Here is a 57,671-nt window from a genome sequence, read left to right as displayed (position 1 = left end):
CAGGTCGTCGTGGCCCGCGGGCCGCTCACCCCCGATCTGGCGTACGGCGTCGCCCTCGGCGTGGCCGCCGCCCTCGTCGCGGTGCACGACGCCGGGCTCGTCCACCGGGACCTGAAGCCGGGCAACGTGCTGCTGTCCACCAAAGGGCCGCGCGTCATCGACTTCGGCATCGCCCGCGACGTCGACACCCTCGCCGCCCACACCCAGGCCGGGCAGGTCATGGGCAGTCCCGGATGGGTGGCCCCCGAACGGCTGACCGGGGGCGCGGCCGTACCGGCGTCGGACGTCTTCTCGTGGGGCTGCCTGGTCGCCTTCGCCGCGACCGCCCACCACCCGTTCGGACGCGGCGAGACCGACGTGCTCACCCGCCGCATCCTCCTGGAACCACCCCGCCTGGACGCCGTCCCCGCCATGCTCCGGCCCGCGGTCGAGGCGGCCCTGGCCAAGGAACCCGCCGACCGCCCCCGCGCCGCCGACCTGCTGCGCGCGCTGCTCGCCGCGGGCGGAGTAGGCGACCCCTGGGATCTACGCGCCGCCGTAGGCGACGTCCTGGACGAGCTCTGGACCCCCGTCCCCTACCCAGCAGGAGCCGGCAGAGTACGGCTCGCGCCACCCCCCACCGACGAGACCCCCAAACGCCGCCGGGCCCGCGCCGGAGCCCACTTATCCCACGCCAGCTTCGCCGCCCTGGCCACGGTCTCCATCGCGGCGATCACCGTCGTGGCCGCCGGGAACCAGGGCGGCCTCGGCTTCTCCGGCAGCTCCGTCATCCCCGACATCCCGATCGTCCAGCCGCACGGGTCGGCAGGCTCCACCGTCCGCCCCACAACCGGCCCGGCCACCGGCGTCCCAACCCCCACCACCACACCCCCAACGAGTCCACCCATCACGCTGACCCGCACCCTCAGCCCCAGCGCCGTCCCCACCCCATCCGCCCACCGCCACTCCTCAGGCAGCCCACCCCCGGGAACGTTCCTCCCCGAACCATCGGAGGACGACGACTGCGTCAACCCCGCAGGCCGCAAACGCGGAAACGCGGCGAAACGAGACTGCCCCGTCCCCTCAACCAGCATCACCACCATCCCCCAAGAGGGTCCAGGCGAAGAATCCCCCACCCCCACCACCTCCCCACCCCTGACCCCAACCTCCACCCCAACCACCACCTAACCCCCGGCCTCCGGCCCCGCGCTGCCAGCCCTGCGCTACCCCCGCGTCACCACCCGCCGCCCCCGCGCCGCCCTCGCTCCGCGCTGCCCTGCTTCGCGCCGCTCCCGCCACGCTGCTTCGGTGTCGCGTCACCGTGGTTGGCTCGTGTGGTTTCGTTCTTGGCTGTCTGGCTATCTGGGGGTTGGGTGTGCTGTCTGGCCGCTAACCAGTGGCCTCTCGGGTGGTGATTCCTGGTGGGCCGGAGGGTGGGCATCTGTGGGGGCTGTTCGGGCGAATCAAGGGCATGCCGACAGCACGCAAGGTCCCACGGCGATGGCGGGACGGCGGCGCCTACGAATGCCTGGTGCCTGAGCCCCTGGCCGGGCTCCGGGTGGAGGCCGATCTGGCCGGGGCGGAGGAGCGGGTCCGGGAACTGGACGGTGCGTTCGGACGGTCGCTGGCCCGGTCGGTGCTCGATGTCGAGTGCCTGCCGTCCAGGGTGATCAGGCACTGGACCTCGGCCCCCACGTCGGGCGAGGCGGTGTCGAGGGCGCACGAGGCGCTGCGGCGGTTCGAGCGGGCCTGTGCGGAGGGTGTGCGGGCGCCGGAGCTCACCGAGACCCGGCTTCTGCGGGCCCATGCCTACCTGGTGGGCGGAGGCGGCGTACTGCGGGACGGGGCGGCGTGGGTGGGCGGGGAGAGCCCGGTGACGGCGCGGTTCGTGGCGGCTCCGGCCGAGGACGTCGCGCCTCTGGTCAAGGATCTGGTCGGGTTTCTGGCTCGGCGGGATCTGCCGGTTCTCGTGCAGGCGGGGCTGGCGTACGCGCAACTGGAGTTCATCCATCCCTTCCGGGACGGGAACGGGCGGCTCGGCCGCTGGCTGCTGCAGGTGCTGCCGCGGCGGCGGCGCCTGGTCAGGAGGGTGATGCCGCCGCTGGGGCTGTTCTTCGTCGCTCATGCCGACCGGTACTTCGCCGCTCATCAGGCGTTTCGTGACGGCGATCCCGGAACGTGGCTGGCGTTCTTCGGGGCGGCGGCGGAGGAGTGTGCCGCGACCCTCCTGGACAGGGTGGGCCAGTAACCCGCGGACCGGGCGCGGCCCCGTCGTGTCCGGCCCGCGGCGAGACGGTCAGGGGTGGTCCGGGCAATTCGCGCATCTGGTGCCCTGCAGGTCACCGGTTACGAAGGGCCGATCGTCGGTTACGGCACGGCGCAGCGGTTCCGGTCAGGCCTGTTCGCGCTAGGTGTGGTCGCCTGGGGTGGTGTGGTGGCTCAGGTGTGTCGCGGTGGTGCGCAGCTGTTCGATCATCGCGGTGACGGCGGGCAGGCGGTACTGCCGCTCGGGTGTGGCCACCATCACGGTTCGTGTCAGCGCGGTGTCCGTCATGGGGCGCACGGACAGGTCGGGTGGTGTGGCGGGGAGAGTGAGGTGGGGTGCCAGGGCGATTCCGACGCCGGCGCCGACCAGGCCGCGCACGGTCATCTGGTCGTCGGTGCGGAAGACGATGTTCGGCTCGAAGCCGGCGGCCCGGCAGGCTTTGGGGAGCACGTCGAGGGTCGATCCGCGGTGGACGCCCTGGATCCACCGTTCGCCGGCCAGGTCGGTCAGCTCGATCTGGTCGAGGGTGGCGAGCCGGTGTCCCGGCGGCAGCATGATGTACAGGGGTTCGGACATCAGTACCTCCACCTGGACGCCGTCGGGGACGGCCAGGGGGACGGCGGCGAAGTCGTAGACGAGGGCGAGATCGAGTTCGTGGGCGGTGAGCGCGGCCATGGCCTCGTCGCGGTCGGTTTCGATGAGTTCGACCTCCACTCGCGGATGCCGGCGCATGAAGGCGCTGACCGCCTGCGGCATCAGGGTCGCGTTGGCGGTGTTGAAGGAGCCGAAGCGGAGCCTGCCGCCGTCCGCGCGCTGGATCGCGGCCAGCGAGTTCTCGGCGGCGCGTAGCTCGGTGAGAATGCGTTCGGTGTGCTGGACCAGGGCACGGCCGGCTTCGGTCAGCCGGACTCCGCGTGCGTGGCGTTCCAGCAACTGGGCGCCGGTTTCGCGCTCCAGTGTGGAGATCTGCTGGGACAGGGCGGAAGTCGTGTAGGTGAGCGCGGCGGCGGCGCGGGTCAGCGAGCCGTGCCGGGCGACCTCGTACAGCATGCGCAGGCGGGTGACGTCGAGCATGGCGACACGATAGGCGTTCAGTTGAGCTGAAGTCTTCCTTAAGAAGGTGTCGATTGTCCTTAAGTCTCATGGTGCCTAGATTCGGCCTTCCCGGAATGGACGACACCCGTTTACGGAGGCCACTGATGTTGCGTGAACTTCGGGAGATCACTCCTACTCGGATCTGGGAGGGCGTCGTCGCCCGGGTCGTCGAGGGCGACGAGCTCACCCTGGCCGTGGTGGAACTGCCGCCGGGCGGGCTCGTGCCGGAACATCGCCATCACAACGAGCAGCTCGGGGTGTGCGTCTCGGGCACCCTGACCTTCCGCGCCGGCGACGAGAGCCGCGAGTTCGGCCCCGGCGGGACCTGGCGCGTTCTGGCCGGCGTTCCGCACGAGGTGCTGGCGGGCCCGGACGGGGCGGTGGTCGTGGAGGCCTTCGCGCCCCGGCGTGACGACTGGAGGGACCTGGAGGATGCCCCTGTGGCGGCTCCCCGATGGCCATAGCTCCGATGTATTTACCCGTAAATCGACACCGGGTAAGGAGCGCCATAACAGTAAAGGTTGTTAACTGATCATCCCGGGGCCTGCCCAAAGACGGCTGGAGTCGCTCCGGGATCCGCGTCTCTGGCGACTTGCGGCGGGATCAGGGGACGTGCGAAACTGGCGTGGGCTTAATTGGAAAGGTTCTTTCCAGTAAGGTCGCTCCCCGTCCGAGGGTCGGCCGGTTGATGCCTCCTTTTCAGCTATACATCCAATGTCTTTGGAGGTATCGCCATGACCGAGCCGACCAGGTGACGACCGATCACGCGGTCGCGGGCCGCGCTCACGTGCTGTCCTCCGGGCAGGAGCGGCTGTGGTTCCTGAGCCAGCTCGACCCGGGCAGCGCCTCGTACAACATGTTCGTCACCGAGCGCCTGCACGGCACGGTCGACGCCGACGCGCTCGAACGCGCGCTCATCGCGGTCGTGGCCAGGCACGAGGTGCTGCGCACCCGCTATGCCGACGAGGACGGACGGCCGGTCGCGGTCGTCGACCCGCGTCCGCGCGTCGCGCTGGCCAGGGTCGATCTCGACGGTCCCGACGCGGAGGTACGTGCCCCGCTCCTGGTGACCGAGTGGACCGGGCGGCCGTTCGACCTGGTGGAGGACCAGCCGCTCCGTGCCTGCCTGATCCGGCTCGGCCCGCGCGAGCACATCCTGGTCGTCGTGCTGCACCACATCGCCGCCGACGGCTGGTCGCTGGGCATCCTGCTGGGCGAGCTCAGCCGCTGCTACAACGGTGAGCCCTTGGACCCGCCGGCCCTGCAGTACGCCGACTACGCGCGCGAGCAGCGGGAGAAGGACACCACGCCGCCCGAGGCGCTGGTCGCCCGGCTCACCGGGGCGCCGGACCTGGAACTGCCGGCGGACCGCCCGCGTCCCCTGGTCAAGACCACGGCGGGCGGCCGCGTGGTCACCAGCCTGCCCGCCGGGCTGAGCGAGCGGATCGGGCTGCTGGCCAGGCGGGAGCGGTGCACGCTGTTCATGACCTTGATGGCCGCCTTCCAGGCGCAGTTGTCGCGCTACACCGGCCAGCAAGACGTGTGCGTGGGCACCCCGATCTCCACCCGCGACAGCGAGGAACTGGAGCCGGTGATCGGCTTCTTCCTCAACACCGTGGTGGTGCGGACTGACCTGTCGGACGATCCCACCTTCCGCGAGCTCATGCGCCGCGTGCGGGCCAGCGCGATGGAGTCGTTCATGGCCGCGGACGTGCCCTTCGACCGGCTCGTCGAGGCGCTGGACGTGCGCCGGGACCTGAGCCGCACACCGCTGTTCCAGGCCGAGCTCGTGATGGGCGCCGAGGCCCCCGGCGGGCTCGCGCTCGACGGCGTGACGAGAGAGCCCTACGATCCCGGGACCGCGCGGGCCAAGTTCGACCTGTCGCTGGAGGCGGAGCCCGGCGCCGGCGGGCTGCGGCTCTTCCTCGTCTACAGCAGCGACCTCTTCGACCACGCCACCGCCGAGCGCTTCTGCGGCCACTTCGTCAACCTGCTGCGCCAGGTGGCCGACGATCCCGGGTTACGGCTGTCCGGGCTCGAACTCGCCGGGCCCGGGGAACGCGCTCTCCTCGCCGAGTGGAGCAGGGCCGAGCCGGTGCCGCCGCGGGCGCGCACCCTGCACGAGATGGTGGAGACGACCGCCGCCGCGTGCCCGTCGGCCCCGGCCATCGTCCAGGGCGAGCGCGCGCTGACCTACGCCGAGCTGGACGGCCGGGCCAACCGGCTCGCCGCGATGCTCAGGGACAGCGGTGTGAGCAGGCAGGATCGGGTGGCGATCTGCCTGGATCAGTCACCCGAGCTGGCCGTGGCCGTGCTGGGCGTGCTCAAGGCGGGCGCCGCCTACGTGCCCGTCGATCCCGAACAGCCCGCCGACCGGCTGGCGTACCTGCTGGCGGACTCGGGCGCGGCGGCGCTGGTGTCCGACCGCCGGGTGGGCGGATTCGACGGCCCGGTGCTCGACGTCCCGCGGGCCGGCGCCGGGCCGGTCGGGCCGCTGGCCGGTTCGGACGACCTGGCCTACGTCATCTACACCTCCGGGTCCACCGGGCGGCCGAAGGGCGTGGCCGTACAGCATCAGCAGGTCCTCAACTACCTGTCCGACGTGCGCGAACGCTTCGGCGTCGTGGAAGGGGCACGGTTCGGGCTGCTGCAGTCGCTCTCGTTCGACTTCGGGATCACGGTCTTCTACCTGGCGCTCATGACCGGCGGCACCCTGGAGCTGTATCCCTCGCGGATCTCCGGGGCCGAGTTCGCCGATCACGGGCTGGACTACCTCAAGATGACGCCCTCCCACTTCGGCGCCCTGGCCGTCGAGGTGCCGCCGGAACGGCTGCTGCCCCGCCGTACCCTCATCTTCGGCGGCGAGGGGTCGAGCTGGCAGCAGACCAAGGAGCTCGCGGCGCTGGGCCGGTGCGAGATCGTCAACCACTACGGCCCGACCGAGACCACCGTGGGCGTCACCACCTACACCGTCAGGCCCGACGACGAGGTGCGCGGCCCGGTCACGCCCATCGGCCGCCCGCTGGGCCACGCCCGCGTGTACGTGCTCGACGCCGCCATGCGCCCGGTGCCCATCGGCGTGGCCGGTGAGTTGTGCGTGGGCGGTGACCGGCTGGCCCGCGAGTACCTCGGCCGGCCGGACCTGACCGCCAAGGCGTTCGTGACCGTCAATGGCGAACGCCTCTACCGCACCGGCGACCTGGCCCGCTGGCTGCCCGGCGGCGACCTGGAGTTCCTCGGCCGCCGCGACCTGCAGGTGAAGATCCGCGGCTACCGGGTCGAACTGGGCGAGATCGACGAGGCGCTGCGCAAACTGCCCGGCGTGGCGTACGCGGTGGCCGACGCCCGCGGCACGACCGGATCCAAGGAACTGGTCGCCTACCTGGTGGCCGACGGCCTGCCCGTACCGGTCGGCGAACTGCGGCGCGAACTCGCCACCGCGCTGCCCGAGTACATGATCCCCACCCGCTACGTCTGGCTGGACCGGCTGCCGCTGAAGTCCCACGGCAAGGTCGACCGGGCCGCGCTCCCCGAACCGGAAGGCGAGCGCCCCGAACAGGGCGTGGCGTTCGAGCCGCCGTCGGGTCCCGTGGAGGAGACGATCGCGGCGGCCATGGCGGAGGTGCTCGGGCTGTCGCGGGTCGGCGCGCTCGACGACTTCTTCGACCTGGGCGGCCACTCCCTGCTGGCCACCCGCGTCATCGCCAGGCTCCGCCGCGACCTGCCCGAGGAGTGCGCGCCGGTCAGCGTGATGGACCTGTTCCAGCATCCCACCGTGCGGAGGCTGGCCGCCGTGGCGGCCGCGCCGTCCACACCGCGCGGGCTGCTCTATCGGCTCACCCCGCCGGGGCCCGCCACGCGCACGCTCGTCTGTGTCCCGTACGGCGGGGGCAGCGCCGTGGTCTACCAGCCGCTGGCCAGTGCCCTGCCACCCGGCACGGCGCTGTACTCGGTGGCGGTGCCCGGCCACGACCTGGGCCTGGAGGAGGAGCCCCGGCCGCTGGCGCAGGTGGCGGCCGAGTGCGCGGCGGAGATCCTGGAGAAGGTGGACGGGCCGCTGTCGCTGTACGGCCACTGCGGTGTCGGCGGCGCGCTGACCGTGGAGATCGCCCTCCTGCTGGAGCGGGCCGGCCGCGAGATCGAGACCGTGTACCTGGGCGGGATCTTCCCGTTCGCCAGGCCGACGCGCGGCCTGCTGGGCCTGTGGGCCAAGGTCACCGGCAACGGCCGGTGGCGCAGCGACCGCGAACAGCTCAACTGGCTGACCTCGATGGGAGCCGACCTGGGCGACCTCGACGAGGAGCAGCGGGCGTTCATCGTGCGCAACATGCGGCACGACGCACGGCAGGCCGAGGAGTACTTCACCGGTCTGTTACAGGCGAATGTCCGGTCGCCGCTGCGCGCGCCGATCGTCTCGATCGTGGGGGAGCAGGACCCGACGACGGACTACTACGAGGAGCGCTACCGCGAGTGGCACTTCTTGACCGAGCGCACCACGCTGGTGGTGATCAAGGAAGGCGGCCACTATTTCCTGAAATATCGGGCGGATGAGCTGGCGGCGATCCTGTCCCGCGACCCGCTCACCCCGGGCGACGGCGGCACGGGATGGAGCGTCGGCGGCGGCGGCGTGCGGGCCCCGGTCGCGGGGCCCGAGCCGAGCGTGCGGCGGTTCCTGGCCGTGGCGCTCGCGCAGATGGCGACGATCACGGGTGCGACGATCACCGAGTTCGCCATCCCCATCTGGATCTACCTCACCACGGGACGACTGGCCCAGATGGCGCTGATGACCGTGCTCGCCGTGATCCCGGGCGTGCTGGCCGCGCCGCTGGTCGGCGCCATCGTCGACCGGTCGAGCAGGCGGGCGGTGATGCTCGCGGCCAGCGTGGCCGGGCTCGCCATCCAGTCGGCGGCCGCGGTCCTGCTGTTCACCGGCGGGCTCGACACCTGGACCCTGTATCCGCTGCTCACGCTTCTGTCCGTGGCGCTGGCCTTCCAGCGGGTCGCGTACGCCTCGGCGATTCCCCAGCTCGTGCCCAAGCGCTACCTCGGCCATGCCAACGGCGTGGCGCAGATGACCGCGGGCATGGCCCAGTTCGTCGCCCCGCTGATGGCGGTGGGACTGATGTCGGTGGTCGGCCTGGGCGGCATCCTGATCGCCGACATCGTCGGATACCTGGTGGCCGCGACCGTACTGGTGCTGATGCGCTTCCCCGCCACGCTCGCGCACCAGCGCAGGGAGACGGTTGGCGCCGAGATCAAGGCCGGCTTCCGGCTGTCGATCGGCAACCGGGACTTCCGGGCGATGGTGACGTTCTTCGCGCTGCTGGCGATCGTGCTGTCCCCGGTGTTCATGCTCTACTCGCCGCTCGTGCTCTCCTTCGCCGGGCTGCCCGAGGTGGGAACGGTGGCGCTGTGCGGAGGCGCGGGCGCGGTGGCCGGCGGCCTGTGCATGAGCCTGTGGGGAGGCCCGCGGCGCAGGCGGATGACCGGCATGCTGCTGCTCACCCTGGTGATCGCGGTGTCCTGCGTGATCGTCGGCCTGACCCGGTCGCTCGTGCTGATCGGCATCGGCGCGTTCGGAGTGTCGCTCGGGCTGGCCCTGGTCAACGGCGTGTACGCGACCATCGTTCAGGTGAAGGTGCCCCAGCGCTACCACGGCCGGGTGTTCGCCCTCAACCAGATGGTCGCCTGGTCCACGATCCCGCTCGGGGTCGGCGTGCTGACGCCGTTCGCGGAGCGGGCACTCGAGCCGCTCATGCTCCCCGGCGGCGCGCTGGCAGGCACCGTGGGCACGGTACTCGGCACCGGTCCGGGCCGCGGGGTCGCGCTGATCTACGTCATCTTCGGCTTGCTGATCGCCCTGCTGGTGGCCGGGGCGCTCAGGACCAGGGTGCTCGCCCGCTTCGACGACCACGTTCCCGACGCTACCCCCGACGACCTCATCGGCGTCGCCCGGATGAAGGAGGCCGGATGACCACGGGCCGCTCACCGGCTCTTCACCTACGCCCCACCTTCGCCGCCTCGGAAACACCATGGGGGAGTGGACGTACGCCCGCCGCGCCGTCCCCACCGGAGACCCGCCAGATCGTCGCCACCCTGACCGACATACGGGAACACGAGCCCGAGTGTCCCCGTACCCGCGAAGGGGGCGGCGACGGCCTTTTCGGGCTTCTTTTGATGGTCGGTGCCGCGGACGGGGTGGGAGCATGCCTTCGCGCCGTCCACCTTGCTCCTCAGCCTCTGTGTCGCGGTTTTCGCGGGATCGAGCATGATGGGCGTCGGCTACTTCGAGCGGCGGCGTCAACGACACTATGGCCATCGTCCGCATGAGCCCCGTTGCGACGACCGCCGCGCTACGGGCTTTCCCAGCCCTCCACCACGGCGAGAACATCCGACCGGCTGACGGTTCCGCCGTCCCCTGAGCCGAGCTGTGCCCGCGAATCGAGGGCGACGTGCCGGTTGTCGCTCATGAGCCAGATCCGGTCCGGCGGCACCGTGACGTCGAAGCGGATGTGGGAGGCCGGAGCGTTCTTGATGAACGGCTCCTTCACCACCTGCCCGTTCACCAGAAGCGCTCCTGAGGCGTCGCAGCACGCGACCCGGTCTCCCGGGGCGCCGACGACCCGCGAGATGTAGACGCCGCCCGGGGACAGGTTGGCCCAGTCCTTGGGCGAACGATAGACGACGAGGTCGCCACGGCGCGGTACGTAATCACCCTCGCTACGCCGGGCCGACACCCGCGAGCCCTGCTTGATCGTCGGCTCCATGGCCGGGCCGGACGCGGTGACGCTGAGCTTGCCGGAAACGGTGTCGGAAGCCTTCTGGGCGAATCCGCAGCCGACAGCCAGCGGCATCAGCAGGACCAAGGACAGGGCTACCGGAGCGCGACGGATCACCGGATCATTGTCTAGCCGACAGCGATCGGCGCTGCACTGAGAACATCACGATCTCATCAAAGTGCAACAAATCCGGCAATCCACCCCGAGGCGGCTTCCCGGTCCGGGAGGTGGCTGCGGCTGAGGCCTCTGCGGTCCGGTCATCCCGACACGGTGACCGTTCGTGCCGACCTCGCCCGCCGGACCGCCAACTTCATGCGCTGGAGGCTTCACCAGACGATCACGGTCTCACCCCGGACTGACTTTCCCAGGTACATCCGGAAGGGGGAATGAGCGGCGAAGGTGACAGCTGCCTTGGCTTGTCGTTTGAGCTCTGATCTTCGCTCGGTGGATGCTTCCGGGCGGGCTTGGCTCGACTCGTGTGGGGGTGGTCTCCGGAGGTTCGGTGGGCCGGGCCGGTGTTCAGGTCGTGTGCCCTGTCGGGCCGGCGCCGACGCGGCCGTCCCATCGGCGGCCCAGTCTCGGATGAACTCTGCAGGCCGGTGGCGCGTCCCTTGGGTATGAAGAGATCGCGCTTAGCCGTCATCGCGGTGCTCGTGTCGTCGTGTGCCTGCGGTCAGACAGGTGCCGGCTCGGTGCCCGCTGCGGCCGGGACCGAGACGATCGTGTTGGCACGGGCCGATCAGCCCAGAGCGCATCGGCCCACCCTGGAGCGGCTCAAGCGAGAGGCGGCGTCGTCGGGTCGGCCTCTGGAGGAGGTCGTCAAGCGGTTCGCGACCCGGATGGCCGCTACCGCGTCGCCCAAGCCGACGGACTTCGAGGGTTACGACCCCGCGGTGACCGACCCGGACGTGACGATCGACGGCATTCCCTACGCCGAGCTGATCGACCTCAGAACCATCGCCAAGTCGGAGGGCATCTCCTATGCGGAGGCCATCGACCGCTTCGGCTCACAGTCGTCCAACAGCCGGGTGATCGACCAGCTCAACGCGGAGTTCCCGGACGAGATCTCCGGCGTCGGCTACGTCGGTGAGCATCGGGGGCTGCGCATCGGCTTCAAGGGCCCCATCCCGGCTCGCGCGGTCGAACTGGCCAGGACCCTCCCCATGGAGGTCACCCTGATCGGCGGCAAGGGATTCTCGGCCGACGATCTCCGGCTCGCCCAGGACACGGTCGTCTCCTGGCTCCGATCCCGTCCTGAGGTGGCCACGATGACGGCGTACCCAGACGAGGAGACCGGCCAGGTCAAGGTCACCGTTCAGCCGAAGGTGATGCCGGGCGATGCGGAGGAGTTCAAGCGGGGGCTTCGGCTCCCGCGGCTGGACAATCCGCACATCACCATCGAGGTCACGCTCTCCGCCGAACCGATCGCCGTTCGGTCGCAGTGAGGGGCCACAGAAGCCTCCGCGCACACGGCTGAGCCCGTACTCACCGCTGGTTGTTCCCGCCGTGGCACGTCCACTGCCCGGCGCGGGCCCAGTCGGCGGTGCTCCAGCCGAGGATCTCCAGGCGTTTGCCGCTGTGGATGTTCCCGATCAGGGTGCGCGCGGCGCGGGATACGGCGGAGGTCGTTCCGGTCAGGAACGTTGCTGCGGTGACCAGGACGACCGATGTCGCCCTCACTCTTCGATGGACCGTGGACCTGGTGACTCCCGCGTCGCTGGAGCGATCTGTTCCAGGAATGCTGACGCAGGCGGACGGGGCTCGCCTGAGTAGGCCCTACTCAGCGCGCCACGCCTGTTTCGCGCAGTTGTGCGGGCGCCCGGAAGGCGAGCTTCCGGGCGCCCGGCCGGTCAGCGGAAGGGGCTGGCCAGTTTGCTCATGCCGTCCGCGAACCCGCCCTTAAAGGTGTTGTAGGTGGACCACAGGCCTTCGCGGATGACGTCTCCGGGGTTGCGGAAGCGGGTCGCCTCGGTGACGCCGCGCTCGTACCTGACCGATTTGTGCGGCTGGGGGTGGAGGAATTCTCCCAGGTCGCCGAGCTTGGTCCCCTTCAGGCCCTTGCTGCCGAGACCGCGGCTGATGTCGAAGCCGCCGCCGACCCAGTTGCCCTTGGAGTCCTTCACCCCGTAGACGCTGAATCCCCAGCCCTTCCCGAACTCGATGCTGAGCCCGGGATAGGAGTCCGTCTTACCGGGTGGGGTGTCCAGGTCCTCGATGGTCTTCTTCTTCCAGAACATGCCGAAGAACACCTCGGCGTCGATCCCGGTGCCCATGCCGCCCTTCGCCGTACGGGCATAGCCCGGGGCGCCGTTCCGGTCGGCCACCAGGCAGCCTTCGCCACTCGCCGAACCGGTGGCGCTGAAGCCGGCGCCGAGGCAGATGCCGAGGACGCCCTTCTTGGGCTTGGCGGGCTGCTGGACTTTGGCCGGCTGTGCCGGTCGGGGGGTGAGGTCGGGAATCCCCGGCCGGGCGACGCCCCGTGACACGCCGGGCACGACCGGGCCGTGGCCGACGTACTCACGGGCCGCGATGTACCAACTGGAGACGGCGTAGAAGACGTACCGCCTGATGGCGTTCACCCACATGTTGACCCGGTACAGATCCATCCGGAACAGCAGGTTGTAGTTGCCGTAGCGGGCCCAGAACTGCCAGTAGCCGATCCTCTCGTAGGTGTAGGTGGGCCACCTGCCGTCCGGATCGGACAGGGTCGTCGGGTTGTTGTCGGCGTAGTTGTAGCCGTTCATCTGCTGCGACTGGCCCATGGAGATCTCCGGGTCCACCGAGATGAACCGGCCGGTCCTGGGGTCGTAGCCGCGGGCGCCGAGCATGGTCAGGTCGGTGGAGGTGTCGGCGACGCCGCCGACGAAGCCCTTCTCGTTCCCCGCCGGCCACTGCCCGGCGGCGGCCCGTACCTGGCCGAACGGGGTGTAGCGGCGGCGGCTCAGCGAGCCGTCGGTCGCGTTGATGGCCAGTTCGGCGGTGCCGTGGTGGTCGTTGACCAGGAAGGTGACCCCGGCACTCGTGCGCATGGCGTTCTTGTAGTAGCGGACGGCCTTGGCCGTGGACTGGCCCTTGACCAGCCTGATCTCCATGTCGGGGAGGTAGAGGGTGGTGCCGCCGGGGTCACGGCGCAGCAGCCGGTCGCCGTCGGCCGTGTAGAGGAAGGTGGTCTCGCCCTTCTTGTCGTCCACGACCTTGACCAGCTCACCCTCGGTGTCCCAGGTCAGGGTCTGAGTGCCGGAGGAGGTCCGGCGGGCGGTGGTGTTGCCCGCCGGGTCGTACCCGTAGGTCTCGGCACCGCTGTCGGCGAGTTGGTGACCCTTGAACGCGGGGTCGACACCCTGGTTGCCGGCGTAGCGGTAGCCGCGGGTCGCCGTCTGGGCGCCCCCGGCCGGTCCGGCGCCGTAGTGAGTCTCTCCGGTCCGGTTGCCGGTGTCGTCGTAGGTGTAGTTGATCCTGTACGGCGCCGGCCCGCCGATCGTGGCCTGGGCCGGATCGGCCGAACACCCGGTGGCCGCCTCCTGTGTCCAGGCGTCGACCAGGCGCTGCAGGTCGTCGTAGCGGAAGCACTGGTTGTCCACCCCGTCCCTGGAGGTGTCGGTGGCCCGCAGCAGGTTGCCCGCGTCGGCGTAGTCGTACTCCACGCTGCGATCGGTGCCGGCCGTGCCCGCGTGGGCGGTGGTGGCCTTCTTCAGCCGCTTGGTGCCGTGCTCGTAGGTGAAGGTCTGGTCCACCTGCTTGCCCGCGCTCCCGATGGACAGGCGCTGGCCGATCGGTTTGCCGGTCTTGGTGTAGTCGGTGCCGACCAGGTAGGTGGACAGGTTGGACCCCATGGTCAGGAGCCGGCCGATGGCGTCGTATCCGAAGGAGACGGTCTCGGCCGGCAGGTCGGCCGCCGCAGGGCTGCTCGTCGCCTTCACGCTGCCGTCGAGGTTGTAGCTGGTGTCGAAGACGTAGCCGCCCTGCGGCGCGAGCGCCGCCCCCTCGCTGGCCGGTACCAATACGCGCCGGCGGGTGGGCCGGTTCTGGTTGTCGTAGAAGTCGACCTGGGAGGTGTATCTGGCCGTTCCCACGATCCGGCTGGCACTGGTGAGCTGGCCTCTGCGTACGGTGTCGTAGACCCATTCGGCGACCTTGGCGCCGGGACTGGCCGCGGTGGCGTCGTACAGGCCGGTCTTGCGGCCGAGCCCGTCGTAGGTGACCGCGAGCTTCTTGCCCCGCGCGTCCTCGGTCGTGACGAGCTGGTTCAGGTCGTTGAAGGTGTACTTGGTGACGCCCTTGTCCGGGTCGGTCGACTGGATCTTGCGGCCGCGCAGGTCGTAGGCCGATGCCCAGACGTGGTTGCCGGGCGCGGTGACCGAGGACTCCTGGCCGCGGTGGTTGTAGCGGAAGCTGGTGGTCAGGTAGCCGCCGGCCCGGTGCTCGCGCACCTCGGTCCTGCGGCCGTGCGCGTCCACGTAAGTGGTGACCGGGGTGCCGCCGGCGGGCGGGGTCACCCGGGTCCAGTCGCCGCCGTACTCGTAGCGGGTGCGCCATCTCTCCTGGACGTCGCTGCTGCCGACCAGCAGCCGCTCGGCCGTCTTGCGAGCCTGGCCGTCGTACTCGAAGACGTGCTGCGTCTCGATCTGGCCGGGGTTGGCCACGCCGAAGACGGCCGGCTCGGGCGCGCCGTCGGCGTAGTAGGCCTCGTAGGTGCGATCCACCTGGCCGGCGGCGTTGTAGAAGGTGTCGGAGATCAGCCGCCCGCTGGTCGTGCCGTCGCGGCCGGGGGCCTGGGTCTGCCGTTCCCGTACCCACCCGTCGTACAGCCGGTAGGTCGTCTCCTGGCCGCCCTCGGCGGTGATGGACTTGGTGGAGATCGCCACGACGGCGTTCGGCCTGATGAGGTAGTCGAACTCCTTGTCCGGCACCGCGCTCGTGGGCCGGCCGGCGAGCCAGACCTTGGCCACGTGGCCGGCCGCGTTGTAGGCGATGCTGGTGGTCTTCCCGCCGGCGTCGGTGTCGCTGACCGGGGCGCCCCACGCCGGGTCGAGCACCTTGGACGTGGTGTGCGCGGTCGCGGCGTCGCCCGGCGTGGCCGGCGGGGTGATCTCTTCGATCTTGGTGGTCAGCCCGTGTGGCTCCGTGAACTTCGTGGTGGTGGTACGGCCGGCGACGTCGGTCACCGTCTCGGCCCTGCCGTACTTGTCGAAGGTCGTCCGGCTCTGCGGGAAGTAGGTGACCGCCGGTTCCTTGGCCTTCTCGATCAGGGTGACGTTGCCACGGGTCGGGGCCGTCTTGAAGGCCCCGTTGTCGTAGTACGTGCGCTCGTCGGAGATCAGGTCCTTGGCCAGGTCCGGGGTGTCGGCGCAGCGCCGGGCGACGGTTCTGACCTGGGCGGGCGGGCCGAGTACCCGGTCGCCGTCCGCGGCGAACGTCGTCGTGACGCACTTCTCGTCGCCCGTCACGGCAGTGTCGCCCTCGTCGTCCACCTTGCTCGGCGTGCCCGTGGTCAGGTGGAAGGCGGTGACGGCCGACCTCGTCTCCCGCCAGCCGCTGTCGATCTTCTTCAGGTTGCGGGTGCCGGCGACTCCGGTGAGGTTGGCGGTGACCGTGATCGTGCCCTTGTCGATCGTCCGGGTGCGCGAGGCGGTCTGATGGTGCCAGGGCTTGTTCATGGCCTTGAGCACCGGCACGCCCCCTGCCCTGTCGTAGGTGATCGTTTTGACGGTCATGCCCTGCAGCGACTCGTGGTCGGGATAGGAGCCGCCCTCGCCGTCGCTCACCGTGACGTCCTTGGTCCCGCCGTCGGTGCTCTGCCGGTCACCGTTCATGCCCTGGAAGAACCAGTGGTCGGTCTGGGAGGGGGCGGCGCCGGTCGTCCCGGAGCGCACGCGGACCTTGTCGTAGCCCTGCCATTGGGACCAGGTCCGGTACTTCTCCTTGGTGAGCCCGTCGTCGTCGGTGAAGCGCCAGGAAGGTCTGCCGATGCCGTAGTCGTAGGCGGTGACCATGTCCGGTGAGCCGCCGGTGAGGTCGGTCTGGACGAGCTGGGTCGTGACGTACTTGTGGAACCAGTCCAGGGTGGGGTTGGCGTCACCGCTCGACCGCTCCCAGAACACCGGGAAGCACCGGCGGTGGTTGCTCGCCGGGCTCGGGGTGTCGCCGTGGCGGCAGTCGGCCGCGGAGTAGTTGATGTCCAGTACGCCGCCGGTCTCGTTGGTGATGGACCCGAGGCGGTTCTTGATGAAGGGCCCGACGTCGTCGCCGAGCGTGTCCACCCGGTTCGGCAACTGCGTGTACGCGAACAGCACGGGCGGCATGGTCACCACTTCGGCGCCGGCCAGCCCGCGGTGCACGATCGACTTCAGCAGGAGCTGCCTGTCCACGTCGGCGGTGCCCCAGTCATGGGCGAACGACCAGGAGTCGACGTTCCGGTAGCCGCTGCCGTCGTTCTGGATCACCTTGGTGACCACCTCGACGATCCGCTTGCGCGTCCAGAACGTGGGCGCCAGGGCGCCCTTGTAGTTCTCGCACTTCGTGCCGGCGTTGCAGTTGAGGTCCCAGGGGACGTCCTCCCAATACTGGGGGTGATCGTCGATGGCGGACGCGGCGCAGTCCTCGGCCGTGCGCAGGCAGCGCTCGGCGACCTTGACGTCGACCCGGGCCGGGGGGTTGGCCGGATAGAGGTTGTCGGTGCGCAGGCCGTACTCGACGCTCGTGAGGTATCCGCCCCTCACGTACGGGGTGTCGTCCTTGGCGCGCAGGTTGCGGCCGTAGCGGTTGCCCTCCTGCTCGTAGTAGTAGACGAGGGCGTTGCCGTCCGGGTCCTCGACGTAGTCGAGGTTCCACCGCCAGGCCTGCTGGCACCACGATCCGGCGAAGGAGTCGCCGTGGCACGGCTCGCCTGAGTCGTCGCCGAAGACCGGCGCCGTCCATGCCGACTTCGTCTCCGGCTTGCCGGACGCCCAGCCCGGCAGCCGGTTCCTGCCGAAGTGGAAGCGCGTGCCGTCCGGGGCGGTGACCACCCAGTACTCGTTGTTGTCGTCGCCGTTGCCGGTGTTGGCGTCGGTCCCGGTGAACTTGCGGATCCGGGTGCCGTCGTCCTTGCGCAGCTTCCACTCGCCGGCGCCGGACTGCACCAGCTCGCCACCCTTGCCGCCCAGCGTCAGGACCGCGTTGTCATACCCCCAGCACTGGTCCATCGGATGCACGTCGTAGGTGTCGTCCTTGGGTACGCCGTCGTCCTTGCACGGGCGATACCGGCGCTCGATGTAGCCGGGCCACATGTCGAAGCCGTCGCCTACCTGCGACCCCTGGTTGTTGCTGCTGGAGGTGCGGCCGTCGATGGACGAGGAGGAGTACGCCACGTCGAGGGCGGGCGCCAGCCCGCCGGGAACCGGCGGCACGCGCAGCGGGTAGGACCAGGCGAAGTCACCGGTCTGGGTGCCGACCTGCCAGGTCGCCGAGGCGGCCAGCTCGGTGGCTTTGTAGTCGCCCTTGGAGCTGTCGGTGCCGGCGACGGCGGCGAACACTCCCGGCTCCGCGTCGGCCGCGAGGGTCCGGGCCCGGGTGTCGTTGCTCGACGGCACCGATGTCGCGGTCCGGCAACGCTCGTCGGCCGGCGTGGTCAGCGCGCAGGCGGGCAGCCGTACGAGCTTGATCCGGGATCCGAAGGAGCCGCCGAATGCCTCGGCGAATCCGGAGTAGTCCAGCCGCAGGGCCACCCTGCCCGGCGAGTCGACGGTGAACATCACGCCCTTGACCCCGGCCTTGGCCGTGGCCGCCCGGTCCAGCACGCGCACGCCCGCCTGGCGGGTCGCGCCGGGGGCCGGCCAGTTCACCACCGGGTCGGGGGCGCGCTGGGCGCTGGGCCGGGCCTTGACCTTGAGGGCGCCTCCGGCCACCACCAGGTCGTGATCCTCCGGCCGGGGCCCTTCCGCGGCGGCGGCGGCGCCGTACGCGGGAATGGCCGCGAGCAGCCCGGCGGCGAGGACGAGGGTGAGTCCTGAGGCGAGGAAGCGGCGCGCCGGCCCGTTCCTGAACCGCGATAAGGAACCGCGGATGGTCATGCCAGAACCTCCGAGCGAGTCGGTGAGTCGGAAACGCGAGTCGGGGAAGGTGCGCGGGCCGGTGGCACGACGGCCGCCGGCCCGCCGAAGGTCAGCCGGGAATCGCGCCGAGTTCGGTCGGCAGTGACAGCTGATTGATCAAGTCCTGGGACGCCACACCGCGCAGCACCCACACGTCGTCGATGACACCGGCCCAGGCCCTGCCCGCCGGATAGCCGCCGCCGGCAAGGCTCCGGCCGACCTGCAGCGAGGCGATGGGCCCGAACGGGCGGGTGCCGTGGCGGAAGGACAGGTTTCCGCCCGCGGCCGCCTCCTTGTTGCCGTTCACCCACAGGGTGACCGTGCCCTCGGTCGCGTCGAAGGTGAGCGCGAGGTGATCCCAGTCGCCGTAGTTGCCCTGGTGGAAGGTGGAGTGCTCCACGGTGGCCGTGGTCGCGCCGGTGCCGTCCTTGCTGGGCACGTCGACGACGTAACGCTTCTTGGCCGGGTCGTACCGTACGGCGATCGCGCTGTTGTACGATCCGGCCAGCCCGAGCACGGTCATCACCCGGCCGGGCGTGCCGGGGGTGGAGACCCACGCCGAGACGGTGAAGCTGTCCCTGGTGTCGATCACCGCCCCGCCGGCCGAGGCGTAGTCGTTGTTCCCGCCGGGCAGTTCGAGCGCGCCGCTGGGGGTGCCGGCCGGTGACTGCACCAGCACCTTGGACCAGTCGGTCGTGATCTTGGCGGCGCCGTTGAGCGTCAGCGGGTACGGCACGCCCTGGCCGGTGTCCGGGCTGGTCGCGGGGGATCCGGTGGCGCTGTTGAGGTGCCACTTGCTCTCGACCACCGGCTTGATCGTGAACAGGTCGTGCACCTCGTCGGCCGTCACGATCCGGTCGAAGGCGCGTACGTCGTCGATGCGGCCGGGCACGAAGTAGCCGAGTTGCCCGTTCCACAGGCCGGCGCCGATCTGGAAGGCGTTGCCGGCCGCCCACACCGGGCCGAGTCCGGCCGCGACGCCCTCCACGCCGTTGACGTAGATGCGCAGCTTCTTGGCCACCACGTCCTGCACGCCGACCAGGTGGGTCCACACGCCGGGCCTGGCCGGGTTCGCCGAGACCGCGGTGCCGGCTCCGACGGTGCTGCCGTCGGCCTGGGTCCGGAAAAATCGCCACTTCTTGTCGCCTGGGTCGTACTTCAGGCTGAAGCCCGCCATCTTCGTCCCTGCCTGGCTGGCCACGATCAGGTGCGTCGTCGGCAGGGTGGCCGGCAGCTTCACCCATGCCGAGACGGCCAGGTTCTGCGCCGTGTTGAGCACCGGGCCGCTGGTCGCGGCGTACGCGCCGGTGCCGTTGAGGTTGATCGCCTTGCCCAGGGCGCCCGTTACGCCGAGTTGCGCTCCGCCGAGCGGCGTCGCCGGGTACGCGCCGGCCGAGTCGGCGAGCTGGGTGGCTCCGGCCGCCTCGTCCATCTTCCAGTGCGCCTTGGGAGCCTTGCCTTCGGCGACCCAGAACTCGTAGGTGCCGGTGGACCAGTTGTTGGCCGCGTCCCAGGCGGTGACGTACAGGGTGTTGAGCCCGGCGTGCGTCGGCATCGCCGTGACCGACTCGGTGGCCGCCGTCTTGGTCTTGGCCGAGCCCTCCGACGGGTCGGTGTTCATCGCCCAGGCGTACTTGGCGACCCGGGCGTCCATCGTGATGGCGAACGCGCCGTACTTGCCGACGCCGTCGGTGGGGGTCTGGCCGGGGTTGGCCGGGTCGAGCGGTGGATACGCCGTGGAGGTGATCACCGGCTCGGGCAGCGCCCTGGCGTCGTAGAGGAAGTAGCAGGCCGTCGCGTTGCCGGCCGAGCTCCATGGGCTCCACGCCCTGCCGTCGTAGGCGCGTACCTCCCAGTGCGCGGTGGTCCCCTGCGGCACCACCCCGGCCGGGACCTTCACGCTGAAGGTGGCCCGGCGCGGACCGCTGGCCGACATCTTCTTGACGGTGCCGAGATTCTTGGTCTTCAGGACGCCGCCGGCGTACCACTTCACCTGGAACTGCGCCTTGAGCTTCTCGCCCTCCACGCCCTTGTTGTCGGGGTCGGTGAGGTTCTTGGCGAACAGGGTCGGCAGCCGGTTGAACGTGGCCGGAGTCTGCGGGCCGCGGCAGGGACCGCCCGGACTGGAGGACAGCTGGCTCATCTTCGGCTGCGGCGGCGGGCTGTTGTAGTGCACGCGGACGAAGGCGTTCCGCTCGAAGCGCTTCCACGCGAGCTGGTCGTCACCGTCGCGGGCGCGCAGCCCGAACGTGGTGCTGGACCAGCCTTCCTTGGCCGCCTGCCGCATCGCGCTCGTCACGTTGAACAACACGTCGCCGGCCGGACATCCGGAGCTCCAGCCCTTGGCCACGTTGCGGCTGTCGAGCCTGCGTCCCCAGTTGTCCTTGGTGGAGTTCCACGTCGAGCCCGCGCCGAAGGCAGTGGCCAGGTGGATGTCCACGATCCGCTTCCTGCACGAGGTGGCGAACGTCTCCTCGGCGTGGAACTCGGCGGAGATGATCTGCTTGTGCGCGAACTTGGCGGTCGGCACGCGATAGAACAGCCGCTTCTCGTACCAGCCGTTGCAGTAGCGCCCGGACGGCGGGTAGTCGCGCGGGCATCGGCCCATGCCCTCGGTCTTGGTGAAGTTGTACTTGGCCCATCCGGCGCTGGAGACCATCAGCCTGGCCGAAGCCCTGGGGGTGTCCCACATCGGGTCGATGTAGACCGGGTAGGTAGTGTCGGAGCCGGTGAGCAGGGACGCGTCAGGGGTGAGGGTCATCTCCCCGTTCGCCACGGTGGTGGCCACCGCGGCGATCTTCGAGGTGTCGCCCGGCTGGGTCGCCGAGGCGTCGGCGCCGACGTTCCCGTCCGGCTGGTCGGTTTCCGGGGAGCCGAGAGCCTTCATGGCCTGGGCGGCGGGCGGGGTGGAGTCCCACATGATCGGTACCGGGGCCTCGTAGACCACGGCGCCGGTGGCCTCGTCCACCGCCTCCTGGGTGCCGTCCTCGGCGGCGCGTACCGTCAGGCCGGGCGCCGACAGCCCCAGCTTGATGGTGGCCAGGCGCGGGTCCTTCGCCGCCTGCGCGGTCTTGACGACCAGGACGTGGGAGAAGCCCTCCGGCTCGGCCCGTACCCGCAGATCGACATCGGGCAGGACACGGGGGTACACGGCCGTGTCTCCGTCCAGCCAGGGCGTGGGCAGCGTGGTGGGCCAGGTCAGCGCCATCGGCCGGCCCGCCCGGTTGATCGTCACCAGCGGGCCGCCGCCCCCGCCGGACAGCTTGAGCGACGTCGGGACGGCGCCGGGCACGATCGAGCCGTCCGGCTGCTTGCGCAGCGTGGTGTCGAGCGGCACCCAGACGCCGTCCTTGAACACCCGGACGGGCTGGAAGTGCTCCTTGGAGGTGAAGCTGCCGTCCGGCGTGGCGTACACCTCGCGGGTCTCGCCCCGTTCGGCCAGCACCTCCACGAGCCGGCCCGTCGCGGCGGCCGCCGCCAGGGCTTCCGCCTCGGTCGCCTTGGGCTCCTTCGACACGCCCCAGGTGTTCTCCACCAGCGACACGTTGTCCAGGTGGACGGTGAGCGCGCCCTTGCCGCCGAGCTGGAACGCCACTTCGGCCACGGTCGTGTCGGTCGTCGCGGTGAACGGGAAGGAGAAGCGCTGAGCGGCCGCCTCCAGCTCGACGTCCTGGGCGAGCGCCGCGTTGTAGGGGGCGTCGCCCTCCTGGACGGCCACCTGCACGGCCACGTCGGCGGACGCGCGGGCGTCGAACGACAGCGTGTAGGTCCGGCCGCTCACCAGCGGGGCGGTGCGCTGGGCGAGCACGGCTTCGGCCGTACCGTCGGCGACCGATGCGCGCAGTTCCCCGTCCACGGCGGCGAGCTGGGCGCCGGTCGTCCACCACGGCACCGTCGAGGCGCCGTCGGCGCTCCCGTTGCGCAGGTGCTCGGCGGCGAGCGGCTCGCCCGGCCAGGCGAGCGCGCCCAGCCGTACCTGACCGGTCGCCGGCACCCCGATCGCGGCCGCGACGTCGGCGGGAAGCGCGGCGCCCGCCGTCTCCGCCGGGCTGCCCGGCAGCAGCCGGTAGTCGCCGGCCGGCGCGTTCACCAGGAAACTGGACTCCTGATAGCGGGAACCGGCGTCGCGGCCGGTCGCGGCCTGGAACTCGGCGAGAGACGGGAAGTGCAGGCTCGCTCCGGTCACCCGTGACCACTGCACCAGCGTGCCCGGAGTGCCGGCGAGCTCACGCGAATACCCGTTGTGGTGCATCTGGGCGACCGGGATCATGCCGTCGCCGCCCACCCTGCGCCCCGACTCGGCGGTGTTGTTGTCCGTGGTGTTGACCAGCGGGGCCGTGCCCGCGTCCGCGGCGATGACGTTGTTCATCAGCGTGGTGTCCGCGGTGTCCCACGTGATGCCCAGCGCCCGCTCGGCGTCGGTCGGGCAGTCGTCGTCGTCTCCCGGACAGGTCGGCCTGGAGTCTTCCTGTACGGCTATCGCCTGGCCGTTGCCCACCGAGGTGTTGTTGATGATGCGTACCTTGTTCGAGCCCAGGACGCTCAGGCCGGTCACGCCGTTGCCGGCCAGCACGTTGGAGGCCAGCAGAGCCTCGCCGGACACCTTGTAGTGCAGGCCGTGCCGGGAGTTGCCCCTGATCAGGTTGCGTACGGCGGTCAGCTTGTGACACGACAGGTCGCACCACAGGCCGTTGCCCTGGTTGGCCTCGAAGACGTTGTCCCGCACGACCGCGTTGTGGACCCGCGTGGCGAACATCCCGGCGCCGGACAGGTTGTAGCCGGCCGAGTAGCCGAGCCGTTCGGTGTTGTTGCGCGAGACGCGGTTGCCCTCGACCGTCAGATTGGCCGACCTGTGCGCCTGGATGCCGAGATACCCGTTGTCGGTGATCGCGTTGCGGTTCACCCGGATGTTGTCGGCGTTGACCAGCAGCCCCGTCGCCGCGTTGTGGATGATCGTGTTGTTCTCGAACACCATGTCCTTGGCCTGCGCGATCACCGCGGCCGGTTCCTTGGTCTGGTTCTGGCTCGACCCGTAGTGCGCGAAACCGAGCCCGCGCACGATCGACCCGTCCGCCCCGGCGAAGAAGTGCATGCCGCTCTTGATCGCCGTGACCTCGACCCGGCGGCCCGCCGGGTCGGCGCCGATGTAGGTCTTGTCGGCCGTTCCGTCATGGAAGAACGTGCCCGCCCGCACTTCCTCCCGGGTCGCCACCTGGCGCAGCGGCTCCCCGTCCACGAACACCATCTGCGGGTCGCCGCCGACCGGATTGTCGTCGTTGAAGTGCAGCGGATTCATGCACTCGTCGTACGCGGGCGCGCTCGCCCGGCACACGCTGCCCGGGTTCCAGTTGTCCAGCCGCCAGGCGCCGCCGTCGGCGATCCACTGGCCCGGCTGGATCACCGAACTGCCCTTGAACCAGACCTGCTCCCCCGGATAGGGCTGAAGGGTGACCGGGACGGCGACGTAGCCGAGCCGTTCGCGGTACTCCCCGGCGCGCAACACGATCGTCGTCATCTTGCCGGCGCTCGCCTTCGCCACCGCGGCCCCCGCGGTGCGCAGCGGCGCCGCCTGGGTGCCGGCGTTGGCGTCGTTACCGGTGGGCGCCACGAAGAGGGCGTCCCCCGGTATGGGGTACGACGTGGTGGTGGCGGCGGTCGGTGGGGCGGCGGTCGTCGCCATGGCCGGTCTGGCCACCGTGCCCTCCGTGACCACCATGCTCGCGGCGAGCAAGGCGAGCACGGCCGCGCCCGTACCCAGTAATCGCATCGAATCTCCCCGGTCGAAGTCCCCACGTGCCCCTGACAATCGGCCTCAAGGTATCCACGGGCGGCTTCGCCGGTCGTCCACCCACGACCTGAAAGTGATCGTCCAACCAGCGCGGTACGGCGCCGCGGCCATCCACCTCACGTGGTATCCCGCCCCGGGACGTCCACCTTCCGTGGTATGCGCTGACCGGTTCCGTGAGCCGACGTCGGCCCAATGATCAACGGCAGGGGGCGTTGATGCCGTCGAGATCGCGAGCACCAACGGCTCGCCTAAGCCGGTGCGCCCTCCGTAGCCGCGCGCAGGGCGCTGATCTGGCCGGCGTCGGTGCGGCGTACCGCCAGGCGGATCAGGGGGGCGAACAGGACCCAGGGAAATCCGGTCGTGGCGAGGTCGGCGGTGAGGTGGGCGCGGGTGCGCGCGTCGCCGTCGAGCGGCTCGAGGCGGTAGACGTAGCGGGCGGTGACTCCGCCCTGGACGGTCACGAGCGTGATCGAGCGCCCCTCGTCGAGGTCGGCGATCTCACTGGTGCGGGTCTTGCCGCGGGCATGGAAGGTGATCGTCGAGCCGATGCGGGTGCCCGACTCGGCGCGCATCGACTCCACGCCGTTCATCCATCGGGGAGCTCGTTCCCAGTCGGTCAGTACCCGCCACACGTCCCGTGCCGGCCGGTCGATGACGGCGTCGACGGCGAATGCCCGTTTCATGGCCCACAGTGTTACGGCTGGTCGCCGAAGGGGACTTGTACGGAATTCACATCTCGGGGACGAACCCCGGCTCGTTCTGCCCGGTGGCGAACGCGCTGCGCTGGGCGAGCACGTACGCGGACGGCGTCACCCCGCTGTGGCGCTTGAAATCCCTGATGAAGTGGCTCTGATCGAACCATCCCCACTCGGCGGCCAGCCCGGTCCAGTTCAGATCGGAGTGCACGTCCACACGATTCAGGAGCCGCCGCAGCCGGAGAATACGCGCGAGGGAACGCGGGGTCAGGCCGATGACGCGCACGAATTCCCGGTCCAGGTGGGCGGGGGTGATGCCGAGCTCGGCGGCCAGGCCGGAGATGCGCCGTCGCGGATCGGCCTCCAGCGCGGCGACAGCGGCCGTACACCGTCGCCATCCGCGCGCCGGTGCGAGACCGTCGCGCAGCGCGGCCTCGACGGAATCGAGGCAGGCGGCCGGGTCCGGGCGGGTCAGCAGCGCGGCCCGCAGCGCACGGGCGGGCGGCCAGACCGTCATCAGGTCCACGACCCGCCCGCGCAGCGGAGCGGGATCGACGCCGAACAGCGCGCGGCAGCCAACCGGAGACGACACCACACCGACCGCGAGCGTCTCGGCGGTCGGGGCATTGATCACCGGCTGGTCATGCGGCCCGGCCAGCCAGCCTTCCGCCGCCACGAACGCCGGCCCGTCGCCGTTGCGCGGCGTCTGCACGATCGGAGACCCGAGAACGAGCACCGCAACCGTTGACCCCGTCGGCGCGATCCGCTCCCGCCGGTACGGAATCCGCCCCCGGGCGAACCACACCGACTCCGTGAACGGCTCCAGCGCCCCCGACGGCCGCCGTGCCACGAACTCGAACTCCATGCCCGTCACTATCGCCCCTCGTGAGCCGCCACGTCATCGTCCGTAACGCCACCCGACGGGCGCCGCGAACCTTCTCCGCCTCTGCGGACTCCAACGGGCAACGGTCATCGCCTGGAACGGGGAGCTTGATGAACCTCACCGCACGTCTCTACGCCACCGCAGTGATCACCCTGGTGGCGACCGGCATAGCCGTGCCCGCGCGCGCCGCGGAGGCGGCCGCGCCCAGTCGGCCACCCGCCTTACCGCAGTCGGGATCCGGCCCCGCCGCATTCGCCTACCTGTGCGCCAACCCGAAGGACCCGGACAAGAGCCCCACGGGAGCGTGCGACACCTGGCGGCTGGTGACCGCCAACGGCACAATCTTCTCCGTCCCCGAGGCCGTGGCCTGGGAGAAAAGCAGAGATTCCTACGAGGACGGGATACGATCCTTCGCGATCAGTCCGGACGGCACACGCGTCGCCTACCACCGGGCCCGCGATGACCGCGTCGTGGTGCGCGAGCTGAGCTCAGGCAAAAGCTGGACGACCCCCTACCAGGTGCCGACCGGATCGCCGGCCTCACCGCTCACTCTGAAGTTCGTCCGGGACGGTGGGCAGCTGACCATCCTCGCGGGCGACGCGGAGGTCACCACGCTCGTCGACGTGGAAGCCGGTACGGCACGGCGGATGCCGAAGGGCTGGGCCGTGCTCGACGCCGACCCGGACACCGGGCGTATCACCCTGCAAGAGAGGTCCGGGATGAACGTCGGGGCGTTTCGCACCGTGGGCGGCGGCCGTACCGTCACCGCCAAGATCCCCGTCTATGCCCGCAAGCACTTCATCTGGGGCTCTTTCGCCGCCCGCGACGGACGGGCCGCCAATCTCGTCCCCAAGGAGCCACCCGCGTGCGGCCCGGACATGACCCCCGTCTGGCTGGCCGTCTTCTCCACCCGGACGGGCAAGATGACCACGGTCAAACCGCGACTGCCGGCCGACGTCTACCGGGCCGACGTGATCGACTGGCTGAGCCCACAGGAGATCGTCGCGGCGGCGGGCCGCGAGCGCCCCGGCAAGACGCCCGACACGACCGTCGGCTCCTACGTGTACGCCGTGAACGTCACCACAGGCGCGAGCCGCCTCATCGCCAAGCTCTCCACCAGCGAGGAGGTCTACCGGAACAGCCTGGCCGTGGGCGGCTACACCACGAGGCCGGACCGGCCGGCGGCCGGCAAGCTGGCCAAACCCGGCAAGCGTGGCTGCGAATGACCATTCCGGTACAGCGCGATTCCGACCAAAAATCCAGGCTACCTGCAATTCCTCACAGGCCCGAAGACCTCGGGTGCCGCGGATGCTCGAACGGAAGGGCATGAGATTCGAGACGTCCGGTGAATCCGCAGATCGGGGCTGTGGCGGAGTATTCGAGCCCCACACCCCTGCAGCGGAGGCAAGGTGGATATGCTCGTCGTCCCCGGCGTGACGGATCAAGGAGGACTGTAATGGCCCTGGATGAAGTCACCAGGCAGTTGCAATTGGCGGGTCACGACGCGCAGGTCGCCTTCGACTGTGTGGGGCTCGGCCACCTTGACCGGGCTCACACGCACGTCGTCACCGCGAAGGCCGCCCTCGACGCCGCTGAGGTCGCGCTTCGCCATGCGTTGGAGACCTTGTCGCCGACGGAGGCCGCGCGCGAGGGCGCGCTCATCATGGACGCGCTCGAAGAGCAGGAGGCCGGGCGTCAGGGCCCCGACGAAGACCGCTCCTGAGTACTCAGACGCTGGACACAGGTTCACGGCGCGTCGCGAGAAGGCCGGTAGGGCGAGAATCTGCCCGCGGCGACATCGTCGATTTCTCCAGCGTTCCCCGGCTCGAAGCCTGAAACGCGCCTATTCCGGGCCGACGGGGAAGTTTCCAGGTCATGGACTCACCTCAGGAGCGGCTTTTGCGGTTGGTGCCTCCGACCTTGGCGAGGATCGCCGCGTGGTGCGCGTGTCTGATCGTCATCGGCATCGCGGCCAACTACGTGCTCGGCTTCGTGGCGTCGATGCGCATCATCGCTCTGCCGGTGGCGGTCGCCCTGCTGCTGACCGCGCTGCTGTTCCCGCTCACCCGGCACCTGCGCGCGTCGGGCCTGCGGGCGATCTACGCCGCCTGGGTGACCATGCTCGTCGCCTTCGCCGTGCTGATCGGAACGGGCTGGATCATCGGCGTCCGGGCGAACGCGGAGTTCCCTCGCCTGGTGACGCAGGTCAGGCAGACGGCCAAGACGGTGGAGGGCTGGCTCTACACCGGCCCGCTGCACCTGGAGCCCATCCAGCTCGGCGGCTGGGTGGACGAGATCGCCAAGCTGGTCACCGAACGGCAGCAGCAGATCACCTCGACGGTTCTCGCGGGCACCGTGGTGGTGGTCGAGGTGCTGGCCTCGATCGTGCTGCTGCTCTTCGTCACGTTCTTCCTGCTCAAAGACGGTGACCGGATCTGGTCCTGGTTCCTCAAGGGGTTCGGCCGGATGGCGCCGCGGGTCGACCGGGCCGGGCGGACCGCCTGGACCACGCTGTCGCACTACGTCCAGGGGACGGTGGCGGTGGCCGCGGTGCACGGCCTGCTCATGGGCGTGGTGCTGGCGGTCATGGGGGTCCCGCTCTGGGCGGCACTCGCCGTACTGATCTTCCTGGCCAGCTTCGTCCCGATCGTCGGCATCCTGTTCGCGGGCGCGGTCGCGACGCTGGTCACGCTCGGCGCGAAGGGCCCCATCTACGCGCTGATCTTCATCGGCATCCTGATCGTCGAGCAGCAACTGGAGAACCACGTGCTCCAGCCGCTGATCGTCGGCCGCGTGCTGCACTTTCACCCGCTGGCGATCATCATCGTGCTGGCCGTCGGGGGCATCCTGGCGGGGATCGCGGGCGCGGTCGTGGCCGTGCCGATCGCCGCCATCCTCTACCGGGCCGTGCCCGAGCTCTTCAAAGACGATCCGATCCCTCTACCGCAAGGACCGGCCCCGCTACCACCGGGGCGGGCCGTACCTCCCGGAAAAGATCCCGAACCCAAGAACTGACGGGTTCGGAGGCGGACGGCTGCGCTGCTACGCCCAACGGCCACCGTATGACGAGAGGGTGCTGCAGCGGCAACGGAGCCACGGCCTCGACCGTCGTGAAGGGTGTGGTGGCGTCTGCTGCCCTATAAATCCATCATTTGGAGTTAGTCGAGACCCATATAGCTGCCCGAAGTGGCATATGGCGGCAAATCTCACCACGAGGTTCATCCAGCATGTTGACAAACTTCTTCGGCGGCTCTTAGCGTCGCAGCGTGACCACCGACAACCGCCGGGCGCTGATCGTACGCGGCGGCTGGGACGGGCATCAGCCCGTGACGATCACGGACACGTTCGTGCCGTTCCTCAAGGAGCACGGATTCGCCGTCGCGATCTCCGATGAACTCGCCGTGTACGAGGACGCGGACCGCCTGGCCGCCACCGATCTGATCGTGCAGTGCTGGACGATGGGGACGATCAGCCGGGAGCAGAGCGCCGGTCTCGCCGCCGCGGTACGCGCGGGCACCGGGCTGGCCGGCTGGCACGGCGGCATCGTGGACTCCTTTCACGACCACGGCTACCACCTGCTGACCGGCGGGAAGTTCGTGATGCATCCGCCGGGCTTCCTCGATCACACCTACCAGTTGTCCGCCGAGCACGCCGGCCACCCCGTGATCACCGGCCTCGGCGACTTCGCGATCCACAGCGAGCAGTACTGGGTGCTCACCGACCCGCGCATCGGGGTCCTGGCGACCACCACGTTCCCACCGGACGAACCGGGCGACCGGCCCACGGTGATGCCGGCCGTGTGGACCAGAACCTGGGGCAGGGGACGCGTGTTCGTCTCGACCATCGGCCACAAACCGGACGACTTCGACGTGCCCGAAGTGCGCACCCTGACCGAGAGGGGCCTGCTGTGGGCAAGCCGCTGAACGTCGGCATCGTGGGCGCGGGGAAGATCAGCGGCGCCTACCTCTCGACGCTGGAGCGGCTGAGGTCCGTGCGGCTGATCGCCGTCACCGATCTCGACCCCGGCCGTGCGCGGGCCGTCGCGGACCAGGCCCCGGCCGACCGGCCGGTGACCGTGGCGTCCACGGTCGCCGAGCTGGTCGCCCGGGACGACGTCGACGCCATCCTCAACCTGACCATCCCGGCCGCACACGCCGACGTCGCCCTCGCGGCGCTCGGCGCGGGCAAACACGTGTACGGCGAGAAGCCGCTGGCCGTTCATCGCGAGGAGGCCGACGCCGTACTGGCGGCGGCGCGTGCGGCGGGGCTGCGGGTGGGCTGCGCGCCGGACACCGTCCTCGGCACCGGGATCCAGACCGCGCGCAAGGCGATCGACGACGGTCTCATCGGCGTACCGGTCGCCGCCACCGCCTTCATGACCAGCGCCGGACACGAGCGGTGGCACCCGGACCCGGAGTTCTACTACCGTCCGGGCGGCGGCCCGCTGCTCGACATGGGGCCGTATTACCTGTCGGCCCTGGTCCATCTGCTCGGCCCTGTGGTCCGGGTGACCGGAGCCTCGTCCAGGCCGCGCGCCGAGCGGACCATCGGCAGCGGCCCGCGGGCCGGGCAGTCCTTCCCGGTGGAGGTCGACACGCACATCACCGGCGTCCTGGAGCACGCCGGCGGTGCCCTGACCACCCTGATGATGAGCTTCGATGTACGCGCCGCCCGCCTGCCGCGCATCGAGGTGCATGGTACGGACGCGACGTTGTCCGTACCCGACCCGAACGGTTTCGACGGCGTGGTCGAGATCAACCGCGGCGACGGCTGGGCAGGGCTGCCCGTGTCGGCCGGCTACCCGGAGGCGGGCCGGGGCGTGGGCCTCGCCGACCTGGCCGAGGCCCTGTCGGCCGGACGTCCGCACCGGGCGTCGGCCGAACTCGCGGCGCACGTCCTGGACACCATGCTCACCCTCATGGACGCCGCGGAGCAGGGCCGCGCCCTGAGGGTGGCCAGTACGTGCGAACGGCCCGCCCTGGTGAGTTCGTGACGCGCACCCCCGCCGAGGACCGTGCGCATTGGGAGGGGACGGCGGACCGGCTGCTGCTCGCCGTACGGCCCCATGCCACCGGCGGGCACGCGCTGATCCAGTTGCCCGGTCCGCCCAGCATCAATGGTGTACGCAGCGACGGGCTCGAAGGCTTCGCCCGCACCTTCCTGCTGGCGGCCTTCCGCCTGGCCGGTGCGGAGGGCAAGGATCCGCACGACTTCGCCGGCTGGTACGCGGCGGGGTTGGCCGCCGGTACCGACCCGGGCCATCCACGGCGCTGGCCCACGTTCGCCGAGTGTGACCAGGCCAAGGTCGAGGCCGCGTCGATCGTGCTCGCACTGCACGAGACGCGGCCGCTGATCTGGGACCGCCTCGACGACCGGGTCAGACAACGCGTGCTGGACTGGCTCGCCCCGATGGTCGGCGACCCGATGCCCGGCAACAACTGGATCTGGTTCCAGGGCGTCACCGAGGCGTTCGCCCGCACCGCCGGAGGCCGATGGAGTCAGCGGGACCTTGACCGGATCATCGCGCTGACCGACGGCTGGTACGCGGGCGACGGCTGGTACTCCGACGGGCTGACCGGCGGCGAGCGGCGTAACTTCGACCACTACAACGGCTGGGCGATGCACCTGTACCCGCTGTGGTTCTGCCGCATTCTGGGCGATACGGCTCCCGCCGGGCTCCTCGACCGCTACCGGGCCCGGCTGCGGCGGTTCCTCGAAGATCAGCGGCTGCTGGTCGGCGCCAACGGCTCACCGCTGATCCAGGGCCGCTCGCTCACCTACCGGCACGCGGCGCTGGCGCCGTTCTGGACAGGCGTGTTGTTCGACGCGACGCCGCTGGCGCCGGGGGAGACCCGGGCGATCGCGAGCCGGACGCTCGACCACTTCACGGAGGGCGGCGCCGTAGGCGGGGACGGGCTGCTGACACTTGGCTGGCATCGCCCCTACCGTGGCGTGCTGCAGGTGTACTCGGGGCCCGCGTCGCCGTACTGGGCCGGCAAGGGTTTCATCGGCCTCGCCCTGCCCCCCGACCACCCGGTGTGGACCGCGGAGGCCACCCCGCTCGCCGTCGAACAGGGTGACTTCACGCGGACCCTCCAAGCCCCCGGCTGGCTCGTCTCCGGCACCGCGGCCGACGGTGTCGTGCGCGTGGTCGGCCACGGCGGCGACCACGCCGACCCGGCCAGGCCGCACGCCGACGACCCCTGTTACGCGCGTTTCGCGTACTCCACGCACACGGCGCCCGAAACCCCGGGCGACCCCACGGCGGGCCCCGGCGCCTGCGCGGGCGCCGACCCGCTGGACAACACGGTCGTGCTCCTGGACGCCGCAGGGCGGGCCTCGCACCGGCGCCCGGCGACCAGGGTCAGCGTCGACGGCGCGACGGCGGTCTCCCGCTCGCGGGCACATTGGCCAGAAGACGCGACCTGGGATCCGTTCGGCGGGCCGGACACCCGGTACGTCCTCGGCCCCTGGATCACGGTCGGCTCCGCGCTGCGCGGATCGATCGAGGTACGGGCCGCCCGCATAGACCCCGCACCGAGCGGGGAGACAACGGCGCCGGGCGCGGAGACCACGGCACCGGCACAGACCCTGCGCATCGGCGGCTGGGCGCTGGCCGTCGATCCGAGGACGTCACCCGGTCGCACCGACGACGCCACCGCGCGGGTCGAGAACGCGGCGGGGCTGGTGTCCGTCGTCGTCGGCATGCGGGGACTGCCCAAGGCCGCGGTGATGGCCGGCTCGGACAGCAACGCGCTCGGCGCCGCGTCCCCCACCCCCGTCGTGGAGACTGACGGACCCGTCGCCCACGGCACGGTGTACGTCGCGCTCGTCCACCTCGGCGGCACCGACCCCGCCGCGCTGCCGAGGGTCGCCACCCGAGCCGAGGGCGCCACCCTGCTCACGGAGGTGACGTGGCCGGACGGCGTGCAGGACACGATCCGGCTGCCCGCGCCGGAGGCCGGGTGGGGGGCGTGACGACGCCCGCGATCCGGCGGGGCGCCAACCTGCCGCGCGTCGGCGACTTCAACGAATCCGTGATCCTGGACGCCATCAGGCGGCACCCCACCGGCCTGAGCCGCGTCGAGCTCGCCCGGGCCACAGGGCTGTCCGCGCAGGCCGTCTCCAACATCACCCGCCGGCTGCTCGACCAGGGCCTGGTGCGCGAGTCGGGCAAGCGCAGCGGCGGCAACGGCAAGCCCCGCACCCTCCTCGAGATCGTCCCCGCGGCGCGTTACGCGGTGGGCGTGCACCTCGACCCGGCTGTCATCACCTGCGTTCTGGTGGACCTGCTCGGCACGGTGATAGCCCAGCGCGGCCGGCGTACTCCGCGAGGCGGCGAAACCGACGCGATCGCCGCCGACATGGCGAGCTCGGTGTCGGCGCTGATGGCGGAGTCCGGGGCGGATCGCGAGCGGATCCTGGGTCTCGGGATCGCCGCGCCTGGACCGATCGACGTCACCGCGGGCTGGGTCGTGGACCCGCCCGAACTGCCCGGCTGGGGCCGTTATCCGCTGCGCGAGCGGCTCAGCGCGGCGACCGGTCTACCTGCGTTGCTCGACAAGGACGTCACCGCCGCCGTCGTCGCCGAACGCTGGACCGGCGCCGCCACCGACAGCCGCAACCTCCTCTTCTTCTACCTCGGCACGGGCTCCGGAATGGGGCTGGTGGTGGACGACACCGTGCTGCGCGGCGTGTCCGGCAACGCGGGCGAGGTCGGCGGGCTCGGCGCGGCCTGCTCATCGCGGGCGATCCTCGAGGAGGCCATCGCTCTGGGCGTGCTCGGCGGCGAGTACACGGTGACGGATCCGGCGGAGGCCCAGGGCGGCATGCGGCGGCTGGCGGAGCTCGCCGCCGCGGGGCAGGCGCAGGCGGACGGCATCATCGAGCGGCTGGCCATCCGGATCGGGCGTGGCGTGTGCGCGGCGGCGACGCTTCTGGACGTCGACACCATCGTCTTCGGCGGGCCGATCTGGCAGGTGCTCGCCGACAGGATGCTCCCCGTCATCGAGCCGATGGTCGCCGGGTCGCCGTTCGTGAAGGCCACGCATCCGACGGCGGTCCTGTCCACCACCCTCGGCGAGAACGTCGCCGCCGTCGGCGCGGCCTCCCTCGTCCTCGACCAGGCGCTGTCGGCCCAGCCCCGATCGCTGCTGCTCGGCTGACCGTCAGGGCGCCCGTCACACGAACCGGCCCGCGGCCTGCGAGGACCGCCACAGGGCATTGCCGCCCAGCCGCGGGGTGAAGGTCGCGTGGAAGATGGTGGAGGCCGCGCCGACCGCCGCCGCCTCCGGGCCCAGCACCGACGCCTCGACGTCGACGTGCCGCAGCCGTCGCGCGGTGGGGAAGTCGTTGACCATCGCCCCGATGTGGTCGAGGTACACCGGGGCCGCCTCGTCGGTGAAGAAGGGGCCGCCCAGGACCACCATGTCGATGTCCAGCAGGTCGACCAGGCCGATGGCGCCCTGCCCGATGGCCCGCGCCAGGTCGCGCACGGCCGCGCCGGCCGCCGGATCGCCGCCGGCCGCCGCCTCGGTGATCGCCCGGTACGCCGCGGTGCTGCCCGGCTGGTCCGCGCCGGCGGCGCAGCCGTGCCGGGCCGCGAGCTGCGAAAGGCCGACCGGGGGATTGCACTCGGGCAGGATCTCCGGCCTGCCGTCCGGCTCCGTACGCCCCAGGGCCACCGCGCACAGCTGGCCGAACTCGCCGGCATTGGCGCTGGTGCCCCGGTAGAGGTCGCCGTTCAGGTACAGCCCGGAGCCCACACCGGTCCCGAGATAGAGGTACGCGAAGTCGCGGGCCCGGCGATCGCGTCCGATCCATCGTTCACCCGCGGCGGCGGCAGCGGCGTCCTTCTCCATGATCAGCGGGCACTGGAAGTGGTCCTTGAGCAGATACAGCAGCGGCAGGTCGGTCCACACCGACATGAGCGGCGGATCGAGCACGGTGCCCGAGGCGATGTCCACCGGTCCGGGGACCGCGACGCCGATGCCGAGGAAACCGTCGGCGCGGGCCGTGCCGCGGGCGTCGGCCAGCACCTCGCCGCCCAGCCGCACCACCTGCTTGACCAGGACCTCCGGATCGGCGGTCCGGTGCACGGGCTGCGTGCGCACGGCTATGAGCGTGCCGTCGAGGTCGATGACGACGGCCGTGATGACCTCCGGGTCGATGTGGATGCCCATCGCGTGCGCCGCGTCGCCGCGCAGCCGTACCGGAGTGCGGGGCTTGCCCGAGGTGGCGTGCCGCTGGGCGTCCTCGACGAGGATGCCGCGGGCGAGCAACGAGCGGGAGATCCTGGACACCGACTGCTGTGTCAGGCCGGTCCGGTGCGCGATCTCGCCACGGGTGATCGTGCCCGAGAGCCGGACGACCTCGATGACGACGCACTCGTTGAACGAGCCCAGGTCGATGTGGTTGGCTCCGCCGGACGTCTCGCGGCGCGGCGCGCCGTCGGGCTCCTCGCCGGACGGCACATGGCTCGCGATGCTCTCGCGCAGCCAGTGCAGCGGCTCGCCGGAAGGTTCCGCCGCGTAGCGGCCGATCGCGCCCGCGAGGTCGAGGTAGACGCGGCGGGAGGACTCCGGGTGCCGGGTGCTGTCCAGGGCGATCAGCGCGCGCAGATAGCCGCGCCAGTGGGAGGAGCCGGAGATGCGGTGGAACGTGACGTCGACGTCGTCGTTCGCGCTTTCCGGTGTTCCCCGCAGCACGAGGGCGTGCAGCGCGACGTGCGGATGCCGGCGGCGGGCCTTGGTCAGAAAGGCGGCCAGACCTCCCGGCCGGCCGGTGTCGCTCGGCAGACCGGCGGCCGCGAGGGCCTCGCAGGCCCGGTCCAGCTCCGTCAGCACGTCCGCGCCGACCCCGCTGCCCTCCGGCGGGCCCCCGGCCGGCTGGTGCCGGGTGCCGGTGAGCAGTACCCTGCGCTCGGCGTCGGCGTACAGGCCGATGACCCACAGGTCGGAGCTCGGCAGCGGCGGGTCCGCGGGCGGCCCGGCGGACCAGCGGCGGCGCACCGACGCGACCGTGGCGTGGGACAGGCCGAGGTCGCGGGCGATGGCCCTGGACGCGGCGCCGCTGCCGGGGCCGAGGAGTATGCGCGCGATGACGTGCGCCTCGTCGACGGTCGCGGGGCGGCCGGGCCGGGCCTGCTGCCCCAGCCCGTCCAGGCCGGACTCCGCCCATCGGTGCCGCCAGGTGCCGACGGTCTGGCGGGAGACTCGGAGCTGCCGGGCGATGTCGGCGTCGCGCATGCCACGGGATGCGAGCAGAACGATCCGGGCGCGCAGGGCGAGTTGCCCGCCCTGCGCGGCCCAGGTACGGAGCGTGGCCTCGTCGGCCTGCTGGATCTCAGACATCGGCGTCCCGGGTCATGCGCAGCGTGACGATCTCGAAGGGGCGCAGTGACAGGGCCACTTCGCCGCGCTCGGTGAGGTGATGGCTCCGGCCCCCGCGGGCGTGCGAACTCGGGAACGGGTCCTCCAGCAGGTCCGTCTCCCGGACGTGCGCCACCGGGAAGTGCGCGGTGAGCGTGGACCGGGCCTGCCCGCCGCGGGATTCGTAGAGGCGGACGATCACGTCTCCCGACTGGTCGTCGGCGAGCTTGACGGCCTCCACCACGACGTCCGGGTTGTCCACCGTCAGCAGTGGCCGGCCGGTCCTCTCCGCGCCGGGGGCGGGACGCAGCGGCAGGTTCAGTTCGTAGCCGGCTTCGATCGCCCCGCCGACGTCCGCGCCGGGGCGCAGCGCGTAGCGGTAGCGGTGCTCGCCGCGGTCGGCGTAGGGGTCGGGGCTGTGCGGGGAGCGCAGCAGCGACAACCGCACGGTGGTCGTCGTGCCTCCGGCCGCGCGAGTGCCGCGGCTGACGTCGTGGCCGTAGGTGGAGTCCGTGGCCAGCGCCACGCCCCACCGGTGCTCGCCGACGTGGATCCAGCGGTGCGCCCACAGCTCGAAACGGGCCGCGTCCCAGCTGGTGTTCTCGTGCGTGGGGCGCTCGATGTGGCCGTACTGGATCTCGGCGCGGGTGGTTTCCGCGTGCACGTCCAGCGGCCACGCGGCCTTCAGAAGCATGTCGCGCTCGCGCCAGTCGACGTCGGAGTCGATGACGAGGGCGTGGCTGCCGGCCGTGAGGAGCAGGTCCTGCACGATGGTGGACCGGCCGGTGGAGCGGGTCACGCGTACGCGCGCCAGCAGCGGGCCCCGATCGAGCAGTTCGACCGAGAGCGCGCCGGTGAGATCGCGGTGGACGGTGCGGTAGGTGGGATCGATGTTCCAGGCGCTCCAGCGCACCGGGTCGTCGGGATGCAACTGCAGCAGATTGCCCGCCCCGCCGGGGGCGATCGCGTCCCTGCCGGAGGCGAGGTGCACGGCGGAGCGTACGAGCCCGTCCGCGTCGATGTGAATCCGGATCAGGCCGTTGTCGAGGACGAAACCGTCGTCCTCCGTGACCGCGACCGGGGCGGCGTCTCCCAGCGGCAGGCCGGCCGTACCGCGGCCGAGAGCGGGAGCCTCGGCGAGAACGGCCCAGCGGCCGTCCGCGAGGCGCTGACCGTCGGCGGTGGCGGGGCGGTCGTCGAGGACCACGACCTCGCGGCGGTGGTGTGGGGCGGCGTTGAGCACGGCCGGCGTGCCGCCGTCACCCTGCGCGCCGGTCGCGCGCCCGATCAGGCGCTCCAGCCGCCGGTGGACGCGGGCGTACGTCTGCTCGGCCTGCTGGTGCACCCAGGCGATGGAGGAACCGGGCAGGATGTCGTGGAACTGGTGCAGCAGCACCTGCTCCCAGATCTCGGTCAGCTCCCCGTAAGGGTAGGAGGCGCCTTCCCGCACGGCCGCGGTCGCCGCCCACAGCTCGGCCTCGCGCAGCAGCGCCTCGCTGCGCCGGTTGCCGCGCTTGGTGCGTGCCTGGCTGGCGTAGACGCCACGGTGAGTCTCCAGGTAGAGCTCGCCCCGCCAGACCGGGGCCGTGTCCCCGTACTCCTCGCGCGCCTGCTGGAAGAACGCCGACGGCTCCATGATCTTCACGCGCGGCGAGCCCTCCAGGTCGGCCAGCCGGCGTGCCTTCTCCAGCATCCCGGCGGTGGGGCCGCCACCGCCGTCGCCGTGGCCGAAGGGGACCAGGGAACGGGTCCCGCCGCCCTTGTCGGCGTAGTTGGCGACCGCGTGCGCCAGCTCGGCGCCGGTCAGCTCGGCGTTGTAGGTGTCGACGGGCGGGAAGTGGGTGAAGATCCGGGTACCGTCGATGCCCTCCCAGAAGAACGTGTGGTGCGGCAGCCGGTTGGTCTCGTTCCACGACAGCTTCTGGGTGAGGAACCACTCGGCCCCGGCGAGCGTGGCGATCTGCGGATAGGCCGCGGTGTATCCGAAGGAGTCGGGCAGCCAGACGCCGTCGGTCCGCACGCCGAGCTCGTCGCGGAAGAAGCGGCGGCCGAAGACGAGCTGGCGGGCCAGTGCCTCGCCGCCGGGAAGGTTGCCGTCGGCCTCTACCCACATGCCGCCGACGGGCACCCAGTTGCCGGCGGCCACGGCCTTGCGTACCCGGTCGAAGACCTCCGGCTGGTGCTCCTTGATCCAGGCGTACTGCTGGGCCGAGGAGCAGGCGAAGACCAGCTCCGGGTACTCCTCGGCCATCGTGACCATGTTCGAGAAGGTGCGGGCGCACTTGCGCACGGTCTCGCGAAGCGGCCACAACCAGGCGGAGTCGATGTGCGCGTGGCCCACCGCGACGGCGGTGTGCGCCGACTCGTGGGCGCGCCGGGCCAGGACGGGCGCGAGGACCTCGCGGGCGCGGGCCGCGGTGCCCGCCACCTCGTACGGGTCGACGGCGTCGACGGCACGCTCCAGGGCGACCCGGATCTCGTGCCGGCGCGGCAGCGATTCGGGCAGGGCCAGCATCAGCTCGTGCAGGACTTCCACGTCGTGGATCAGGTGCCAGACGTCCTCGTCGCGGACCACGATGTCGGCGCGGCGGAGCTGGTACAGGGGCGCGCTTCCCGCGGTCATGGGGTCGCCGAAATGGGTGTTGACGCCCGCGCTGCCGACGATGGGAGGGTTCCCCGCGGCTTCCACGAGCAGGTGGATCGGTTCACCTCCGGCCGCCCGGCGGTTCAGCAACAGCGTGCGGTTGTACGGGTGCAGACCCTGCAGCGGCTTGCCGCGCTCGTCATGGACGAAACCCTCGGCCTGACCGCCCGGACCGCGGGTGAGGTCGAAGCCGAGGTCGAAGATCGCCTCCACCCGGCGGCCCGCCCAGCGCCGCGGAATCTCCGCCGTGAACCGGAACCAGGTGGTGGACCACGGCGCGCCCCATTCTCCGCCGATGACGAACGGGTCGTATTCGGCTTTCATCGCCGTCGGCACCGCGACGGGCTCGCCCGGCGCGGTCCAGGCCGTGATGTCCATGGGCACACGGTGTGGGTACAGCGCGGGACGCAGCCGCTCCTTGAGGAACTTGGCTATGCGCTCTTCGCCGACCTGCTGGTGAGCATGCATGGGTGAGGCCTTCCTGTCCACCTGATGTCGGCCATGTAAAACTAAGTGTGTTATTAAGTCAAGGCCCGATCCGCCTTTCTCCTTTTGCTCTTGGATAAATGCCCAGGTATACGGTCAGGCGAATTAATTTACAATCGCCATCGATTGCTTCAGGTAATTCCCTGACATTACGGCCGGTGGACGCTGCCGTCGGTCGCGCGCAGCAACGCCCAGCGGTCGTGCTCCAGCGGCTCCGGCACCGGGTGGCGGCGGGCGGCCACCTCGTCGAAGTCCACGCCGTGGCCCGGCCTGTCGTGCGGCTCCAGGCCGCCGTCGACCGGAACGATCGTTCCCGGGAAGACCTCCAGCACCGCGGGGTGGAAGGTGGCCGCCTCCTGGACCCCGAAAGCGTGGCTGCCGATCGTCATCGCGAGCGTCGCGGCCTGGGCCACGGGGCTGACGTCCGCCGGCCCGTGCGGGGCGAGCCGTACGCCGCGCAGCTCGCACAGCGCGGCGAGCTTGCGGGCGGGAGTGAGACCGCCGAGGGTCGGCACACGCAGCCGGGCGAAGTCGATGTCGGGGCCGTCGAGCAGGGCGAGGAACTGCTTCGGGTCGTGGAACAACTCGCCCACGGCCAGCGGCACCGGAGAGGCGGCGTGCAGCCGGGCGAAATGCCCCGCGTCCTCGGGAGCGAGCAGGTCCTCGACGAAGTACAGCGCCGTGTCCTCGACCCGGCGCAAGAACTCCCTGGCCTGCCGCGGATCCAGTCTCTCGTGCACGTCGTGCAGCAGCTCCACCTCGTCGCCGACCAGCTCGCGCACCCGTGCCAGCGCCTTCGGCACGGTCCGCAGATAGGCGGCCGAGTCCCACGGCACCCGGCGCTCGCGCGCCGCCGCGGCATCGGCCGGGCCGCCGCCCGCGGCGCCGTAGGTGTCGGCGCCGGGCACGGCGACCTGCACCCGGACATGGCGGAAGCTGCGTTCGCGGGCGGCGGCCACCTGCTCCGCGATCTCCGTCGCGTCGGAGCCGTCGACATGCGTGTACGCGTCGGCCCGCTGGCGCACCCGGCCGCCGAAGAGCGAGTGGAGCGGGGCGCCCAGGCGCTTGGCCTTCAGATCCCACAGCGCCACGTCGACACCGCCGAGCGCGTTGGACTCGATGGAACCGCCGCGCCAGTATCCGCTGTTGAGCAGCAGCCGGTGGATGTCCTCGATGTCGTCGGGGTCGCGGCCGACGAGCATCGGGCCCAGGTATCCGTCCAGCACGGCGCGCACCGCGAGCGTACGCTGGGGGTCGCTTGCGCAGCCGAGCCCGTAGAGTCCGGGCTCGTTCGTCTCGACCCGCACGATCAGGTGCGGGCAGCCGTGCGGCGCGGTGAGGAAGGTACGCACGGCCGTGACGCGGATCTTCGCACCGCGCTCCTCGACTCAGGGCGCCGGGGCGAGGACGGGAGAGGTTGAGGACACGGCAACTCCTGCGTTCAGATAAGCGTATGAGATACGACTATCGGAACGTAAGGAGTCTGGCGTGTCAAACTCAGTGCTGGCCGAGCCGCTTGATCAAGGTTCGCAGCGAGTGCGCCGCCTCGGTCACCGCGAGCGCGATCTCCTCGGTGCGCCGGGTGTCCATGCGGCTGCTGGGAGCCGAGCAGCTCACGGCGTCGCCGCTCCCGTGCTCCGCGCCCAGGGCCACCGCCACGCAGAGCACCCCGGGTGAGTTCTCGCCGTCGTCCAGCGCCCAGCCGCGCAGCCGCACCTCCGCCAGCTGGGCGGCCAGCTCCGCGGGTTCGGTGACGGTGTCGGGGGTGAGCTTCTCCAGCGGCCAGCTGAGCCGCCGGTCGACCTCGCCCGGCTCGTACTGCGCGAGCATCGCCTTGCCCGGCGCGATGGCGTGGGCGGGCGCCCGCAGGCCCACCGCCGAGTACATGCGCAGCGCGTGCCGGGACTCGCGCTTGGCGAGGTAGACCACGTCCGGGCCGGACAGCCTGGTCAGGTGCACCGCCTCGCCGGTCTCCTCGGCCAGCGCGTCCAGCACCGGGCCCGCCAGGCTCACGACGTCGTCGCCCTCCAGATAGGCCGTGCCGGTCATCAGCGCCTTCAGGCCCAGGCTGTAGCGGGTTCCCGCCGCGTCGACGTCCACCCAGCCGCGCCCCTCCATGGTGCGCAGGACGGCGTGCAGGCTGCTCTTCGGCACCCGCATGGCGCTCGCCAGCTCGGCGAGCGAGAGCCTGGCCCCGCCGGCGCCGAGCAACTCGAGGACCTCGAGCGCCCGCGCTGCCGACTTGACCTCCTCGGGCTTGCGCTCGCCCGCCTCTGCCGCCACCGATTCCACGAGGACCTCCGCTTCTTGCCGGCGCTCGTCCGGAGCCGATTCTCGCCGCCTTCTTGACGCTTATATCACTACGTCTCTATGTTCAGATAGCCAAACGATGTTCGACTACCTGAATGAGCATAGCGAGGTAAGGGCGATGCGCAGACATCATTTCGGGACTGCGAAGCTGGCGGCGGTGGCTGTCGCGACCGCACTGTCCCTGTCGGCCCTGACCGCGTGCGGCGGCGGCGGTTCCGGGGGCTCCGGGAGTTCGGGCGCTCTCGAGATGTGGACCTTCAAGCAGTCCCATGTCGCCGGGCTCCAAGCGGCCGCGGCGGACTTCGAGAAGTCGGCCGGGGTCAAGGTCAAGATCGAGGCGTACACGCCCGACGACGCCTTCGCGACCAAGATCCAGAGTTCGGCCAAGACCGGTGACCTGCCGGACGTGATGGAGACCCACTCCGACGGTGAGGACCTCGGCTTCGGCGCCAGCGGGATCGCCGCCGAGCTCACGAGCGTGGTGAACGACGCCTGGCTGGCGCGCTACCCGGAGACCGTGCGGACGTCGGGCTACGTCGACGCCGCGAAGTTCAAGGAGTCCCAGGACGACGGCAGCAAGATGCACGGCGTGAAGCAGGGCGCCCGGCACAGCGTCCCGTTCACCATCGGCACCTTCGGCATCGTCTACGCCAACAAGAAGATGCTCACCGACGCCGGAATCGCCAGGCCCCCGGCCACCTGGGCGGAGTTCGTCGAAGCGCTGAAGGCCACGCACGCCAAGGACGCGAAGAACGGCGGCCTGGCACTCGGCCTGAAGGTCCCGGACACCGGGATCACGTGGCTCGCCCAGCCGTTGGCGTACTCCATGCTCGGGCGGAGCGGCTACGAGGCCCTGTTCGGCAAGGACAAGGCCGCCAACTGGTCTTCCCCCAACGGTGTCAAGGTGCTCCAGGCGTACGACCAGGTCACGCCGTACTGGATGCCCGGCACCCAGACCCTCGGCATCGACGAGGCCGACCAGGCCTTCGCCCAGGGCAAGGCCGCCTGGCTGGTGGGCGGCACCTTCACGCTGGCCTTCCTGGGGCAGAACGGCATGAAGCCTGACGACGTCTACGCCTTCGGCCTGCCGGGAGACGCGGCGGGGAAGGTGCCGGACCCGGCTCTGGGCCCGCTGGCGCTGACCAGCCTCATCCTGTCCGCGACCTCCAAGCAGCCGGAGAACGCCAAGAAGTGGATGGAATACCTCTCACAGCCGGAGGTCGCCGCGAAGTTCTCCAAGGCGTCGACCGACCTGCCCGCCACCGAGCTGGGTGCCGAGTCCTCCTCGATCGTCGGCCCCGCCCTCGCCTCGCTGCTCGACAGCTTCAAGGGCACGCCGGAAGGCACGTACGACCCGAGGCGCCGGGAGTTCTTCCCGCCGGGCTACAAGCAGGACAAGGCCGGCGCGATCCTCGTCGACATGAGCCCCCTGAAGAAGGTGACGCCGGAGCAGACCGGCCAGAAGCTCACCGAGCTCACCGAGAGCTTCTGGGCGACATCCCAGTGACCACTCCCGAGACCGCGGAACGACGCACGGTGTCCGGCGGCGAGAGCCGCCGGACACCGTCCGGGGCCCCGCCACGCCGCCGGCGCATCCGCACCGAAGCCGTCTCCGGCTATCTGTTCGTCGCCCCCGCGGTGATCCTCTTCTCCGTGATGGGCCTCTACACCATCGGGTACGGCTTCGCGCTCAGCTTCGCCCACTGGAACGGCTTCACCCCGACCTGGAAGTGGGTCGGCCTCGACAACTACGCCGACCTGCTCTGGCGCGACCCGGTCTACGCGCCCCCGGTGCAGGCCGCGGCACTCAACACCCTCTGGGTGATGATCTTCGTGCCGCTGCTCACCGTCGCCGTGTCCTTCCCCCTGGCCGTCCTGCTCAACCAGGTCAGGCGGCTGCAGGGCGTGCTGCGCTCGATCTACTTCGTGCCGTACGTGACCAGCGGCATCGCCGTCTACTTCGCCTGGCGCTACATCCTGCAGCCGGAGGGCGCCATCAACTTCCTGCTCGGGACGCTGGGGCTCGGCTCACTGCAGGAACCGCAGGGCTGGCTCGGCAATCCTGACACCGCGCTCGCCACCCTCATCGTCGTCATCGTCTGGGGCAACGTCCCGGTGGCCATGCTGCTGTACCTGACCGGACTGCAGAGCATCAACCCCAGCGTGCTGGAGGCCGCGCAGCTGGACGGCGCCGGCTGGTGGCGCACCAACGTGTCCGTCATCTGGCCCCTGCTGATGCCGCTGACCGGAATCAACGTGCTGCTCAACCTGCGCGAGTCGCTGCACGGCTTCCAGACCTTCCTGGTGATGACCAACGGCGGGCCCGCCCAGCACACCAACGTCCTGGGCCTGGAGGCCTACCGGCTGGCCTTCCTGGAGAACCTCAACCCCACCCTGGGCCTGGCCAGCGCCCTGGGCTGGATGCTGTTCGTCGTGGCGATCGTGCTCGCCCTGATCAATCTGCGAGTCCTGAGGAGCCGCGTATGACCGCCGCCGACCTGGCCGCGCCCCGCAGCCCCGGCACCGGCGCGACGGGGCGGATCGCCGCCCGCGCGATCGTCCTCCTGCTGCTGCTCGGTTACGCGCTCGTCAGCTTGTACCCGTTCCTGTGGATGGTCTCGGCCGCCTTCAAGAACCAGATCGAAGTGGTCAGGGGCGGGCACCTCATCCCCGAGAGCCCGACCCTCGACACGCTCATCGACACCTGGAACAAACTCCACTTCTTCGACTACTTCCTCAACAGCCTGCTGGTCACCACCTACACGGTGGTGCTGACGCTGGCGGTCTACGCCGCCGCCGGCTACGCCTTCGCCGTACTGAGATTCAAAGGGCGTACCGCGCTGTCGCGGCTGTTCATGGCGTTGCTGTTCGTCCCCGGTGTCACCGTGATGCTCCCGATCGTGATCCTGGAGAACCAGCTCGGCCTGCTCGGCACGCACTGGGGTCTGGTGTTGCCCTTCGTCAACGGGGGCGCGCCGATGTGCATCCTGCTGATGACCGCGACGTTCAGCGCCGTGCCCGCCGAGCTGCGGGAGTCCGCCCGCGTCGACGGAGCCTCGGAGTTCCGGATCTTCGCCGCCATCTACCTGCCGCTGGCCAAGCCCGCGCTGATCACGGTCGCGCTGCTGACGGTGATCCCGACGTGGAACGAGTACCTGCTCACCCGCGTCTCGCTCAACGACCCGGAGACCTACACGCTGCCGCTCGGCCTGCAGACGCTCGCGTCGGAGAACGTGCCGCAGTACAACAACCTGATGGCGGGCGCGCTCATCGTGGTCGTGCCGGTGGTCCTGCTCCTGCTCTTCCTGCAGCGCTACTTCGTCAACGGCCTGCTCGGTGCGGTGAAGGGCTGATGCGCGTACTCGTCACCGGCGCCGCCGGTCACATCGGCCGGTACGTGCTGCGGGAACTGGCCGAACACGACTACCTGATCACCGCCACCGACGTGGCGCCGTTCGAGGCCCCCGAGGCGCACCGGGTGCACGTCGGCGACCTGCGGGACCCGGAACTGGTGCGCTCCGCGATGGCCGGGGCCGACGGCGTCGTCCATCTGGGCGCCATCCCGCACCCCGTCTCGGACGACCCCAGCCAGTTGTTCGCCACCAACTGCCTGACCGCGCACCGGGTGCTGGACGAGGCGGGCAGGACCGGGGTGCGGCGCGTCGTCGCCGCCTCCAGCCTGGCCGCCGTGGGCCTGGCCTGGGCTCCTCAACCGGGCCTGCCCCGCTACCTGCCGCTGGACGAGGAGCACCCCATTCTGGTCGAGGACCCGTACGGGCTGTCGAAGCTCGTGCTGGAGGAGATCGCGCACGCCACCCACCGGCGCTGGGGCACGGATGTCGTCTCGCTACGCATGCCGTTCACCGGCACGGACACCCGCCTGAAGGACCAACTGGCCGCGGTCGCGGCGAACCCCGAGGCGCACCGCAACGACCTGTGGGCGTGGCTGGACACCCGCGACGCCGCGACCGCGGTACGGCATGCGCTGACCGCCGGGCTTCGCGGCAGCCACGTGGTCAACGTCGCCGCCCCCGACACCTCGGCGCCCCTGCCCACGACGGTGCTGCTCGACCGATATCTGCCCCAGGTCCCGTTGTCCGCCGAGTTCACCGGCCACACCTCGCTGGTCGACAGCTCGACCTGCGCGAAGCTGCTGGGCTTCCGCCCGGGCCGCAGCTGGCGCGGCTGACTCACCTCCCGACGAATCTGACCCAGGAGGTCGCGAGTGTTACCCCTACCGCTTCTACGCCGCGGAGCCCGCCGCCGAGCCGTCGTCGTGCTGTCGGCCGCGGTGCTGCTCTGGGCGCCGGGACCGATCGCCGCCGCGGCCGGTCCAGAGCCGGTGATGTATCCGAGCGGCGTCGGCGCCGACCTCGGCCCCACCCCCAAGACCCTGGGTGTACGCGCCACCGCCGGGCCGGACCCGGCAGGGCTGCGCACCGGCGAGCTGGACGGCCGGCCGTACTGGGAGACCGATCACGCGGCAGGCACCTCCTACCTCAGCTTCGACCTCGACGACGAGTACGTGCGGCAGTTGCCCGCCGACGACCTGGTGGTCAGCGTCACCTACCGCGACACCGGCGAGGGCGAGCTGACCCTGCGCCAGGGAGCGGACGGCACCGACTCCGCCCTGGCCTACACCGGCACCGGCGCCTGGAAGACCCGTGCGTTCGCGCTGACCGACGCCGTCCTCACCGGAGGCGCCGACGTGCTGCGCCTGTCCGGCCGGGGCGGCGGCGCGGCCCGGGACATCACCGTCGCCGCGATCCGCGTCGGCGCGGCCGGCGCCGCCGTCACCCTCGGCGCCGCCCCGGAGACCGCCGGCATCACCCCGCGCGCCGGAGACTCCTCCACCGGCCTGGTCACCGGCGCCGATCAGGGCCGCGGCTACTGGCAGACCAACCGCGGCGCACCCCCGCACGGCGTCAACTTCTTCTACATGAACGTCGCCGACACCTACGCCCACGACACCAGGGACACGGTGTTCGTCAGCGTCGACTACCTGGACGAGGGCAACGGCGCGTTCGGCCTGCACTACGACTCGCCGGGCGCCGAGATCCCGCACAGGTTCAAGAACTCCGAGGTCGTCACCTACGGCGACACGGGCACCTGGAAGACCTACACCTTCGCGCTGACGGACGCGATCCTCACCAACCGCTCCAACGGCGCCGACTTCCGCATCCACAACGCGGGCGCCACGGAGCTGACGGTCGCCGCCATACGCGTCGCGCTGGTCCCCACCGAGCTCAAGCCCGCGCAGGGGCTGGAGAACCTCATCGACGCGGCCTCGCTGAAGCTGTTCGCGGCCCGCGAGGGCACCCGCGACGGCCAGTACCCGGCCGGCGCCAAAGACCGGCTGACCTCGGCCGTCGCCGCGGCCAAGCGGCTGGCGGCCGACGAGAACGCCACCGAGGAGCAGCTACGGCAGGGCCTGCACGGCCTGAACGACACGCTGCGGGACTTCCTCGCCTCCGCCGTGGTCACCGACCTCGCCCGCGGCGCCAAGCTCACCGCGAGCAGCGCCCCCGGCGAGGCGGCGCTGGCCGCCGACGGCGACACCGCGACCACCTGGACCAGCGCCGAGAGCGGCACGGGCGAGTGGCTGCAGGCCGACCTCGGCGGCGCGAAAGCCGTCAACGACGTGCGCGTCCACTGGGCCTCGCGCTACGCCTCCCGGTACACCGTCCAGGTCTCCCGCGACGGCGAGCGCTTCACGACCGTCGCCGAGGCGGGCGGCGGCGACAACAAGCCGATGCGCACCCGCTTCGAGACGGTGACCGCCCGCTACGTACGGCTGTCGCTGACCGGCTACCCGGAGGGCGCCAAGCGGTTCGCCGTCGGTTCCTTCGAGGTACGCGACGAGCGTGCCGTACGGGGGAAACCCAAGCTGGTGAAGACGGAGTACCCGACCGAGTCCCCGGTGGTGGCCGACTTCGACGTCCGCGACTACGACGCCGACCGGACGGGCCGCGAGGACGCCACCCAGGCGATCCAGCGGGCGCTCCACGACTGTTACGACGCCGGTGGCGGCACGGTCTGGCTGCCGGCGGGCACCTACCGGGTGACCGACACCCTGGAGGTCAACTCCTTCTGCACCCTGCGCGGCGACCGCCGTGACCCCGACCACGGCAAGGGCGGCTACGGCACCGTCATCTCGGCGGACCTGCCGTCCGGCGACGACGGTCCCGCGCTGATCCGCGTCGGCGGCAGCGCCGGCGTCATCGGGCTCACGACCTACTACCCGCGGCAGAACGCGAGCGACCCGGTGCCGTACAACCACACCTTCCAGATCCCCGGCCGCGCCTGGATCGGCAACGAGAACTACATGATGACCACGATCTCCGGCGTCACCATGCTCAACTCCTACCGCGGCGTCGGCATCAGCACCTACCGCAACGACCGCGGCGAGAGCGCGAGCTCGGGCCAGGTCCACGAGTCGGCGACGCTGCGCGACATCAAGGGCACCGTGCTGGCCGAGGGCGTGCGCGCCTACAACGGCGCCGACGTCGGCACCTGGGAGAACATCACGCTCTCCAACGCCTACTGGGCCGGCGCGCCCGCCGCCTACCGGCCGCAGCGGCGCGCCGCGCTGGACGCGTGGACCCGCGCGAACGGCACCGGAATGGTGCTGGGCGACCTGGAGTGGGACCAGTTCTCCCGGATCAGCCTGGCCGACTACCGCATCGGCATCCACATCGTGCCCGGCCAGCGCGCCCAGTTCACCGGTGTCTTCATCGAGGCGGACGTCCGCCGCACCGACGTCGCGCTGGAGACCGAGGACTTCGACTCCCGCTGGGGTCTGGCGTTCGCCTCCAGCACTCTGGAAGGCAGCAAGGCCGCGATACGGAACAAGTCGCAGGCGTTCGTCAAGGTCACCGACACCGAGCTGAGGGGGGCCACCGAGGGCATCGTCCACCGGCTGTCCGGTCAGGTGCCACGCCACGAGCCCAAGCCACTGCCCAGGCCCGCCCGCGCCGTGCTGTACGTCGCCGACGAGGCGCCGCGCACCAACGGCATCGTGCCACGGCGAGACGCGACCGCCGCCATCCAGCGCACGCTGGACCGGGCGGGCCGGGCCGGTGGCGGCATCGTCTACCTGCCCGCCGGCTGGTACCGGATCGACGGCCACCTCACCGTCCCCAAGGGCGTGGAGCTGCGCGGCGCGTCCGCCGTGGCCAACCGGGACCTGCTCGGCGCCAGCGCGGGCACCGTCCTCTGGGCGTACGAGGGCCGCGGCACGGCCGAGCCCGACACCGCCACCGCCCTCATCACCCTCGGCGGCGACCGGGCGGGCGTACGCGGACTGCGCGCCTTCTACCCGGAGAACAACCCCGCCGCGGAGGGAGGACTGAAGCCCTACCCGTTCACGATCCGTGGCAAGGGAACCGGCACGTTCGTGATGGACGTCGGCGTGCCCAACGCGTGGAACGCCGTCGACATGACCGGCGACGGCTTCACCGTCCGCAAGCTCGCCGGCGCGTACTTCAGCCACGGCATCAGGGTCGGCGCGAGCCGGGGCGGCCGGATCGAGGGCGTTCTGTCCAACGGCAACGCCGTCACCCGCATCGGCTACGCCCTGCCGGACTGGGCGCAGGAGAAGAACATCTTCCCGCAGGTGATCGACGACCCGATGCGCAAGCAGGCGCGGATCGTCACGGTCGACGGAGCCCGCGGCCTGACACTGTTCAACGTCTTCGGGTACGGCTTCCGCGACGGGCTCGTCGTCCGCTCCGGCGAGGTCACCGCGTACAACCTCGGCACGGACAACCTCGGCGACGACGGCCACACCGTCGACGCGGGCGACACGGCGACGGTCACCGCGGTCAACGTGATGCGCTACAACGGCGCCACCCTGCGCGGCCCGGCACGGCTGATCAACGTGATGGCGATCAACATGGCCCAGCACGCGGTCCGTGCCACCGCCGAACCGGCGGAGGGCGGCACCGTTTCCATCGGCGGCTACGAGACCGAACCGGGCAGGTACGAGAAGGGCAGCGTGGTCACGTACACCGCGCGACCCGCGCCCGGCCACCGCTTCACCGGCTGGACGGTGAACGGCGCCGACCAGGGCGGCGTGACCGTACTCAGACTCACGGTGAGCGCGGACCTGACGGTGACGGCTCGCTTCGCGAAGGAGGGCTGAGCTCCGCGGCCGGGGCGGCTCACGTCGCCCCGGCCATCGGCCTGAGAACCCCTTGGATCGTTGGTCGAGGCCCGCCCGCCCGCCCGGCCGGATCGGGACGGCACCACCGCCGCCGATGCCTGCCCGCCAACCTGCAGGGAGTCTGGAACAACTCGACCACCCCGCCCTGGTCGGCCGACTACCACGTCAACATCAACCTGCAGATGAACTACTGGCCCGCCCTGGTGACGAACCTGGCCGAGACCACCGAGCCGCTCGACCGCTTCGTGCAGGCCATGGTGCCGCCCGGGCGTAAGACCGCGCAGGAGATGTTCAAGGCGCGCGGCTGGGTGGTGCACAACGAGACCAACCCCTTCGGTTTCACCGGGGTGCACGACTGGGCGTCCTCGTTCTGGTTCCCCGAAGCCGCGGCGTGGCTGGCCCAGCACATGTACGACCGCTACCGCTTCAGCGGCGACCTGACCTACCTGCGTGACACCGCCTATCCCGTGCTCAAGGGAGCGGCGGAGTTCTGGATCGACACTCTCGTCACCGACCCGAGGGACGGCAGGCTGGTCGTCTCACCCAGCTACTTGCCGGAGCACGGCGACTTCTCGGCCGGGGCGTCGATGTCCCAGCAGATCGTCTTCGAGGTGCTCAGCCATACGCTGGACGCGGCCCGGCGGCTGAACGTCGACCCGGGCTTCCAGACCGAGGTGCAAAACACTCTGGCCAGGCTGGACCCCGGCCTGCGCATCGGATCGTGGGGCCAGCTCCAGGAGTGGAAGAGCGACTGGGACGACCGCAACAACACCCACCGGCACGTCTCCCACCTGTTCGCCCTGCACCCGGGCCACCAGATCGTGGCCGGCACACCGCACGGGCAGGCGGCGAAGACCTCGCTGACCGCGCGCGGCGACGGGGGCACCGGATGGAGCAAGGCCTGGAAGATCAATTTCTGGGCGCGGCTGCTGGACGGCGACCACGCGTACCGGATGCTCGGCGAGCAGTTGAAGACCAGCACGCTCGACAACCTCTGGGACACCCATCCGCCGTTCCAGATCGACGGCAACTTCGGCGCCACCTCCGGCGTGGCCGAGATGCTCCTGCAGAGCCGGCACGACGTCATCCACGTCCTGCCCGCGCTGCCGGCGGCCTGGCCGACGGGCTCGGTGGCGGGACTGCGGGCGCGCGGTGACGTGACGGTCGGCGTCGACTGGCGTGAGCGGGCGGCGGAGCGGATCACCGTGCGGACCGGCAGGTCCGGGCCGATCAAGGTGCGCTCCTCGCTCTTCGCTGGGCCCCATCGCGTGCAGGACGAGCAGGGCGCCGAGATCGCGGCCACCGTCAGCGGAGACACCGCCACCTGGACCGCCCAGGCCGCGAAGACCTACACCGTCGTGCGGCTGGGGTCGTGCGCCGCGCCGCCCGCGGATCGCCCCGTGGTGGCCTGGGACCCCGCCTCGGGTACCAGCGTCTCGGACGTCTCCGGCAGCGGCCGGCCCGCGTCGGTCGTCGGTCCCGCCGCGTACGAGCAGAGCGCGCCGACCGGCAGCGGCCTGGTGCTGAACGGCACCACCTACCTCAGGACGGCGCCCACCACGCTCGGCCACATCAGGGCGGCGACGTTCGCGGCGGTGGTGAAGACCGGCGGCAGCGGCTACCGGCGGCTGTTCGACTCCCAGCCGTCAGGCGACCCCGGCGGCGACGGGATCATCGTGGACCTGACACCGTCGAACAACCTGCGGTTCATCGGGGCCGGCCGCAACGTCACCACCGGCGCGGTCATCCCGGCGGGCCGATACGTCGACCTGGTCGTCACCATGAGCGCCGCCGGGGCCGTGGACGTCTACGTGGACGGCGTGCGCACGGGCGGCGCCACGGTCAGCGCCGATGGGATCAACGGCTGCGCGACGCGGCCGCTGCAGTTCGGCGCGGACCAGAACGGCGGGCAGCGGCTCGTCGGCGCGGTCGACCGGATGGCGATCTTCCCCAGGCAACTGTCCGGGAGCGAGGTGAGAGGCTGGCAGGATCTCGCCTTCTGATCATCGGGCCGCGGTGCTCGGCAGGGACTTCTCGGTGGGGCTGTCTCCGCGATCTCAGCGCCCGTGCCGACTTGTCGCGGGCCTTGCGGCCTGCGGGAGGCCACAATTGACCTCAATATTGGTTGAGGTTGCAGACTGAGCTCATGAGCGAAGACAGAGTGGTCATTTATGAAGAGGTGGGCGCCGACCCGCTGGCCGACGTCCTGGTGATCGAGAACGAGCACGGCAGGACCCGGGTCCGCGCCGTCCCGGAACCCGGGCAACTGGCCGGTCTGGTGAAGCGGCTGGCCGATGAGGGTGTGGACCGGTTCGAGTTGTGCGGCGGGTTCGGGGCCGTGTGGCATGCCGAGGCGCGCCGGGTCCTGGGGGAGAGTGTCCCGGTCGGGGCGATCTACTACGGGTTCGAGTCGCTGGCATCCGTCGCCGACTATAAGGCGCGGTTCGAGGCGGGCGAGGTCCTGGCGGAGGCGTTCCTCATCGTGCACCCGGGCGCCGATCCCGCGTCCGACCGCGTGGTGCGGCACCGGGACGAGGGCGGGCGCACCACGGTGCTGGGGGTCCCCGACCTCGCCGGCGCCGCCGCCGCGGCCGCCGCGATGGCCGGTGAGCTGCAGCTCATCGAGGTGTACGGCGGGCGCCGTCCGGACGACGCCGAGCCGGTCATCCGAGCGGCCGTCGAGGCCGGGGTACCCGTGGGCATGAGCGCGTTCTGAGAACGGGTCAGCGCGGCCAGGGGTGGTGGTAGACGACCCGCTTGCGGGGCGCCTCGTTCAGCATCCACAGCCGGTCGGAGGCCGGTTGGTAGGCGAGGTTCTCCAGGTTGGTTCCGCCGCGGGTCCACAGCTTGGTGGGCTCGCCGGTCCCGGCGGTGTAGACGCAGCTGGGGATGTTGTACATGCCGCCGACCCACTCCGGGCACGGTCCGGCCAGCACGTACCGGCCGTCGTGGGAGGTGCCGCCCTGCAGGCCCGGGATCCGGGTCCGCAGGCGGGCGCTCGCGGTGCCGGTGAGCTGGCCGGTCGCCTGGTCGACCGGCCAGCGCACGATGTCGCCCGTGGAGGTGGTGAACTGCGCGGGGCCGCTGGACTGGCCGGCCTCGAAGGTCACCAGCTCTCCGGCGGCCGGGTCGTAGGCGGCGGCGGTGATGCAGGGGACGGGCTTGTCGGGCTGGTAGGTGCCGCAGCCCTGCGTCGGGAAGTGGTAGGTGGCCACGCGCGGCAGCGCCCACAGGTGGTAGCTGGCGTTGAACGTGCCGCCGGACAGGCCCACGGCGCGGCCGGAGCCGTTCATCTTCCAGATGTGGCGCAGGTCGAAGACGTCGAAGCCCTCGTAGCCGTTGGTGCCGGTGGGGGCGGGCTCGAACGTGCGCAGGTAGAGGAGGTTCCCGATGAGCACCACCGCGTCGGCGTGCCCGCCGACCGGCTCGAAGACCTCGCCGGTGCCGGTGGGGCGTACCAGCAGAGCGTGGCGGTAGCGGACGTTCGCCGGGTCGCCGATGTCGGCGAACGTCAGCCGGGTCAGGGCGCCCCGGGCGTAGTCGGGGTGGTCGTAGTTGTACCAGCCGGCCAGCAGCAGCGAGGAGCCGTCGGTGGTCAGGCCCTGCGGGACGAAGGTCATGGAGGAGTCGTCGCCGTAGGTGTCGTCCCAGCAGAAGCCCTGGGCCGGTGGGGTGGAGTTCGTCGGGTGGCACAACGGCCTGGCGGTGCTGTTGGCCGAGGCGAGCACGGCGGAGACCGGCTGCGGAGCCAGTTGCGCGTGGGCCTGCTCGGCCTGCCGTACCTTGGCCAGGTCGGCGGCGTCGTAGGTCATGGTCAGCGGCGCGCCGGGAACGGGCTCCAGCGGGGTGGTGATCGTCGCTCCCGGGTCGGTGAGGTTGCGCAGGCCCAGGCGGGTGACCACCCGCCGCGAGCCGGACTGCGTGGCGTCCTCCTCGTAGGCGACGCCGAATGTGGCGTCGGGCAGCACGCCGATCGCGGCCGCGCCCTGCAGCCCGCCGGTCTCCAGGTTGACGCGCGAGGGCGGGAAGCGGCGTTGCGGGGTGGCGTCGGAGTTGAAGCCGGCGGCGTGCACGTCGATGCCGTTGACGTCCTCGTTCCAGGCAAGCGCGAAGCCGCCGGTGTCGTCCATGCCGACCTTCGGGTTGGCCTGCCGGTTCGCGGTCCCGGGAGTGGCGACGCGCTGGGGGAAGCGCTGGGTGAGGTCGGCGCGGAAGCCGCGTACCCGGACACGCCACGCGCCGTCCGGGTTGCCGGCCCAGGCGATGACGAAGTCGCCGCCGGCCATCGCGGCGACCGACGGGGCGAGCTGGGAGTTGGTGGCGTCGGCGTTGGCCGGCGTGCTCGCGCGGGCGATCGTGCCGTCGGCGGCGACCTTGGCGTACAGGATGTCGGTGTTCTGCTCCCAGGCCAGGATCGCGCCGCTGTCGTGCACCGCCACCGCCGGGTTGGCGGCCCTGCCCGCGGCGCTGACCTGCACGGGGCCGAAGGTGCGCGAGGTGATCGCGGAGTAGGCGGCCAGGCGGACGGTGGACGTGGCCGCGTCGGGATGGTCCTCCCAGGTCACCGCGAACGAGCCCGAGCCGCGCACGGCGATCCGGGGCCAGACCTGGTCGCCGCGTAACTCGCCGGGACCGTTGGCGACGACGGTGGCCGACAGGGTGCCGTCGGCGCGCAGGACACGCAGGGCGATGTCGCGGACGCCGTCACCGTCGCCGTCCTGCGCCCAGGCGACGACGGCGTCGCCGCTGTCGGAGACGCCGACCGACGGCTGCGTGTGGGAGAAGGCGCCGGTCCCGCCCGCCGAGACCCTCGTCTCACGGACCTGGGCCCCGTCGCGGAACTGGCGGACGTAGATCTCGGCGCCCGCGGCCTGGCCGGGGGTGGGGTGGTGCTCGAAGGCGACGGCGGACCATCCGGTACGGCTCGCGCCCATCGAAGGGCGTCCCTGATCCGGTACGGCCGCCGCCGCAGGGGTGGCGACGAGCAGGGGTAACAGCAGGGCGGCGACGCCAAGGCGGTACATGCGTGCTCCTGGGGGTGGCATCCGCACTAATGATGGAGACCACATTATGTTGCCCGCACGCGCCAGGAATCCAGAGGGATCATCCCCTTGACCGCCGCGTCAATCGCCAGATATTTACGGACTCCGATATAACTGACGGTCAGATGTCCGCCGGTGGCGTGGCGTGGCCCGGCCAGTTCCAGGCCCTCGTCATCGACACCCAGGCGCGCCCTGCCGCCCGTTCCGCCCGGCAACCGACCGCCGTATCGCCGAGGCCGTACGCCGGCTCAGCGAGGCCCACACCGCGATCAAGAGCGGGCAGACGACCACACCTGCCCACTGAACTCCGAGCCTGACTGATGCCACTGTGCGGCGCCTCCCGGCCCGCCCCGAGCGGCGGCCGATCCACCCCGGTGCGGCCACCCGTAGGCCTCGTCGCCCACGCCGAGCAGGCCCCGGCCGACCCCGACCCCTGGCACGCCCTGGAAGGCTTCCTCGCTCGGAAGGAAGTGGCCACCGATGCACCTCCGCGTCCTTGGCATCGCGCGAAGCCTGTGCCCGCGAACGCCAGCGCGATCATGGCCACGATCGCCCGCGAGGACATCCCCGAGACCGCACCCAAGGCTCTCTTTCGGGATGGCTGTCCGCGGCGGTCATCTCAATCGACGTAGACACGCCCTCTGACAGCCACCCGCTGGTCCACGGCCGCACTGAGTAGGGCCGACATCGCCTGGGCGAACTCCGACAATCTCCACACCGGCTTCTGGCTGCTCAACGGGGCCGGCCAGGTCCTCAGCGTCCCGGAACCTTGGGGCTGGGGCATCTCCTGGGGCCGCATCGAGCCCGTCGGGCTCGGTGACATGAACGGCGACGGGAACCTGGACATCGTGACGCTCGACTACTGGTCGGGGACGGTCACGGCGCACACGTCCGACGGCGCCCTGAACAAGACGGGATCGTACGACCTCGACGGGCCGTGCGACCCCACGTGCAGAAACGCCGGATGGAACCCGATCGGAATCGTGGACACCTACAGGCTCCCGTGGAGCGAGCCGGGCTGAGCATCGCCGTTGGGGCCCCGCAGCCCGCAACGCGGCCGTCGTCATCCACAGACGAGGGATCAACGCCTGGCCATGCTTCGCGCGGTTCGGTCTCGATGGGCTGGACGTCGCATTCTCGAAGCGGGAACATCCCCAAACCGGGAAGTTCCCGTATTCTGCATGCATGACGATGGACCACTCGCACATCGAGACCCTCGGGATCGCCGCGGCGAGTGACAAGCTCGGCCCGCTTGTGTCCCGCGCGGTCCACGCCCACCGGCCCACCCGGATCAAGCGCTCCGCCGACGAACACGCCGTCCTCATCTCCGAAGAGGACTACGCCGACCTCGTCGCCCTCCGCCGTGCTCGCGAAGCCGCGCAGGTGCGTGAGCTGATGGCGGCCGCCGGTCGCGGTGACGTCGCGATGACCGTCTACACCTCGCGGGACGAGGCGTACGCCGACCTCGGGCTGGGCGGCTCCGACCGGTGAAGTTCCCTCTCCACGTTGCCCCCCAGGTTCGAGAGGTTCTCCAGTCGATCGCGCCGATGCTTCGTGCCTCCATCGTTGACACGCTGCTCGACCTGGCCGACGACCCGACCCCGCCCGGCGCCATGCCGTACGCCGACATCCCGGGCGCCTACGAACTGGTGACGCCGGCCTTCCGCGCGCTGTACACCCACGGCCCCGACCATGTGTCGGTGTGGGTGCTTCACGTCAACCTCCGGTGAAGGGCGGGCTCCCGGTGAGCCATCAGACATGGACCACGGCGCTGCGTTACCAGCGACTCCTGCCAATCAGGGACGTGCGCGCCGTTCGCCCGTGACAGCTGGTACTCACCGGTCAGCCCGGGTCGCGGAAGCCGTACTCCTGAGCCAGGTCTGCCACGCGGACCGTCCGCCCGGCATGCCGGGCGACACCGGAGTCCTCCAGCAGCGCCCGCACCGCCCGGCCGGGGAACTCGACCGAGTCGCCGCCCGGCGGCAGCCGGTCGCCGAGAGCGGCCGTGATCGCCTCCGTGCGCGTGAAGCCGGGGGACAGGGCCGAGGCGGTGACGCCGTGCGGGCGCAGGTCATGGGCGAGGGTACGCGCGAGCCGGCTCACGCTGGTCATGGCCAGGTCGTAAAAGACGTGACCGGCGATGATCTCGGCGTCCGGATCGGTGTAGCCGGTCATGACCAGCAGGCCGCGCCGTTCCATGAGCAGGGGAGCCGCGTGCCGGGCGGCCACCAGGTGGCTGCGTACGCCGATCTCCATCATGTTCTGCCAGTGCCGCAGCGGTAGCTTCCAGAACGGTCCGCCTGCGAGCGGCAGCGCGTTGCCGTCGCAAGCGTTGGCGGCCAGGAGGTCGAGCCCGCCCCGCTCGGCGCGGACTCGCTCGAACACCGCGGCGACCGCGGCGTCGTCGGCATGATCGACGACGATCGGGATGCCGTGCCCGCCTCGCTCGTCCACCTGCTCGGCGGTGTCCTCGACGGTGCCGGGCAGACCGGAGTGGCGGCGGGCGCGGGACTCGCGGTCGGTGACGTAGACGGTGGCGCCGGTATCGCCATCGCTTCACCGCTGACCTGGTCGCGGCGCGATCATCCTCGGGCAGGGCGTCGTCACACGGGAGATCAGCACCGGGTGCACTGCAACGTCGCCATCACGGTGCACCCCGGTGCCCGCCCCCTGTCGTGACTCCCGTCAGCCCGGTGGGATGAGGTCGTTCTTGGCGACCGGGACGGCGAGGTGCTCGGGCAGGTTGAACGTGGCCCGTTCCCTGGGCAGCCGACTCAGCACGGGGTTGAGGTGCGTGAGCGTCAGCCGCTGCACCGCGGGCAGCTTGGGCGCCACGATCTCGTACTTCTCCAGGTCGATCCACTGCACGATCTCCCGCACGTCGCCGGGGATCTCGTCGCCCTCCTTCTGCACGGGGACGCAGAGCTGGCGGCTGAACGTGACCTTGGCGGGGGCGTCGGGCAGGTGGGCCAGGCGCGGGTTGAGCTGCCCCAGCCTGAGTTCCACGTTGAGCGCTTCCTCGGTCTTCACCAGGTAACACGCCAGATCGATGTGCTGGACGACGTGCTGGATCTCCTTGGGCGGGAAGAACTCGTCCT

At 71.0% G+C, this 57,671-nt stretch carries 36 protein-coding genes (2 of these 36 only partly in view); 22 read left to right on the top strand and 14 right to left on the bottom strand.

Translation table 11 applies throughout. The features are described 5' to 3' along the window. Together HNR40_RS21375 and HNR40_RS21370 are read left to right on the top strand one after the other, a co-directional pair. Positions 1 to 1,167, top strand: partial view of a serine/threonine-protein kinase gene (locus tag HNR40_RS21375; protein ID WP_184963902.1) — the 3' portion only. Its footprint begins 300 nt before the window's first position; 1,167 of the gene's 1,467 nt are visible here — the last part of the coding sequence; its start codon lies beyond the left edge, outside the window; the stop codon is at positions 1,165 to 1,167. A gap of 343 nt (positions 1,168 to 1,510) precedes the next feature. Continuing rightward, complete coding sequence (locus HNR40_RS21370) at positions 1,511 to 2,227, top strand: Fic family protein (RefSeq protein ID WP_184963900.1); 717 nt, start codon at positions 1,511 to 1,513, stop codon at positions 2,225 to 2,227. 159 nt (positions 2,228 to 2,386) lie between these two features. On the opposite strand, the gene HNR40_RS21365 is transcribed toward HNR40_RS21370, so the two are convergent. Continuing rightward, positions 2,387 to 3,319, bottom strand: a complete 933-nt coding sequence (locus tag HNR40_RS21365; RefSeq protein ID WP_184963898.1) for a LysR family transcriptional regulator — start codon at positions 3,317 to 3,319, stop codon at positions 2,387 to 2,389. 125 nt (positions 3,320 to 3,444) lie between these two features. Here HNR40_RS21365 and HNR40_RS21360 point away from each other — a divergent pair, with 125 nt between their 5' ends. Together HNR40_RS21360 and HNR40_RS21355 are read left to right on the top strand one after the other, a co-directional pair. Next, positions 3,445 to 3,804 carry a cupin domain-containing protein gene (locus tag HNR40_RS21360; RefSeq protein WP_184963896.1) on the top strand — a complete coding sequence of 120 codons (360 nt, stop codon included), beginning with the start codon at positions 3,445 to 3,447 and terminating at the stop codon, positions 3,802 to 3,804. A 287-nt stretch (positions 3,805 to 4,091) separates the two neighbouring features. Beyond that, complete coding sequence (locus HNR40_RS21355; protein WP_312896455.1) at positions 4,092 to 9,314, top strand: non-ribosomal peptide synthetase/MFS transporter; 5,223 nt, start codon at positions 4,092 to 4,094, stop codon at positions 9,312 to 9,314. 379 nt (positions 9,315 to 9,693) lie between these two features. Here the strand turns inward: HNR40_RS21355 and lepB are convergent, their stop codons facing one another. Next, positions 9,694 to 10,236 (bottom strand): signal peptidase I, encoded by a 543-nt coding sequence (lepB, locus tag HNR40_RS21350; RefSeq protein ID WP_184963892.1) that lies wholly within the window; start codon positions 10,234 to 10,236, stop codon positions 9,694 to 9,696. Between the two features lie 575 nt (positions 10,237 to 10,811). Here lepB and HNR40_RS21345 point away from each other — a divergent pair. Further along, positions 10,812 to 11,564: a hypothetical protein gene (locus HNR40_RS21345; protein WP_184963890.1), complete on the top strand. Its 753-nt coding sequence runs from the start codon at positions 10,812 to 10,814 to the stop codon at positions 11,562 to 11,564. 40 nt (positions 11,565 to 11,604) lie between these two features. Here HNR40_RS21345 and HNR40_RS21340 read toward each other — a convergent pair whose 3' ends face one another. The 5 genes from HNR40_RS21340 to HNR40_RS21320 all read right to left on the bottom strand — a co-directional run bounded on the left by HNR40_RS21340 (position 11,605) and on the right by HNR40_RS21320 (position 25,539). Continuing rightward, positions 11,605 to 11,799 carry a ricin-type beta-trefoil lectin domain protein gene (locus HNR40_RS21340; RefSeq protein WP_184963889.1) on the bottom strand — a complete coding sequence of 65 codons (195 nt, stop codon included), beginning with the start codon at positions 11,797 to 11,799 and terminating at the stop codon, positions 11,605 to 11,607. A gap of 170 nt (positions 11,800 to 11,969) precedes the next feature. Further along, positions 11,970 to 18,170, bottom strand: a complete 6,201-nt coding sequence (locus HNR40_RS21335; RefSeq protein WP_184963887.1) for an RHS repeat domain-containing protein — start codon at positions 18,168 to 18,170, stop codon at positions 11,970 to 11,972. A gap of 91 nt (positions 18,171 to 18,261) precedes the next feature. Then, a complete protein-coding gene (locus tag HNR40_RS21330) occupies positions 18,262 to 23,958 on the bottom strand; it encodes a LamG-like jellyroll fold domain-containing protein (RefSeq protein ID WP_184963885.1) in 5,697 nt (1,898 codons plus the stop codon). A 269-nt stretch (positions 23,959 to 24,227) separates the two neighbouring features. Then, complete coding sequence (locus HNR40_RS21325; protein ID WP_184963883.1) at positions 24,228 to 24,662, bottom strand: SRPBCC family protein; 435 nt, start codon at positions 24,660 to 24,662, stop codon at positions 24,228 to 24,230. 46 nt (positions 24,663 to 24,708) lie between these two features. After that, entirely contained in the window at positions 24,709 to 25,539 is an 831-nt protein-coding gene (locus HNR40_RS21320; RefSeq protein WP_184963881.1) for a helix-turn-helix domain-containing protein, read from the bottom strand. 128 nt (positions 25,540 to 25,667) lie between these two features. On the opposite strand from HNR40_RS21320, the gene HNR40_RS21315 reads away from it, so the two are divergent. The 7 genes from HNR40_RS21315 (at position 25,668) to HNR40_RS21285 (ending at position 33,722) form a co-directional block, all read left to right on the top strand. Next, a complete protein-coding gene (locus tag HNR40_RS21315; RefSeq protein ID WP_184963879.1) occupies positions 25,668 to 26,783 on the top strand; it encodes a hypothetical protein in 1,116 nt (371 codons plus the stop codon). A 230-nt stretch (positions 26,784 to 27,013) separates the two neighbouring features. Further along, positions 27,014 to 27,280 (top strand): hypothetical protein, encoded by a 267-nt coding sequence (locus tag HNR40_RS21310; protein ID WP_184963877.1) that lies wholly within the window; start codon positions 27,014 to 27,016, stop codon positions 27,278 to 27,280. 197 nt (positions 27,281 to 27,477) lie between these two features. Then, positions 27,478 to 28,572 carry an AI-2E family transporter gene (locus HNR40_RS21305; RefSeq protein WP_246509282.1) on the top strand — a complete coding sequence of 365 codons (1,095 nt, stop codon included), beginning with the start codon at positions 27,478 to 27,480 and terminating at the stop codon, positions 28,570 to 28,572. A gap of 251 nt (positions 28,573 to 28,823) precedes the next feature. Next, positions 28,824 to 29,480, top strand: coding sequence for a ThuA domain-containing protein (locus HNR40_RS21300; protein WP_184963874.1), 657 nt, complete (start codon positions 28,824 to 28,826; stop codon positions 29,478 to 29,480). Then, positions 29,465 to 30,550, top strand: a complete 1,086-nt coding sequence (locus tag HNR40_RS21295; protein ID WP_184963872.1) for a Gfo/Idh/MocA family protein — start codon at positions 29,465 to 29,467, stop codon at positions 30,548 to 30,550. Before HNR40_RS21300 ends, HNR40_RS21295 begins: the two co-directional genes overlap by 16 nt. Further along, positions 30,547 to 32,535 carry a DUF2264 domain-containing protein gene (locus tag HNR40_RS21290; RefSeq protein WP_184963870.1) on the top strand — a complete coding sequence of 663 codons (1,989 nt, stop codon included), beginning with the start codon at positions 30,547 to 30,549 and terminating at the stop codon, positions 32,533 to 32,535. The genes HNR40_RS21295 and HNR40_RS21290 overlap by 4 nt, the downstream gene beginning before the upstream one ends. Then, a complete protein-coding gene (locus HNR40_RS21285) occupies positions 32,532 to 33,722 on the top strand; it encodes an ROK family transcriptional regulator (RefSeq protein WP_221340629.1) in 1,191 nt (396 codons plus the stop codon). Before HNR40_RS21290 ends, HNR40_RS21285 begins: the two co-directional genes overlap by 4 nt. A 15-nt stretch (positions 33,723 to 33,737) precedes the next feature. On the opposite strand, the gene HNR40_RS21280 is transcribed toward HNR40_RS21285, so the two are convergent. From HNR40_RS21280 to HNR40_RS57275, 4 genes are all read right to left on the bottom strand, one after another. Then, positions 33,738 to 35,909, bottom strand: a complete 2,172-nt coding sequence (locus tag HNR40_RS21280; protein ID WP_184963866.1) for an ROK family protein — start codon at positions 35,907 to 35,909, stop codon at positions 33,738 to 33,740. Continuing rightward, a complete protein-coding gene (locus HNR40_RS21275) occupies positions 35,902 to 39,039 on the bottom strand; it encodes an alpha-mannosidase (protein WP_184963864.1) in 3,138 nt (1,045 codons plus the stop codon). Before HNR40_RS21275 ends, HNR40_RS21280 begins: the two co-directional genes overlap by 8 nt. Positions 39,040 to 39,206: 167 nt before the next feature. Continuing rightward, a complete protein-coding gene (locus HNR40_RS21270; RefSeq protein ID WP_221340628.1) occupies positions 39,207 to 40,409 on the bottom strand; it encodes an enolase C-terminal domain-like protein in 1,203 nt (400 codons plus the stop codon). A gap of 145 nt (positions 40,410 to 40,554) precedes the next feature. Next, positions 40,555 to 41,349 carry an IclR family transcriptional regulator gene (locus tag HNR40_RS57275; protein WP_184963863.1) on the bottom strand — a complete coding sequence of 265 codons (795 nt, stop codon included), beginning with the start codon at positions 41,347 to 41,349 and terminating at the stop codon, positions 40,555 to 40,557. 136 nt (positions 41,350 to 41,485) lie between these two features. Between HNR40_RS57275 and HNR40_RS21260 the strand changes: the two genes are divergently transcribed. From HNR40_RS21260 to HNR40_RS21230, 7 genes are all read left to right on the top strand, one after another. Continuing rightward, on the top strand, positions 41,486 to 42,874 hold the full coding sequence (locus HNR40_RS21260; protein ID WP_184963860.1) for an ABC transporter substrate-binding protein: 1,389 nt from the start codon (positions 41,486 to 41,488) through the stop codon (positions 42,872 to 42,874). Then, a complete protein-coding gene (locus tag HNR40_RS21255) occupies positions 42,871 to 43,854 on the top strand; it encodes a carbohydrate ABC transporter permease (protein WP_221340627.1) in 984 nt (327 codons plus the stop codon). The genes HNR40_RS21260 and HNR40_RS21255 overlap by 4 nt, the downstream gene beginning before the upstream one ends. Next, complete coding sequence (locus tag HNR40_RS21250; RefSeq protein ID WP_184963858.1) at positions 43,851 to 44,720, top strand: carbohydrate ABC transporter permease; 870 nt, start codon at positions 43,851 to 43,853, stop codon at positions 44,718 to 44,720. Before HNR40_RS21255 ends, HNR40_RS21250 begins: the two co-directional genes overlap by 4 nt. Further along, on the top strand, positions 44,720 to 45,556 hold the full coding sequence (locus HNR40_RS21245) for an NAD-dependent epimerase/dehydratase family protein (RefSeq protein WP_184963856.1): 837 nt from the start codon (positions 44,720 to 44,722) through the stop codon (positions 45,554 to 45,556). The genes HNR40_RS21250 and HNR40_RS21245 overlap by 1 nt, the downstream gene beginning before the upstream one ends. 36 nt (positions 45,557 to 45,592) lie before the next feature. Then, positions 45,593 to 49,510 (top strand): discoidin domain-containing protein, encoded by a 3,918-nt coding sequence (locus HNR40_RS21240; protein WP_221340626.1) that lies wholly within the window; start codon positions 45,593 to 45,595, stop codon positions 49,508 to 49,510. Then, positions 49,411 to 51,534, top strand: coding sequence for a LamG domain-containing protein (locus HNR40_RS21235; RefSeq protein WP_376773489.1), 2,124 nt, complete (start codon positions 49,411 to 49,413; stop codon positions 51,532 to 51,534). The genes HNR40_RS21240 and HNR40_RS21235 overlap by 100 nt, the downstream gene beginning before the upstream one ends. A gap of 143 nt (positions 51,535 to 51,677) precedes the next feature. Continuing rightward, positions 51,678 to 52,247, top strand: a complete 570-nt coding sequence (locus HNR40_RS21230; protein WP_184963853.1) for a DUF6506 family protein — start codon at positions 51,678 to 51,680, stop codon at positions 52,245 to 52,247. 7 nt (positions 52,248 to 52,254) lie between these two features. Here HNR40_RS21230 and HNR40_RS21225 read toward each other — a convergent pair whose 3' ends face one another. Then, positions 52,255 to 54,555 (bottom strand): hypothetical protein, encoded by a 2,301-nt coding sequence (locus HNR40_RS21225; protein WP_184963851.1) that lies wholly within the window; start codon positions 54,553 to 54,555, stop codon positions 52,255 to 52,257. Positions 54,556 to 55,394: 839 nt separating this feature from the next. Here HNR40_RS21225 and HNR40_RS21220 point away from each other — a divergent pair. The 3 genes from HNR40_RS21220 (at position 55,395) to HNR40_RS21210 (ending at position 56,303) form a co-directional block, all read left to right on the top strand. Next, a complete protein-coding gene (locus tag HNR40_RS21220) occupies positions 55,395 to 55,595 on the top strand; it encodes a hypothetical protein (RefSeq protein ID WP_184963849.1) in 201 nt (66 codons plus the stop codon). Between the two features lie 163 nt (positions 55,596 to 55,758). Beyond that, on the top strand, positions 55,759 to 56,064 hold the full coding sequence (locus tag HNR40_RS21215; protein ID WP_184963848.1) for a type II toxin-antitoxin system Phd/YefM family antitoxin: 306 nt from the start codon (positions 55,759 to 55,761) through the stop codon (positions 56,062 to 56,064). Positions 56,065 to 56,120: 56 nt separating this feature from the next. Then, complete coding sequence (locus HNR40_RS21210; RefSeq protein WP_184963846.1) at positions 56,121 to 56,303, top strand: hypothetical protein; 183 nt, start codon at positions 56,121 to 56,123, stop codon at positions 56,301 to 56,303. A 112-nt stretch (positions 56,304 to 56,415) separates the two neighbouring features. Here the strand turns inward: HNR40_RS21210 and HNR40_RS21205 are convergent, their stop codons facing one another. Both HNR40_RS21205 and HNR40_RS21200 read right to left on the bottom strand, forming a co-directional pair. Then, positions 56,416 to 57,060, bottom strand: a complete 645-nt coding sequence (locus tag HNR40_RS21205; protein ID WP_246509343.1) for an SDR family oxidoreductase — start codon at positions 57,058 to 57,060, stop codon at positions 56,416 to 56,418. Between the two features lie 198 nt (positions 57,061 to 57,258). Beyond that, positions 57,259 to 57,671: the end of a hypothetical protein gene (locus HNR40_RS21200; protein WP_184963842.1), read on the bottom strand. It continues 472 nt past the right edge of the window; the window shows 413 of its 885 coding nt (coding positions 473-885); its start codon lies beyond the right edge, outside the window; it ends in the stop codon at positions 57,259 to 57,261.

The sequence above is a fragment of the Nonomuraea endophytica genome (assembly GCF_014203235.1).
GTDB classification, from domain to species: Bacteria; Actinomycetota; Actinomycetes; order Streptosporangiales; family Streptosporangiaceae; genus Nonomuraea; species Nonomuraea endophytica.
This window is presented reverse-complemented; position numbering and strand designations above follow the sequence as displayed.

Coding starts and splice junctions, on each gene's coding strand:
- HNR40_RS21365 (WP_184963898.1), bottom strand. CDS start 3,319: ATGCTCGACGTCACCCGCCTGCGCATGCTGTACGAGGTCGCCCGGCAC.
- HNR40_RS21360 (WP_184963896.1), top strand. CDS start 3,445: ATGTTGCGTGAACTTCGGGAGATCACTCCTACTCGGATCTGGGAGGGC.
- HNR40_RS21335 (WP_184963887.1), bottom strand. CDS start 18,170: ATGACCATCCGCGGTTCCTTATCGCGGTTCAGGAACGGGCCGGCGCGC.
- HNR40_RS21330 (WP_184963885.1), bottom strand. CDS start 23,958: ATGCGATTACTGGGTACGGGCGCGGCCGTGCTCGCCTTGCTCGCCGCG.
- HNR40_RS21325 (WP_184963883.1), bottom strand. CDS start 24,662: ATGAAACGGGCATTCGCCGTCGACGCCGTCATCGACCGGCCGGCACGG.
- HNR40_RS21320 (WP_184963881.1), bottom strand. CDS start 25,539: ATGGAGTTCGAGTTCGTGGCACGGCGGCCGTCGGGGGCGCTGGAGCCG.
- HNR40_RS21315 (WP_184963879.1), top strand. CDS start 25,668: ATGAACCTCACCGCACGTCTCTACGCCACCGCAGTGATCACCCTGGTG.
- HNR40_RS21310 (WP_184963877.1), top strand. CDS start 27,014: ATGGCCCTGGATGAAGTCACCAGGCAGTTGCAATTGGCGGGTCACGAC.
- HNR40_RS21280 (WP_184963866.1), bottom strand. CDS start 35,909: ATGTCTGAGATCCAGCAGGCCGACGAGGCCACGCTCCGTACCTGGGCC.
- HNR40_RS21275 (WP_184963864.1), bottom strand. CDS start 39,039: ATGCATGCTCACCAGCAGGTCGGCGAAGAGCGCATAGCCAAGTTCCTC.
- HNR40_RS21260 (WP_184963860.1), top strand. CDS start 41,486: ATGCGCAGACATCATTTCGGGACTGCGAAGCTGGCGGCGGTGGCTGTC.
- HNR40_RS21250 (WP_184963858.1), top strand. CDS start 43,851: ATGACCGCCGCCGACCTGGCCGCGCCCCGCAGCCCCGGCACCGGCGCG.
- HNR40_RS21245 (WP_184963856.1), top strand. CDS start 44,720: ATGCGCGTACTCGTCACCGGCGCCGCCGGTCACATCGGCCGGTACGTG.
- HNR40_RS21230 (WP_184963853.1), top strand. CDS start 51,678: ATGAGCGAAGACAGAGTGGTCATTTATGAAGAGGTGGGCGCCGACCCG.
- HNR40_RS21225 (WP_184963851.1), bottom strand. CDS start 54,555: ATGTACCGCCTTGGCGTCGCCGCCCTGCTGTTACCCCTGCTCGTCGCC.
- HNR40_RS21220 (WP_184963849.1), top strand. CDS start 55,395: ATGAACGGCGACGGGAACCTGGACATCGTGACGCTCGACTACTGGTCG.
- HNR40_RS21215 (WP_184963848.1), top strand. CDS start 55,759: ATGACGATGGACCACTCGCACATCGAGACCCTCGGGATCGCCGCGGCG.
- HNR40_RS21210 (WP_184963846.1), top strand. CDS start 56,121: ATGCTTCGTGCCTCCATCGTTGACACGCTGCTCGACCTGGCCGACGAC.